Annotated in this window: 49 protein-coding genes (1 of these 49 running past the window's edge); 36 read left to right on the plus strand and 13 right to left on the minus strand. The window is 37.7% G+C overall.

Annotation, left to right across the window (positions count from 1 at the left end; genetic code table 11):
• Window positions 1-211: 211 nt before the first annotated feature.
• Window positions 212-2,662 carry an endopeptidase La gene (lon, locus tag ACH2AZ_RS11200; RefSeq protein ID WP_394907910.1) on the plus strand — a complete coding sequence of 817 codons (2,451 nt, stop codon included), beginning with the start codon at window positions 212-214 and terminating at the stop codon, window positions 2,660-2,662.
• Between the two features lie 75 nt (window positions 2,663-2,737).
• Here the strand turns inward: lon and ACH2AZ_RS11205 are convergent, their stop codons facing one another.
• Window positions 2,738-3,040, minus strand: coding sequence for a hypothetical protein (locus tag ACH2AZ_RS11205; RefSeq protein WP_379042339.1), 303 nt, complete (start codon window positions 3,038-3,040; stop codon window positions 2,738-2,740).
• Between the two features lie 78 nt (window positions 3,041-3,118).
• On the minus strand, window positions 3,119-5,755 hold the full coding sequence (locus ACH2AZ_RS11210) for a valine--tRNA ligase (protein ID WP_394907911.1): 2,637 nt from the start codon (window positions 5,753-5,755) through the stop codon (window positions 3,119-3,121).
• Between the two features lie 133 nt (window positions 5,756-5,888).
• Here ACH2AZ_RS11210 and ACH2AZ_RS11215 point away from each other — a divergent pair, with 133 nt between their 5' ends.
• The 3 genes from ACH2AZ_RS11215 (at window position 5,889) to murB (ending at window position 8,611) form a co-directional block, all read left to right on the plus strand.
• On the plus strand, window positions 5,889-6,281 hold the full coding sequence (locus tag ACH2AZ_RS11215; RefSeq protein ID WP_379042345.1) for a DUF1573 domain-containing protein: 393 nt from the start codon (window positions 5,889-5,891) through the stop codon (window positions 6,279-6,281).
• A gap of 118 nt (window positions 6,282-6,399) precedes the next feature.
• Window positions 6,400-7,593 carry a pyridoxal phosphate-dependent aminotransferase gene (locus ACH2AZ_RS11220; RefSeq protein WP_394907912.1) on the plus strand — a complete coding sequence of 398 codons (1,194 nt, stop codon included), beginning with the start codon at window positions 6,400-6,402 and terminating at the stop codon, window positions 7,591-7,593.
• Window positions 7,594-7,597: 4 nt separating this feature from the next.
• Window positions 7,598-8,611, plus strand: coding sequence for a UDP-N-acetylmuramate dehydrogenase (gene murB, locus ACH2AZ_RS11225; protein ID WP_394907913.1), 1,014 nt, complete (start codon window positions 7,598-7,600; stop codon window positions 8,609-8,611).
• 55 nt (window positions 8,612-8,666) lie between these two features.
• Here murB and ACH2AZ_RS11230 read toward each other — a convergent pair whose 3' ends face one another.
• Entirely contained in the window at window positions 8,667-9,263 is a 597-nt protein-coding gene (locus tag ACH2AZ_RS11230) for a fasciclin domain-containing protein (RefSeq protein WP_394907914.1), read from the minus strand.
• Window positions 9,264-9,413: 150 nt separating this feature from the next.
• Between ACH2AZ_RS11230 and ACH2AZ_RS11235 the strand changes: the two genes are divergently transcribed.
• The 6 genes from ACH2AZ_RS11235 to ACH2AZ_RS11260 all read left to right on the plus strand — a co-directional run bounded on the left by ACH2AZ_RS11235 (window position 9,414) and on the right by ACH2AZ_RS11260 (window position 15,140).
• Window positions 9,414-9,611, plus strand: a complete 198-nt coding sequence (locus tag ACH2AZ_RS11235; RefSeq protein WP_147861279.1) for a membrane or secreted protein — start codon at window positions 9,414-9,416, stop codon at window positions 9,609-9,611.
• Between the two features lie 3 nt (window positions 9,612-9,614).
• Window positions 9,615-10,745: a glycosyltransferase gene (locus tag ACH2AZ_RS11240; RefSeq protein WP_394907915.1), complete on the plus strand. Its 1,131-nt coding sequence runs from the start codon at window positions 9,615-9,617 to the stop codon at window positions 10,743-10,745.
• A 6-nt stretch (window positions 10,746-10,751) separates the two neighbouring features.
• The gene (locus tag ACH2AZ_RS11245) at window positions 10,752-11,306 is read left to right on the plus strand and encodes an RNA polymerase sigma factor (RefSeq protein ID WP_394907916.1); all 555 of its coding nucleotides are present in this window, start codon (window positions 10,752-10,754) and stop codon (window positions 11,304-11,306) included.
• Window positions 11,307-11,427: 121 nt separating this feature from the next.
• On the plus strand, window positions 11,428-12,300 hold the full coding sequence (gene lipA / locus ACH2AZ_RS11250) for a lipoyl synthase (RefSeq protein WP_147861276.1): 873 nt from the start codon (window positions 11,428-11,430) through the stop codon (window positions 12,298-12,300).
• A gap of 4 nt (window positions 12,301-12,304) precedes the next feature.
• Window positions 12,305-13,309 carry a type I glyceraldehyde-3-phosphate dehydrogenase gene (gene gap / locus ACH2AZ_RS11255; protein ID WP_394907917.1) on the plus strand — a complete coding sequence of 335 codons (1,005 nt, stop codon included), beginning with the start codon at window positions 12,305-12,307 and terminating at the stop codon, window positions 13,307-13,309.
• Between the two features lie 31 nt (window positions 13,310-13,340).
• Window positions 13,341-15,140: a hybrid sensor histidine kinase/response regulator gene (locus ACH2AZ_RS11260; RefSeq protein WP_394907918.1), complete on the plus strand. Its 1,800-nt coding sequence runs from the start codon at window positions 13,341-13,343 to the stop codon at window positions 15,138-15,140.
• On the opposite strand, the gene lpxK is transcribed toward ACH2AZ_RS11260, so the two are convergent.
• On the minus strand, window positions 15,110-16,141 hold the full coding sequence (gene lpxK / locus ACH2AZ_RS11265; RefSeq protein WP_394907919.1) for a tetraacyldisaccharide 4'-kinase: 1,032 nt from the start codon (window positions 16,139-16,141) through the stop codon (window positions 15,110-15,112). The genes ACH2AZ_RS11260 and lpxK overlap by 31 nt on opposite strands.
• 46 nt (window positions 16,142-16,187) lie before the next feature.
• Between lpxK and ACH2AZ_RS11270 the strand changes: the two genes are divergently transcribed.
• From ACH2AZ_RS11270 to msrA, 3 genes are all read left to right on the plus strand, one after another.
• Window positions 16,188-17,282 (plus strand): Nif3-like dinuclear metal center hexameric protein, encoded by a 1,095-nt coding sequence (locus ACH2AZ_RS11270; protein WP_394907920.1) that lies wholly within the window; start codon window positions 16,188-16,190, stop codon window positions 17,280-17,282.
• 2 nt (window positions 17,283-17,284) lie between these two features.
• Window positions 17,285-18,064, plus strand: a complete 780-nt coding sequence (locus ACH2AZ_RS11275; RefSeq protein WP_394907921.1) for a zinc ribbon domain-containing protein — start codon at window positions 17,285-17,287, stop codon at window positions 18,062-18,064.
• Between the two features lie 112 nt (window positions 18,065-18,176).
• Entirely contained in the window at window positions 18,177-18,860 is a 684-nt protein-coding gene (msrA, locus tag ACH2AZ_RS11280; protein ID WP_394907922.1) for a peptide-methionine (S)-S-oxide reductase MsrA, read from the plus strand.
• On the opposite strand, the gene ACH2AZ_RS11285 is transcribed toward msrA, so the two are convergent.
• Complete coding sequence (locus ACH2AZ_RS11285) at window positions 18,850-19,203, minus strand: DUF4870 domain-containing protein (protein ID WP_379042381.1); 354 nt, start codon at window positions 19,201-19,203, stop codon at window positions 18,850-18,852. The two genes, msrA and ACH2AZ_RS11285, sit on opposite strands and share 11 nt — an antisense overlap.
• A gap of 89 nt (window positions 19,204-19,292) precedes the next feature.
• Here ACH2AZ_RS11285 and mnmE point away from each other — a divergent pair, with 89 nt between their 5' ends.
• Window positions 19,293-20,690 carry a tRNA uridine-5-carboxymethylaminomethyl(34) synthesis GTPase MnmE gene (mnmE, locus tag ACH2AZ_RS11290; RefSeq protein WP_394907923.1) on the plus strand — a complete coding sequence of 466 codons (1,398 nt, stop codon included), beginning with the start codon at window positions 19,293-19,295 and terminating at the stop codon, window positions 20,688-20,690.
• A 17-nt stretch (window positions 20,691-20,707) separates the two neighbouring features.
• On the opposite strand, the gene ACH2AZ_RS11295 is transcribed toward mnmE, so the two are convergent.
• From ACH2AZ_RS11295 to ACH2AZ_RS11315, 5 genes are all read right to left on the minus strand, one after another.
• Entirely contained in the window at window positions 20,708-21,229 is a 522-nt protein-coding gene (locus tag ACH2AZ_RS11295) for a hypothetical protein (protein WP_394907924.1), read from the minus strand.
• A 157-nt stretch (window positions 21,230-21,386) separates the two neighbouring features.
• Window positions 21,387-22,193 carry a DUF1206 domain-containing protein gene (locus ACH2AZ_RS11300; RefSeq protein ID WP_394907925.1) on the minus strand — a complete coding sequence of 269 codons (807 nt, stop codon included), beginning with the start codon at window positions 22,191-22,193 and terminating at the stop codon, window positions 21,387-21,389.
• 135 nt (window positions 22,194-22,328) lie between these two features.
• Complete coding sequence (locus ACH2AZ_RS11305; RefSeq protein WP_394907926.1) at window positions 22,329-24,230, minus strand: cystathionine beta-synthase; 1,902 nt, start codon at window positions 24,228-24,230, stop codon at window positions 22,329-22,331.
• Between the two features lie 152 nt (window positions 24,231-24,382).
• Window positions 24,383-26,527 carry a TonB-dependent receptor gene (locus ACH2AZ_RS11310; RefSeq protein WP_394907927.1) on the minus strand — a complete coding sequence of 715 codons (2,145 nt, stop codon included), beginning with the start codon at window positions 26,525-26,527 and terminating at the stop codon, window positions 24,383-24,385.
• Window positions 26,528-26,530: 3 nt separating this feature from the next.
• Window positions 26,531-27,769 (minus strand): PQQ-dependent sugar dehydrogenase, encoded by a 1,239-nt coding sequence (locus ACH2AZ_RS11315; RefSeq protein WP_394907928.1) that lies wholly within the window; start codon window positions 27,767-27,769, stop codon window positions 26,531-26,533.
• A gap of 387 nt (window positions 27,770-28,156) precedes the next feature.
• On the opposite strand from ACH2AZ_RS11315, the gene ACH2AZ_RS11320 reads away from it, so the two are divergent.
• Complete coding sequence (locus tag ACH2AZ_RS11320) at window positions 28,157-28,351, plus strand: cold-shock protein (RefSeq protein ID WP_147861263.1); 195 nt, start codon at window positions 28,157-28,159, stop codon at window positions 28,349-28,351.
• A 240-nt stretch (window positions 28,352-28,591) separates the two neighbouring features.
• On the opposite strand, the gene ACH2AZ_RS11325 is transcribed toward ACH2AZ_RS11320, so the two are convergent.
• The gene (locus ACH2AZ_RS11325; protein ID WP_394907929.1) at window positions 28,592-29,410 is read right to left on the minus strand and encodes a metallophosphoesterase; all 819 of its coding nucleotides are present in this window, start codon (window positions 29,408-29,410) and stop codon (window positions 28,592-28,594) included.
• Between the two features lie 145 nt (window positions 29,411-29,555).
• On the opposite strand from ACH2AZ_RS11325, the gene ACH2AZ_RS11330 reads away from it, so the two are divergent.
• Window positions 29,556-30,770, plus strand: a complete 1,215-nt coding sequence (locus tag ACH2AZ_RS11330; protein ID WP_394907930.1) for a serine hydrolase domain-containing protein — start codon at window positions 29,556-29,558, stop codon at window positions 30,768-30,770.
• On the opposite strand, the gene ACH2AZ_RS11335 is transcribed toward ACH2AZ_RS11330, so the two are convergent.
• Window positions 30,767-31,378 (minus strand): sigma factor-like helix-turn-helix DNA-binding protein, encoded by a 612-nt coding sequence (locus tag ACH2AZ_RS11335; protein ID WP_394907931.1) that lies wholly within the window; start codon window positions 31,376-31,378, stop codon window positions 30,767-30,769. The two genes, ACH2AZ_RS11330 and ACH2AZ_RS11335, sit on opposite strands and share 4 nt — an antisense overlap.
• Before the next feature lie 417 nt (window positions 31,379-31,795).
• Between ACH2AZ_RS11335 and ACH2AZ_RS11340 the strand changes: the two genes are divergently transcribed.
• The 3 genes from ACH2AZ_RS11340 to ACH2AZ_RS11350 all read left to right on the plus strand — a co-directional run bounded on the left by ACH2AZ_RS11340 (window position 31,796) and on the right by ACH2AZ_RS11350 (window position 33,870).
• The gene (locus tag ACH2AZ_RS11340; protein WP_394907932.1) at window positions 31,796-32,341 is read left to right on the plus strand and encodes a hypothetical protein; all 546 of its coding nucleotides are present in this window, start codon (window positions 31,796-31,798) and stop codon (window positions 32,339-32,341) included.
• Window positions 32,342-32,351: 10 nt separating this feature from the next.
• Window positions 32,352-32,939 carry a hypothetical protein gene (locus ACH2AZ_RS11345; protein WP_379042468.1) on the plus strand — a complete coding sequence of 196 codons (588 nt, stop codon included), beginning with the start codon at window positions 32,352-32,354 and terminating at the stop codon, window positions 32,937-32,939.
• A 520-nt stretch (window positions 32,940-33,459) separates the two neighbouring features.
• Window positions 33,460-33,870, plus strand: a complete 411-nt coding sequence (locus tag ACH2AZ_RS11350) for an HU family DNA-binding protein (protein ID WP_379042470.1) — start codon at window positions 33,460-33,462, stop codon at window positions 33,868-33,870.
• 47 nt (window positions 33,871-33,917) lie between these two features.
• On the opposite strand, the gene ACH2AZ_RS11355 is transcribed toward ACH2AZ_RS11350, so the two are convergent.
• Window positions 33,918-34,913, minus strand: coding sequence for an endonuclease/exonuclease/phosphatase family protein (locus ACH2AZ_RS11355; protein ID WP_394907933.1), 996 nt, complete (start codon window positions 34,911-34,913; stop codon window positions 33,918-33,920).
• 347 nt (window positions 34,914-35,260) lie between these two features.
• Here ACH2AZ_RS11355 and ACH2AZ_RS11360 point away from each other — a divergent pair, with 347 nt between their 5' ends.
• From ACH2AZ_RS11360 to ACH2AZ_RS11440, 17 genes are all read left to right on the plus strand, one after another.
• Window positions 35,261-35,674 carry a hypothetical protein gene (locus ACH2AZ_RS11360; RefSeq protein WP_255504417.1) on the plus strand — a complete coding sequence of 138 codons (414 nt, stop codon included), beginning with the start codon at window positions 35,261-35,263 and terminating at the stop codon, window positions 35,672-35,674.
• A gap of 108 nt (window positions 35,675-35,782) precedes the next feature.
• Window positions 35,783-39,535: an efflux RND transporter permease subunit gene (locus ACH2AZ_RS11365; RefSeq protein ID WP_394907934.1), complete on the plus strand. Its 3,753-nt coding sequence runs from the start codon at window positions 35,783-35,785 to the stop codon at window positions 39,533-39,535.
• Window positions 39,532-40,767 (plus strand): TolC family protein, encoded by a 1,236-nt coding sequence (locus ACH2AZ_RS11370; RefSeq protein ID WP_394907935.1) that lies wholly within the window; start codon window positions 39,532-39,534, stop codon window positions 40,765-40,767. Before ACH2AZ_RS11365 ends, ACH2AZ_RS11370 begins: the two co-directional genes overlap by 4 nt.
• A 3-nt stretch (window positions 40,768-40,770) precedes the next feature.
• Window positions 40,771-43,275: a heavy metal translocating P-type ATPase gene (locus ACH2AZ_RS11375; protein ID WP_394907936.1), complete on the plus strand. Its 2,505-nt coding sequence runs from the start codon at window positions 40,771-40,773 to the stop codon at window positions 43,273-43,275.
• Window positions 43,276-43,279: 4 nt separating this feature from the next.
• A complete protein-coding gene (locus ACH2AZ_RS11380) occupies window positions 43,280-44,071 on the plus strand; it encodes a cation transporter (protein WP_027879802.1) in 792 nt (263 codons plus the stop codon).
• A 26-nt stretch (window positions 44,072-44,097) separates the two neighbouring features.
• On the plus strand, window positions 44,098-44,580 hold the full coding sequence (locus ACH2AZ_RS11385) for a DUF305 domain-containing protein (protein WP_147861252.1): 483 nt from the start codon (window positions 44,098-44,100) through the stop codon (window positions 44,578-44,580).
• Window positions 44,570-46,345: an efflux RND transporter periplasmic adaptor subunit gene (locus ACH2AZ_RS11390; protein WP_394907937.1), complete on the plus strand. Its 1,776-nt coding sequence runs from the start codon at window positions 44,570-44,572 to the stop codon at window positions 46,343-46,345. Before ACH2AZ_RS11385 ends, ACH2AZ_RS11390 begins: the two co-directional genes overlap by 11 nt.
• A 32-nt stretch (window positions 46,346-46,377) precedes the next feature.
• A complete protein-coding gene (locus ACH2AZ_RS11395) occupies window positions 46,378-46,869 on the plus strand; it encodes a heavy-metal-associated domain-containing protein (RefSeq protein ID WP_394907938.1) in 492 nt (163 codons plus the stop codon).
• Between the two features lie 379 nt (window positions 46,870-47,248).
• The gene (locus ACH2AZ_RS11400; protein ID WP_394907939.1) at window positions 47,249-47,611 is read left to right on the plus strand and encodes a hypothetical protein; all 363 of its coding nucleotides are present in this window, start codon (window positions 47,249-47,251) and stop codon (window positions 47,609-47,611) included.
• A gap of 229 nt (window positions 47,612-47,840) precedes the next feature.
• A complete protein-coding gene (locus ACH2AZ_RS11405; protein ID WP_394907940.1) occupies window positions 47,841-50,909 on the plus strand; it encodes a type I restriction endonuclease subunit R in 3,069 nt (1,022 codons plus the stop codon).
• 140 nt (window positions 50,910-51,049) lie between these two features.
• Window positions 51,050-52,678, plus strand: coding sequence for a class I SAM-dependent DNA methyltransferase (locus ACH2AZ_RS11410; RefSeq protein ID WP_394907941.1), 1,629 nt, complete (start codon window positions 51,050-51,052; stop codon window positions 52,676-52,678).
• On the plus strand, window positions 52,671-53,984 hold the full coding sequence (locus ACH2AZ_RS11415) for a restriction endonuclease subunit S (protein WP_394907942.1): 1,314 nt from the start codon (window positions 52,671-52,673) through the stop codon (window positions 53,982-53,984). The genes ACH2AZ_RS11410 and ACH2AZ_RS11415 overlap by 8 nt, the downstream gene beginning before the upstream one ends.
• 76 nt (window positions 53,985-54,060) lie before the next feature.
• On the plus strand, window positions 54,061-54,723 hold the full coding sequence (locus ACH2AZ_RS11420; protein WP_394907943.1) for an SAM-dependent methyltransferase: 663 nt from the start codon (window positions 54,061-54,063) through the stop codon (window positions 54,721-54,723).
• Window positions 54,724-54,753: 30 nt separating this feature from the next.
• On the plus strand, window positions 54,754-55,659 hold the full coding sequence (locus tag ACH2AZ_RS11425; RefSeq protein ID WP_394907944.1) for an endonuclease/exonuclease/phosphatase family protein: 906 nt from the start codon (window positions 54,754-54,756) through the stop codon (window positions 55,657-55,659).
• Window positions 55,660-55,707: 48 nt separating this feature from the next.
• The gene (locus tag ACH2AZ_RS11430; RefSeq protein WP_394907945.1) at window positions 55,708-56,127 is read left to right on the plus strand and encodes a PH domain-containing protein; all 420 of its coding nucleotides are present in this window, start codon (window positions 55,708-55,710) and stop codon (window positions 56,125-56,127) included.
• 29 nt (window positions 56,128-56,156) lie between these two features.
• Window positions 56,157-56,822, plus strand: coding sequence for a hypothetical protein (locus ACH2AZ_RS11435; protein ID WP_394907946.1), 666 nt, complete (start codon window positions 56,157-56,159; stop codon window positions 56,820-56,822).
• Between the two features lie 124 nt (window positions 56,823-56,946).
• Window positions 56,947-57,671 carry the 5' portion of a flavodoxin family protein gene (locus tag ACH2AZ_RS11440; protein ID WP_394907947.1) on the plus strand. Its footprint extends 22 nt past the window's final position, so the window shows 725 of its 747 coding nt (coding positions 1-725); its start codon is at window positions 56,947-56,949; its stop codon lies off the right edge, out of view.

The raw sequence follows: 57,671 nt of genomic DNA on the forward strand, positions 1-57,671 counted from the left end.
TTAAGCTCTTGCGGGCCATATGCCCGCAAAGCGAGTAGCGAAAGCCCGACCTTTTTTCTATAAAAAGGTAACGCCATTATAAGAATTACCCCAATTTTATAAGCTGGCATAACAATTGAATATTATAGGTATAAAAGCTATAAAGCTTTGCTTAAGAGAAATTTTTGTACAATTCGAACTGCAATACTGACAGTTTGACCAAATATATACTATGGGAAAATCAAATATTTTTAGTTTAGACAATTTGTCACTACAAGATATTAATGAAGATGCAGAATTAATACCGCTTATGACCTCTGAGGACGAGGATGAAATTGAGCGTGAAAGTTTGCCTGAATTTTTACCAATTTTACCTTTAAAAAATACTGTATTGTTTCCAGGTGTGGTGATTCCTATTACTGCTGGACGCGACAAAAGTATACAACTTATTAATGATGCCAATAATGGAGATAAGGTTATAGGAGTTGTTGCTCAAAAGGATGTGAATACTGAGAATCCGAGTAGTAAGGATATTTATAATCTTGGGGTGGTTGCTAAGATCCTTAGGGTCTTAAAAATGCCCGATGGTAATACCACTGTTATTATTCAAGGTAAAAAGCGTTTTGAAATTGATAAAGTGGTTAAGGAAGATCCTTATCTAACCGCTCAAGTTAGTCCGGTTGTAGAGGCTAAACCAGCCGATGGTAACGCGGAATTTAAAGCTATTGTAGATGCTATCAAGGAGCTAAGCTTAAAAATTATAAAAAACAGTCCGGCCATTCCATCAGAAGCATCCTTTGCTATCAAGAACATTGAAACTCCCTCTTTTTTGATCAACTTTGTATCGTCGAATATGAATTTGAGGGTAAAGGAAAAACAGAAGCTCTTGGCTACAAATGATTTGAAGGAGAGAGCTTTATCTACTTTGAAATTCATGAATATTGAATATCAAAAACTAGAGTTGCAAAACGATATTCAATCAAAGGTGCAAAGCGACATGAGTCAGCAACAGCGAGAATATTTTTTGCATCAACAAATGAAAACCATCCAAGAGGAACTTGGGGGTGTGTCGGCGGAAACTGAAATAGAGGAGATGCGCCAGCAGGCGAAAACTAAAAAATGGGAAGATAAAATTGCCAAACATTTTGAAAAAGAATTAGGTAAACTGCAGCGAATGAATCCGCAAGTTGCAGAATATTCTATTCAACGTAATTATTTAGAGCTTTTTCTTGAGTTGCCTTGGAATGAGTTTAGTAAAGATAAGTTCGATTTAAAACGAGCTCAGAAAATTTTGAATAGGGATCATTATGGCTTAGAAGAAGTGAAGAAACGTATCATTGAATATTTAGCCGTTCTAAAACTACGCAATGATATGAAATCGCCCATTTTGTGTTTATATGGTCCTCCTGGAGTTGGTAAAACTTCTTTAGGTAAGTCGGTAGCCGAAGCTTTAGGGAGAGAATATGTACGCATTTCGCTTGGAGGCTTGCGCGATGAAGCTGAGATCCGCGGTCATAGAAAAACCTATATTGGTGCTATGCCGGGAAGAATTATTCAAAGTTTAAAAAAAGCGGGAACCAGCAATCCGGTATTTGTATTGGATGAAATTGATAAACTGGGGCAAAGCCATCAAGGTGATCCTTCCTCGGCACTATTAGAAGTGCTAGACCCCGAACAGAATAATGAGTTTTATGATAATTTCTTAGAAATGGGCTTTGATCTGTCGAAGATTATGTTCATTGCTACTGCAAATAGTTTGAATACCATCCAGCCAGCCTTAAGAGACCGTATGGAGATTATCAATATGACTGGTTACACAATTGAGGAAAAAGTTGAAATTGCCAAAAGACATTTAGTCCCAAAACAAATTAAGGAGCACGGGTTAAAGCCAGATCAAATAAAACTGGGCAAAGCCCAAATAACTAAAATAGTTGAAGGCTATACTCGTGAGTCTGGAGTACGTGGTCTTGAAAAGCAGATAGCTAAGGTGGTTCGTTATGTTGCTAAAAGTATTGCTCTTGAAGAGGAATATAATGTGAAGTTGAGTCAAGCTGATATAGCGTCTATCTTAGGGGTAGCTAAACTTGAGCGTGATAAGTATGAAAATAATGATGTTGCTGGTGTAGTTACTGGCTTGGCTTGGACTAGTGTAGGAGGTGATATCCTTTTTATTGAGTCTATTTTGTCTAAAGGCAAAGGTAATTTATCGATTACTGGTAACCTGGGTAAGGTAATGAAAGAATCTGCCACTATTGCGATGGAATATATCAAGGCTAATGCCGAAGAATTTGGTATAGATGCAGGTATATTTGAAAAGTATAATGTACATATTCACGTTCCTGAAGGGGCTACTCCAAAAGACGGACCAAGTGCTGGTATTACTATGTTAACTTCCTTGGTTTCTCTTTTTACTCAGCGTAAGGTGAAAAAGAATTTGGCTATGACGGGCGAAATAACACTACGAGGTAAAGTATTACCGGTAGGCGGAATTAAGGAAAAGATTTTAGCGGCCAAGAGGGCGCATATTAAAGAAATTATTTTATGTGAAGATAATCGCAAGCATATTGAAGAGATAGATGATACTTATTTAAAAGGATTAACCTTTCACTATGTAAGCGATATGAAAGAAGTGCTACAAAAAGCTATTACCAAGCAGAAGGTAAAGAATGCCAAGACTTTATAAATGCTTATGAAATTTATAAGTATAAAAAAAGCCTCGCAATCGCGAGGCTTTTTTTTGATAAATGGGAGATTCATACTATTCTTGATCTACTTTTCTCTTGACTACTTCACCATCTTCCATTTTTACTTTTACTTCTTTTTCTTCAGTCTCAATTTTCTTTTTTTCGATGTTGCCATCTTCATCTTTTTTAATTTTCACTTCGGTATCACCGTCCTCAATTTCAATTTTTTCACCATCATCACTAACTTCAATTTCGGCATCATCGCTAACTTCAACGCCTTCAATTGTTTTGGTGTCTTTCTCTTCTTGATCGCGGCAGCTATATAAGCTACAGATTAAAACTAAACCTAATCCTAAATGTTTAAAAGATACTTTCATAATACTTGTTGTTTTAATCAAATATCACAAATGTTTCAGATATTGAAAATAATTTAAGATTTTAATAAGATATAATTATTATTTTTTTAGACTTTCAAGACTTTGCTTAAGGGTTTCTATTTTAGCCATAGCATCGACTTGTTTTTGCTTTTCTATTGCAACAACTTTTTCTGGTGCATTATTAACGAATCGTTCGTTGCTTAACTTTTTTTGTACAGCTTTTAAAAAGCCTTCGTTATATTTTAATTCATCCTGTAGCTTAGCAATTTCGGCTTCTACATCGATAGCACCCTGCATAGGAATAAAATATTCATTGGATTTTACACGGAACGATAAGGCATTATCCAATTGCTGTTCTACATAAGAAAGCTCTTTTATATTTCCTAACTTTTTTATGATACTGTCGTAAGTATCGCTAAGTTGCTCAGAGTTTATTAGACTTAAATCTATGGTTTCTTTAAATGATATATTTTTATCTTTACGGATATTTCTTACCCCTGATACAACCTCTTTAACCATATCAAAATCCGCAATAAGCGATTCGTCAAAAGTGGATTGTTCTGGCCATTTTGCAACAATTAATGCTTCATCTTTTGATCTTGTTGCCAGGTTTTGCCAAATTTCTTCGGTTAAGAAAGGCATAAATGGATGAAGAATTTTTAAGTTTTCTTCTAATAAGTGCAATATATCTTGCTTGGTTTGCTGGTCAATAGGCATTTTATATCCTGGCTTAACCATTTCTAACAACCAAGAACAAAATTCATCCCAAATTAATTTATAGGTGGTCATTAATGCATCAGAAATACGATATTTGCTAAAATGATCTTCAATTTGGGCTAAACTTACCTGTAATTGGTTTTTATACCAATGTATTGCTTTTTGAGCATACTCTGGTTGTTCTAATTGTGCATCGACCTCCCAGCCATCAATAAGTCGGAAAGCGTTCCATATTTTGTTTCCAAATCCTTTTCCTTGTTGGCAAAGACTTTCATCAAACATCAAATCATTACCTGCAGCGCTGCTGAGCAATAAACCTACTCGCACTCCGTCTGCGCTATAATCTTCTATCAATTGCAAAGCGTCAGGTGAATTGCCTAAAGATTTAGACATTTTTCTTCGTTGCTTATCACGCACTAGCCCAGTGAGATAAACATTGTTAAATGGTTTTTTACCGGTATACTCATATCCTGCAATTATCATACGTGCAACCCAGAAGAATAGAATATCTGGACCAGTAACCAAATCGTTGGTAGGATAGTAGTAGTTAAATTCCTTGTTATCGGGTTGACAGATACCATCAAAAACACTCATCGGCCATAGCCAAGAAGAAAACCAAGTGTCTAATACATCTTCATCTTGTCTTAGGTCTTCTAATTTCAAATCTATTTGTCCAGATTTCTCTTGCGCTAGTTTTAAAGCTTCTTCTTTAGTTTCGGCAACAACAAAGTCTTCTTTGCTGTCTCCAAAATAATAAGCCGGTATGCGATGTCCCCACCAAAGTTGTCTAGAAATATTCCAGTCCCTAATGTTATTCATCCAATGGGCATAGGTGTTTTTAAATTTTTCTGGAAATAGCTTTATTTCTTCGGTTTCTAAAACGGCTTTGATAGCGGGTTGAGCAATTTCTTTCATTTTAAGAAACCATTGGTCAGATAATCGAGGTTCGATTACTGCTTTCGTACGCTCAGAAGTACCTACTTTATGAATGTGGTCTTCTATTTTCACCAAAAAGCCTTTTTCTTCAAGTTCATTACGGAATTGTTTTCTTACTTCAAACCTGTCTTGGCCTTGGTAGTGTAAACCTTGTTTTTTTAAACTTCCATCTAGGTTAAAGATATCTATCATTTCTAGATTATGCTTTAGTCCCAAAGCATAATCATTTTCATCGTGGGCTGGTGTTATCTTTAGGCAGCCTGTACCAAATTCTAAATCTACATATTCATCCGCTATAATAGGAATCTCTCTATTTACTACAGGCACTATAACTTTTTTGCCATGTAAATGCTGGTAACGCTCATCATCGGGATGTACACAAATTGCGGTATCCCCAAATATAGTTTCAGGTCTGGTTGTCGCTATAGTCAAATGATCATCGCTTCCTACAATAGGGTAAGCAACATGATAAAGATGGCCTTGTTTTTCTTCATAAATCACTTCTTCATCAGAAAGGGTGGTTTTTGCTTCGGGATCCCAATTGACCATTCGGTAACCTCTGTAAATATGACCTTTTTTATATAAATCTATAAAAGACTTAATTACCGAAGCCGAAAGTTGCTCGTCTAGAGTAAATTTGGTTCGATCCCAATCGCAAGAGGCACCTAATTTTTGAAGTTGATTGAGAATAACCCCACCGTAATTACGGGTCCAGTCCCAAGCGTGTTCCATAAATTCTTCACGAGACAAACTCTTTTTGTCTATACCTTCTTCTTTTAATTTAGCTACCACTTTGGCTTCGGTTGCAATAGAGGCGTGATCGGTTCCTGGTACCCAGCAGGCGTTATATCCCTGTAGTCGAGCCCTACGAATAAGCACGTCTTGTATAGTATTGTTGAGCATGTGCCCCATATGTAAAACTCCGGTTACATTAGGCGGAGGAATAACAATAGTGTAAGGCTCTTTTTCGTTGACTTCAGAGTGGAAATAACGGTTCTCTAACCAGTACTTATACCATTTTTCTTCTATTTCTTTTGGGTTATAATTGGCAGCGATGGGCATTTTGGTCTGTTTTTTGATTTACAAGAGACAAAAGTAGTTATTAAGGCTTGATTTTAAAAGATTATAAATTGTTATTCTTATTTTTTTGCAATCAAGCGATTAAAGTTTAATTTAGTAACCAAATTATTATACAATGAAAAAGATATTTTTAGTAGCCGTTGTCTTAATGACCAGTTTTGCAATGCAAGCACAAGCAGAAATTGCTTTTGAACAAGAAACTATAGATTATGGTAATGTTGCCTACAATAGTGATGGTTTAAGAACCTTTGTTTTTACCAATACCGGTGATGAGCCCTTAGTTATAAGTAGAGTTTCCTCTACTTGTGGGTGCACGGTTCCAGAAAAACCTAAAGAGCCTATTTTACCAGGAAATAAAGGGGAGATTAAGGTTAAATACGATACGAAAAGACCAGGGCCTATTCGTAAAACGGTAACGGTATATTCGAATGCACAAAATTCTCCCACGCCATTAAAAATTAAAGGCTACGTGGCTAAAAAAGACACAAAAAGTGTATTAGAAAAATAGAATTTAACCACTCTTAATTAGTATAAAACCTCTTTCTGAATAAGAAAGAGGTTTTTTGTTGGATCAAAATTGAATTGACCCATTTATTTTTCGCATTTTTGCACAAAAATTTTGTAGTATGCCAAATATTTCAGCCAAGGGGCAAGCTATGCCCGAATCGCCTATACGTAAGTTGGTTCCTTATGCAGAGAAAGCAACTGAGCAAGGAAAAGATATCTTTTACTTGAATATAGGTCAGCCCGATATTAAAACGCCTCAAGTAGCTTTAGATGCTGTGAAAAATAATAATTTAGAGATTATCTCTTACAGTCATTCAGCTGGTTTTGCTAGCTATAGAGAAAAACTTGCCGGTTATTATCAAAGGGTAAAACTGCCTGTTGAACCAGAAGACATCATTATAACTACCGGAGGTTCCGAAGCCTTGCTTTTTGCCATGGGTAGTATTACAGATCCGGGAGATGAAGTGATTATTCCAGAACCATTTTATGCTAATTATAATGGTTTCGCAACCTCTGCAGGGGTAGAAGTGGTGCCGGTGCAGGCAAAATTTGAAAACGGTTTCGCTTTACCTCCAATTGCCGAGTTTGAAAAGCTGATTACCGATAGAACCAAAGCCATTTTAATTTGTAATCCAGGCAACCCAACAGGTTACTTGTATACTCAAGAAGAAATTGAGCAATTGAGTGCCTTAGTAAAAAAATACGATTTATTTCTCGTAGCCGATGAAGTATACCGTGAGTTTGCCTATGAGGGTTTAAAACACTTTTCTGTAATGGCTCAGGAAGGCTTAGATGAACATGCAATTATGATTGATAGTGTATCTAAGCGTTACAGCATGTGTGGTGCCAGAATAGGATGTTTGGTTTCTAAAAATAAAGCGGTGATGCAAACAGCTATGAAATTTGCACAAGCTAGATTAAGTCCGCCAACCTTTGCACAAATTGCTAGTGAAGCGGCTTTAGAAACCCCTCAGTCTTATTTTGACGAAGTAATTGAAGAATACGTTCAAAGAAGAGATACCTTAATCCAAGGCTTAGAGAGTATACCTGGAGTAAAAGTAGCAAAACCAAACGGTGCCTTTTATTGTATTGCAGAATTACCTGTAAGCGATGCAGAAGATTTTGCAAAATGGATGCTAGAAGATTTTGATTATAATGGTCAAACCATTATGGTTGCTCCTGCTCAGGGCTTTTACTCAACCCCCAATACAGGTAATAATCAAGTGAGAATTGCCTATGTTCTAGAACAAGATAATTTAAAAAAGGCAGTAGAAATATTACGAAAAGGATTAGAGAAATATCAAGCCAAATAAAATAATGGAGATACATGCCAACTTCTCTTTAAAGACTTTGAATACTTTTGGGATAGATGTGCCGGCTAAGCAATTTGTTAAGGTGCAAACCAATTCAGAGTTGCAAGCCGTATTACAACAGTTTTATGCCGACGAAATTTTGATTTTGGGAGGAGGTAGTAATATTTTACTTACACAACCCATCAATAAAACGGTTGTTCAACTCGCCACTAAAGGAATTGAGTTGATTAAAGAAGACCAAGATTTTGTGTGGGTAGAAGCCCAAGCCGGCGAGAATTGGCACGAATTTGTGTCTTGGTGTATTAGTCAAGGTTTTGGCGGACTAGAAAATCTTTCGCTCATTCCGGGTAATGTAGGTACAAGTCCTATTCAAAATATCGGCGCTTACGGGGTAGAGCTAAAAGATGTATTTGTTTCTTGTGATGCGATTCATAGGCAGAGTCTTTCAAAAAAAACCTTTTTAAAAGCAGATTGTAATTTTGGTTATCGTGACTCAGTTTTTAAAAACAAATATAAAGGCACTTATATCATTACAAGTGTGCTTTTTAAATTAACAAAGCGCAAGCATAGGCTAAAAACCGATTATGGCGCCATTCAAAATCAATTGGATAAAGCGGGAATAATAAATCCTGGTATAGCCGATGTTGCAGCGGCGGTAATCGCTATACGCTCTTCAAAACTTCCCAATCCTAAGGAGATCGGGAATAGCGGTAGCTTTTTCAAAAACCCTGTGATCAAAAAACAATTGTTTGATGCATTACGTGGCGAATTTAAAGAAATGCCTTTTTATCCTGTTTCAATTGATAGCTTTAAAATACCAGCAGGATGGCTTATCGAGCAATTAGGTTTTAAAGGAGTGCGCCGTGGCGATGCGGGCGTGCATCACAATCAAGCATTGGTATTAGTGAATTATGGAGAAGCAAGCGGGGCAGAAATTTTGGCTCTAGCCAAAGAAATTCAGCAAACCGTACATCAGAAATTCAATATAATGTTAGAGATGGAAGTGAATATTCTATAAATAAAAAAGGGCTTTAATTTATTTGAAGCCCTTTTTTATTGTTGGTGTCTAAAACTTATTCGCGCATTAAAACACCATCTATAACGTGTATATAACCATTGGATCCCTCACGATCTACATCGGTAACTTTTATTTCGGTTCCGGTATTATCGGTTAATACCACAGCATTATCTTTAATAGATGCTTTTAATTTACCATCATTTGCCGTTACCAATTCATAACTGCCCGATCCGCTTTCTTGAATTAAACTCGTTAACTTATCGGCAGAAATCTCACCCGGTACCACATGGTAACTCAAAATACCCTCTAAGGTATCTTTTTGCTCGGGTTGCATAAGTTCATCTAGCTTCTCTTTAGGTATTTTATTAAACGCTTCATTAGTTGGAGCAAAAATAGTATAGGGTCCTTCAGATTTTAAAACAGCTACCAATCCTGCACTTTCTAATGCCGAAGCCAGCGTAGTGTGTTGATTCGATTGACCAATTACTGCTACGAGATCTTCTTCTTTTTTGTCAGATTGTTCATCTGTAGTTATTACTTCTTCTTTATCAATACTAATTTCTTTCTCCTTTTCCTTTTCATTTTCGTTTTTGCATGCGGTTAAACCGATTAGGGCAAAGGCCGCTAGAGCAATTGTTTTTGTGATTTTCATAAAATTTAATTTTGGTTTTATAAAGCTAATATACTATGCAAAAGCTGATAAAAATCAGTAAATAAAATAAAATATCGTTAAATTATGTAAACGAAATATTAATTCTAAAAAAAGCTTTTTTCTACCCATGCTTAATTGTATTTTTGCAGTATGAAATTACTATTTATATCTCTTATATTACTAGGATTAGCGGTTGCCGGTATTGCGATAAAAATATGGGCAAAAAAAGATGGTAAATTTGCAGGAACTTGCGCCAGTCAAAGTCCGTTTTTAAATAAAGAAGGCGAGGCTTGCAGTATGTGTGGTAAGTTGCCAGAAGAAGCAGAATGTAAGTCAGAAACGGCTTAAATTATGCTAAACCTATCTCTGTGGTTGTTTGTTGGTTTCGCACTGATAAACCTATTCTTTTATGCTTTTTTTGCAGGGTTTTTATGGCGGCGTAAGTTGATTAAGCCTAGCGGAAAAACTTTAACGCAACCACTTTCTGTTATTGTTTGTGCTAAAAACGAAGCGCAAAACCTAGAGAAGAATATCCCTCATATTCTAAGTCAAGATTATCCGAATTTTGAACTCATTCTGGTCAACGACTCCTCTAAAGATAATACATTGGAGGTAATGGAGGAGTTTGAAAAAGCCGATTCTAGAGTGAAAATTGTAAACGTACTCCCCAACGAGCATTTCTGGGGAAACAAAAAATACGCTTTGACGCTGGGTATTAAGAAAGCTAAAAATGATTTTTTAGTTTTTACCGATGCAGACTGTCACCCAGAGAGCAACTTGTGGTTACAATATTTAGCTACTGCTTTTAATTCGCAAAAGCAATTGGTGTTGGGCTATGGAAAATACAAGACCCAAAAAGGACTTCTCAATAAATTTATACGCTTTGAAACATTGTTAACGGCAATTCAGTATTTTGCTTACGCCCATTATAAATCTGCCTATATGGGGGTTGGCAGAAATTTAGCCTATACCGCAAAGTTGTTTTACGAACATAATGGATTTGTCAACCATATGAACGTACTATCGGGTGATGACGATTTATTTGTTAATGAAAGTGCTAATAGAGAAAATACCATTTATTGTACAAATAAGGAATCTTTTACCTTAAGTGATCCAAAAAATACTTGGCAAGATTGGATGTTTCAAAAGAAAAGACATATAAGCACGGCCAAACATTACAAAGTCCGACATAAATTTCTCTTAGGTCTTTTTTATACTAGTCAATTGGGTATGGGGCTTTTTTTTCTGCTCACCAATATTTTATTGATTTTTAAATTTGAAGTGGATATACTCCAAGTGCTTTGGTTGGTGATGTTGGTGCGTTACCTCGTGGTTATGCTTGTTTTTGCCAAAGCCACAAGTGTTTTTAATGAAAAAAGGCTTTTGCCCATACTTCCGTTACTAGAATGGGGGCTGGTTACGATACAAATGCTTATATTCGTTAGTAACCAAAACAAAAAGCCTACTACCTGGGCGCGATAAGTAAGTTTGCCAGATTATACCAAGTACATACAAGAAGCGAAAGCTGGCCAAGAGCAAGCTTTTAAATACTTACTCGATCTTTTTTGGCGAGATGTTTATCGGTTCCAATTAAAGAGAACAGGTAACGAGTATGAGGCCGAAGAGATAACTATACAAACTTTTAGTAAAGCTTTTGAGAAAATAAACACTTTTAAAGAATCGTACAATTTTAAAACTTGGCTTATCGCCATATCAAAAAACATCCAAATTGATCTGAGTCGGGTTAAATCGGCTACGACCGCAAATTTGATCGATTTTAAAGAATACGAAGCTTTGATAGATGAAAACGATACCGCCGAGGATCAAATCATAAAAGAGCAAAACCTAAATATTTTATTGCATTATCTCAAGCAACTTAAACCTCATTATGAGCAGGTTATCCGGTTGCGTTACTTTCGTGAAATGAGTTATAAAGAGATTGCACAGTATTTAGATGAGCCGCTTGGCAACATAAAGGTAAAGATCTTAAGAGCCAAAAAAATGCTGGCCGATAAAATTAAAAATACACCAAAATCGGTATAACTTCTTTTAAACAAGCTTATCTAAAAAGTTAAAAATAAAAGTAGTGGTTAATATACTATTCTAAAAATAGGGTAGCGCATCGCAATTTTTTATATTTGTTTTTGAAAAAAATACTTTATTGATGACTCCTCAAGTTCTTGAAAATAAAACAACCATAAAAAAACCAAAGTGGTTGCGCGTAAAGCTACCTACTGGTAAAAAATACACCAATTTAAGAAAATTAGTAGATCGCTACGATTTGCATACCATTTGTACTTCGGGCAGCTGTCCTAATATGGGTGAGTGTTGGAGTGAAGGCACAGCAACTTTTATGATTTTAGGAAATATATGTACCCGTAGTTGTGGATTTTGTGGTGTGAAAACCGGGCGTCCAGAAACTTTAGATTGGGATGAGCCCGAAAAGGTGGCGCGTTCTATAAAGTTGATGGATATCAAACACGCTGTGCTTACTAGTGTAGATCGTGATGATTTAAAAGATATGGGATCTATAATGTGGGCCGAAACTGTTAAAGCAGTAAGGCGCATGAATAAAAACACCACCTTAGAGACTTTAATACCAGACTTTCAGGGTATAGAGAAACACCTTGACCGTATAATCGCGGTTAAACCGGAAGTAGTTTCGCATAATATGGAAACTGTTCGGCGACTAACGCGCGAAGTGCGCATACAAGCCAAATATGATCGCAGTTTAGCTGTGCTTAAATATTTAAAAGACCAAGGCATTAGCAGAACCAAATCGGGTATAATGTTAGGCTTGGGAGAAAAAGAAGAAGAGGTAATACAAACCCTTAAAGATTTACGAGCGGTTAATCTTGATATTGTAACTATAGGGCAATACTTACAACCCAGTAAACAACATTTACCGGTAAAGCAATTCATTACTCCAGATCAATTTAAAAAGTATGAGGAAATAGGATTAGATTTAGGTTTTAGACATGTTGAAAGTGGCGCATTAGTGCGTTCTTCTTATAAAGCCCAAAAACACCTAACCTAGCATAATGGCAAACAAGATTAAAATAGGTATAAACGGTTTTGGAAGAATAGGTCGCAGCTTATTCAGGCTGTTAGATGCGCATCCACACATAGAGGTGGTAGCCGTAAATGATTTAGCAGATTTAAAAACCTTAGCCCACCTGTTGAAATATGACAGTATTCATGGTAATTTCTTGACCAATTTTGAGATTCGGAACAATACTTTAGTTGCCGAGAATCAGCAAGTGGTCTTTTCACAACAGGCCAAAATTGAAAATATAAAGTGGCCCCAAGAAGTGCAACTGGTGGTAGAAGCAACGGGTAAATTCAAGACCCGTGAAGAAGTAGAGCAACATCTCAGCAAACACGTAAAAAAAGTAGTGTTAAGTGTGCCGCCGATTTCAGATGATATCCCTATGGTAGTTTTAGGAGTAAACGATCATATCATTCAAGATAGCGATACCATTATTTCTAATGCCAGTTGTACCACCAATAATGCGGCACCAATGCTACAAGTAATGCATCAGCATTTTGGGGTTAAACAAGCCTATATTTCTACGGTACATTCGTTTACTAGCGATCAAAACTTACACGATTCGCCACACCGAGATTTGCGCAGAGCGCGAGCCGCCACCCAATCTATTATTCCTACTACCACTGGAGCCGCTAAGGCTCTTACCAAAATCTTTCCAGATCTAGCTCAAGTTATAGGAGGCTGTGGTATTCGAGTACCGGTACCCAATGGTTCTTTAACCGATATGACTTTACATCTAAAAAAAGAAGCTAGTATAGCCCAAATCAACGATCTTTTTAAAAGCGCTGCAGCGGATCGCTTAAAAGGAATTTTAGCATATACAGAAGATCCGATTGTATCTATAGATATCGTTGGTAATTCGCATTCCTGCGTTTTGGATGGTTTAATGACTTCGGTTATCGACGGGCATTTGGTCAAACTTATAGGTTGGTACGACAATGAGCGCGGTTATTGTAGCAGAATTATCGATTTGATTATAAAACTATGTAATATTTAATAGTATATTTATACCATCAGGACGGGCTTCTATGAAAATAAACAATTTTTTTCTGGCTTTTATTTGCTGCTTTTTTCTTTTTGTAGAGAGTAGTCAAGCTGAGGTAAGTCTTCAAAAAAATTGGAATTCTAAACATTATATACAAGCTGAGCCGGCAAGTCATTCTAGTATAAAACAAGAAAAAAAGGAAGACTCCATCAATAAGGCTTTATTGGTAAAATTTAATAAAGCCTTGTTTAATTTTAATCAAGGTAATATAGCCAATGCCGTGGAATACACCCTCAGATTAAAAGATTATGCGCGGAATAATGCCAATTTAGATTATGAGATAAAGGCCTTAAAACTGCTCAGTGAAATTCACGCCAGTCAAAATAACTATAAAAAAGCTCTTAGGTACCGTCAAAAGGCAGATTCGATATTAAACAATACGGTTAACCTTGATATATCGCAACATTGGGCATCAAATGCAGCTTTTAATACGGCCTACAATAAACTACAAGAAGAAAAAACTGCTCAGGAGAAAAAGCTAAAATTCAATCAATTAGCGGTTGTGTTAAGTGTATTGTTAATATCGATTTTATCATTGTTTACTTTGGCCTTATATAAAAACAACCGTCTACGCGCAGGCGTAAATAATTTATTGAAAACTAAAAACAATGAGTTATTAGCGGCTAAAATGAAGGCCGAAAAAGCCAATGAAGTAAAAGATCAATTTCTTTCTACCATAACCCACGAATTAAGAACCCCTATTTATGCTATTAATGGTTTTGCATATTTGCTAAAACAAGAAAACCCTAGGCCCGAGCAACTAGAGCATATCAAAGCGCTTAACTACAGCGGTGAACATTTACTTTCTTTGGTCAACAATATTCTTGACTTAAATAAATTGGCGGCTGGAAAGGTGACCAAAACAGAGAGCTTTTTTGAGGTAAAATCGGTGATGGAAGAACTAACCTATTCCTTTAAAAATGCGGCAGAGGCAAATGCGGTAACTTTACATCTGGAAATAGATGAAAAAGTACCTTCAAAATTATTTGGCGATATCCTTAAACTCAAACAAATTTTAATTAATTTACTTTCAAATGCCATAAAATTTACAGAAAACGGGGAGGTTTGGCTGAGCATTACTTGCTTGAATTTAGAAACAAACCGCAGTAAGATTCGTTTTAGTATTCGAGATACCGGTAGAGGTATTAAAAAAGAGTTTCAACAAAAAATATTTGATAACTTTCATCAAGGAGAGAGTTCTACTTCTTCCAATTATGGAGGAACCGGTCTAGGGCTTCCTATCGTGAAAAGTTTATTGGAGTTTTTTGATTCAGAAATAAATTTAGAGAGTACTTTCGGTGAAGGAAGTACCTTCTATTTTGATATTGTTTTTCATCAGCCAAAAGAGGAGAAAGGTAAAAACCAAATTCAAGTGGCTTTAGATGATCCGCGGAGCATGGATGAATTTTTTAAAGGTAAAAAAGTACTTATTGCCGAAGATAACATCATCAACCTAAAATTAACCAATAAAATTTTATTGCGTCGTGGCTTTGAAACCGATTTGGTTAAAAACGGTTTGGAAGCCATCAATAAGGCAGTTGAAAAAGATTACGACTTAATCTTGATGGATATTAATATGCCAATCCTAGATGGCATACAGGCTACAATAGAAATTAAAAGCCATAAACCTAAATTACCCATTATCGCTTTAACAGCTGTTAGCTTAGAGGAAACCTCAGAAAAGTACATAAAGCAAGGATTTGTGGCGGTGATCCCTAAACCTTATAAAACTGAAATGTTTTACCAAAAGATTTATGAGGTCCTACTTCGGTCGCAGGCATAAGCTTGCACATGCTTTTTGATGCGCTGGTCAAAAGAAGCTGCATCGGCTATAAACTCCATTTTTATTGGTAAATAAAATAATTTTTCGGGAGAAATGTAATCGCTTAAGCGCACAAAATCTTTTTCTGTAGTGATAATAAAAGGCTCTGCTTCTAATGTCTCAATTTCTTGCCGACTAAAATTATGATGGTCTTGATATTGTTTATGATTTACGCTAAAACCTTTAGCTTTTAAAAATTCAACCAAAGGTTTGGGCTTAGCAATACCGGTAACTAGGGTAAAGCTATCCTGAAGTACCTGTAGGGGTATGTGTTGTTTACCGTTAGTAACCTGATCTGCATAGGTTATAGAACTAAAAAAAACCAGCTGATCGGGGTTTGGTTGTATTGCCCGAATAATTTTTTGACGCTCCGCTTTACCCAAGTCTACAGGGCATTTGGTTACCACAATAAGTTGAGCTCTTCTTGCTCCGACTTTAGGTTCGCGAAGGTTACCGGCAGGTAAAACGCAATCCTGGGTGTATAAGTCGTTATAGGCACTTAGCAATATAGATAAATTTGGTTGCACGCGGCGATGTTGAAAAGCGTCATCTAATAAAATGACCTCAGGCGGTTTTTGACGCTTACGCATTTGTTCAATTCCCTTTCGTCTATCTTCACAAACCGCCACCAATAAAGGTTTAAATTTGCGCTTGAATTGTAAGGGTTCGTCACCCACTTCGAGTGCGGTATGGGCTGTGGCTACTTCTAAATAACCCTTGGTTTTTCTTTTATAACCGCGCGATAGGGTACCCAAGCGGTAATGTGTAGCTAATAAACGTACCAGATATTCTATCATTGGCGATTTACCCGTTCCACCCATACTCAAGTTTCCTACGCAGATTACAGGGAAATCGTAAACCGTTGATTCTAGTATTTGTTGATTATATAAATAATTTCTTAACCGCAAAATACCTCCGTAAAGCAAAGAAAACGGGTATAGAATTTTTCGTAATTGACGCATTCCGCAAAAGTATAATTTTTATATTTACCTTTTAAGGATTCAAGTTATGAAAATAAAAGAAGTAATCAAGCAAATAGAAGAAAGTGTACCCCTAAATTATGCCGAAGATTTTGATAATGTAGGCTTATTGGTAGGAGATGATAGGCGAGAACTCACCGGTATTTTAGTGGCACTAGACACGCTAGAAGATACCGTTGATGAGGCTATAGCACAAAATTGTAACCTTATAGTAGCCTTTCACCCTATTATTTTTGGCGGACTAAAAGCACTGACGGGTAAGACCTATGTAGAACGTGTGGTGCAGAAAGCAATTAAGCATGACGTACAAATATATGCTATTCATACAGCCTTAGACAATCACCTTCATGGCGTGAATTTTAAAATGGCCCAGGTGTTAGGCTTAACCCAAACCCAAATCTTAATGCCGCAAAAAAACACCTTGATGCAGTTGAACACCTACGTACCTTTAGACCATTATACGGCTGTACAGCAAGCCTTATTTAATGCCGGAGCAGGAAGTGTAGGAAACTATGATTCGTGTAGTTTTGGCCTATTGGGAGAAGGGAGTTTTAAGCCCAACGATCAGGCGCAACCCCATACCGGAAAACCTAACCAGTGGCATGTGGGTCAAGAAAAAATGTTACATGTGGTGTTCGAAAAACATAAACAGCACCAAGTATTGCGCGCCCTGTTTGAATCGCATCCCTACGAAGAAGTGGCTTATGAGCTTATACCCATAGCCAATGAGAACCAGCAAATAGGTATTGGTATGCTGGGAGAGTTACCCCAAGCCAAAAGTGAGAAAGAGTTTATAACTCAGTTAAAAAATGTGTTTGGTACTCCGGTAATTCGGCATTCTGCTTTAAGGCAAAAACCTGTAAAAAAGGTAGCAGTATTGGGGGGGAGTGGAGCATTTGCCATTTCGGCTGCAATGGCTAAGGGAGCAGATGTATTGGTTACCGCCGATTTGAAATACCACGATTTTTTTAAAGCGGAAAACAAAATTCTATTAACCGATATAGGGCATTATGAAAGTGAGCAGTTCACAAAAAACTTATTACATGCTTTACTTACAAAAAAATTCCCTAATTTTGCCATCGTTTTATCAGAGAAAAGTACCAACCCCATTCAATATAGTTGATTATGGCCAAGAAAAAAGAAATTAGCGTAGAAGAAAAGCTAAGAACATTATTTGATTTACAATTAATAGACGCCCGCATCGATGAGATTCGCAATGTACGCGGAGAATTGCCTTTAGAGGTAGAAGACTTGAAGGATGAGGTAGCTGGTTTAAACAAGCGTTTAGAAAAATTAAATATTGATTTAGAAGGGCTTAACCAAAATATAGCCGATAAGAAAAATGCTATAGAAGAATCAAAAGCGCTGATTAAGAAATACAACGAACAGCAAAAAAATGTGCGTAACAATCGCGAATTTAATGCTATTTCAAAAGAGATTGAATTTCAAGAATTGGAAATTGAATTGGCCGAAAAGCATATTCGAGAGTTTAAAGCACAGATAGAGCATAAAAATGAGGTGATTACGGCCACTCAAGAAAAAATTGAGGCTAGACAGGACCACTTACAACATAAGCAGGACGAGTTGGATGAAATCTTAAGCGAAACCGAACGCGAAGAAAAAGCCTTAATCGAAAAGTCTGAAGACTTTAAGAAAGGCATTGAGACCCGTTTGGTTACCGCATACGAACGTATCCGCGGAAGCGTAAAGAATGGTTTGGCGGTTGTTCCGGTTGAACGTGGTGCTTCTGGAGGTTCCTTTTTTACCATTCCTCCACAAGTGCAGATGGAAATCGCATCGCGTAAGAAAATAATTACCGATGAGCACAGTGGACGTATTTTAGTTGACTCGCAGCTGGCAGAAGAAGAGCGCGAAAAGATGAATGAATTGTTCAAAAAATTCTAAGACAAAAAGACTTAATATTCAAACCCTTTAGAACATTTGTTTTAAAGGGTTTTTTTATGATTTGTTTAAAAATTTTTGCGCCTTAAAAGTTTACCTTTATCATAAAAAAACGATGAAGAACTGGGGACTTTTACTAGGGCTTATCTTTTTTTGCTATAGCTGTGAAAATAAAGCCCAAGATAAATCAAATCAGCTGCCAAAGGCGAATAAAGCAAATAATCAAAAAGTCAATACTTTTAGTTTAAATGAAGCTCAAGATCGATATGCTACCGCATATTTTGCAGGTGGTTGCTTTTGGTGTGTAGAGGCCATTTACGAAGATGTTATAGGGGTAGAGGCGGCAATTTCGGGTTACGCAGGTGGGCATACCGCAAATCCTACTTATCAACAAACCAATACAGGTAAAACTGGTCACGCCGAGGCGGTAAAAATTATTTACGATCCTAACTTTATTGATTTTTCCACGCTGCTAGATATTTACTTTAAAACCCTTAATTGGTCTCAAGAAAACGGTCAAGGACCAGATTTTGGAAGCCAGTACAGGTCGATTGCGTTTTACAATAATCCCCAAGAAAAAAAGCTTATAGAAAATTATATTTCGCGTTTAAAGCAAACCACCAATCAACCAGTAGCAGTTGAGGTTAAAGCGTTTGATAAATTCTGGGTGGCAGAAGATTATCATCAAGATTACGAAGCCAATAATCCCAACAATCCATATATTCAAAACGTATCTAAAAAGCGCTATGAAATGTTTAAGCGGCAGTTCCCTGATTTAGTAAAACCAACTAACGAATAAATCTTATGGTTAATGGGTAACGAACTTCCTCGCCGGCTTTTGACTTGTTGGCCTGCAATATAGGCGTTACAATCGCAACAATTGCTACAAAGCCAATGAACACGAATCCTACTAAAAAAACAATCATTATCGCGCTAAGTATGAAATAAAGAAATATGCTTATTTGAAAATTTAATATTTCTTTGCCTTCATAATCTAAATTTTCAATTTCGTCTCGTTTTAAAAGCCAAATAATAAGCGGAACAATAAAGCCACCCATTCCTGTAACCAAGTTGAGTAATTGAGAGAGGTGCATTAAATAGAGCAGCTGACTGTCTTGCTTTTTTTCGCTGATAACTTCCATAGTATTCGTATTAGAAATGCAAAAATACATCAAGTTTTTATAAGCCGCTAGATTTAGGCAAAATTTGATTACTTTCTTACCTTTGTGTTATGATTTTAGATGATACCATAGTAGCCTTGGCCAGTGCCCCAGGAGCGGGAGCAATAGCGGTCATAAGAGTGTCGGGACCCGATGCCATTGAAAAAACAAATCCGGTTTTCAAAGCTAAAAATAAAGTTCCGCTCACTCAACAACCTACGCATACCCTGCAATTGGGCCATATAGTAGATCAAGAACGGGTAATTGACGAAAGTTTGGTAAGTGTTTTTCACGGTAAACGCTCCTATACGGGCGAACCTACCGTTGAAATATCCTGTCACGGAAGTCCATACATTCAGCAAGAAATCATTAATCTGATGCTTAAACAGGGGTGCCGTATGGCGAAACCTGGAGAGTTTACGATGCGTGCCTTTCTCAATGGAAAAATGGATTTGAGTCAAGCTGAAGCTGTAGCCGATTTAATTGCCAGTGATAATGCGGCTAGTCACCAAATTGCTATGCAGCAAATGCGTGGGGGCTTCGCTACGGAACTGCAACAATTAAGAGATGAGTTACTCAATTTTGCCTCCTTGATTGAGTTGGAACTCGATTTCTCGGAAGAAGATGTAGAGTTTGCCGATCGTGCCGAATTCCAGCGCTTGGTCAACCGAATTCAAAAAGTATTGAATAAATTAATCGATTCTTTCGCAGTGGGTAATGTATTAAAAAACGGTATCCCGGTAGCCATTGTTGGAGAACCCAACGTAGGAAAATCAACTTTGTTAAATGCACTGTTGAATGAAGATCGAGCCATTGTGAGCGATATTGCGGGTACAACTCGAGACACCATCGAAGATGAAATCGCTATTGGCGGAGTAGGATTCAGGTTTATAGATACTGCAGGTATCCGAGAAACCACCGATACTATTGAAGGCTTGGGTATTCAAAAAACCTTTCAAAAAATCGAACAAGCTCAAGTAGTATTGTATTTATTTGATGTCAGTAAAATCAAAAACGATCAACTGAGTATTGAACAAGTAAAAACCGAAATTGAAAAGATTAAAAATAGATTTCCAGGTAAACCCTTACTAATAATCGCCAATAAAAAAGATAGTCTTACCCAAGAAGAGCAAACTGCTTATAAAAAGGCGATAACCGATTTGCATTTGATTTCGGCCAAAGAAAAACTGGGCGTAGAAACCATACAAAACCGATTGTTAGATTTTGTAAATACAGGCGCTTTAAAGAGTAATGACACCATTGTAACCAATTCAAGACACTATGAGGCTTTGCTAAAAGCCCAGGAAGAAATCAATAAAGTTCAAGAAGGGATGCATATGGGATTAACAGGCGATTTATTGGCAATAGATATTCGTCAAGCCTTATATCATTTTGGGGAGATCACAGGGCAGGTGTCTAATGACGATATACTCGGTAATATTTTTGCAAACTTCTGTATCGGCAAATAAAACCCCTTAAAGAATTATTAAGTTAACTTTTGTTTTTTTGCATTTAAAATACGCCTTAGTTTAACGGCTAATGAAGCATTAGCCTGTGGTAGCATTAATGCGCAGCGCTGTTGTAACTCAGCTAGTAAGCTTGGGAAATGCCGGGCCGCTGCGGCATAAGCCTCAAAAGCGCTTGCTTGAATAAATTTATGCTTATGGTTTAAATAGGGTTCCACCGCCGCGATTAATTCCGCACTTAGGGCTTTTGATAAATGCAACCGACTCAAAATTTGTAGCATATGCAGTTTCCCGTGGGTTGTTTTTAAATGCGCTAAACTGTCGACTAGAAGACTTACGTGAATAGAGTATAAGGAATTACCGTCTTTTTGGTAGCGTTTGATCATCCAAGTACAAGTGGGTTCTAAACTACTATGCGTCAATAAAAACGAAACCAAATCCGACACATCATCGGGTAATATGGGGTATTGGCTATATAATTGCTCCATTTCCTTTACCGATTTAGGAGGATCCGATTGCAAACGAAGTAGTAATTCCTTCATAAAAATCTAAATTTCTTTGCCTTTGGCCAATGCCTAAATATACGCTATTGCTAGCATTTTTCAAGAAAATAAATACAAGGCTTTTCTCGAACTACTTCATAATATGAATTCGAACATACAATTGCTAAAAGCCTGTTGGCGGTTGCCCCATGCTGGGCTATTTGCTAGCTTGTTCTGATGGCTTAGCTTGTTCTGATTGAAAACGCCTGTATTTCGATAAAAATATAAAAAATGCTCCGTAGGCTATAAACCCCACTGCGGTAAGAATCATTAACAAACGGCTCCAAGAAGTTTGTTCTAAAAAAGCAAAGGCATCTTGAATTCCTTTAATTTCTCGGTTGCCCGAATAAAAGCCGGCACGCAAAAAGAAATAGGCAATGATTAAAACCACAAAGGCACGGGCATAAAAACCAAATTTTCCCATCGCTCTGATGAGCCTATAGTGTTTTTGGCCTTCTAAATTAAATTGATCGAGTAGTCCGCCACGAAAAGCGCCGCGAATGAGCACTATGCCTTGCACCGCTAAGATTATACCAATCAAGATAAAGCCGTAAGTCAGAGCGGTAGAACCGATAAATTGCGCATAAGAAGTGCTTTGATCTCCTGTATAATCTTGGGTGAATAAATGATAAAAGGCCAATGCGGCCACTCCGGTGTACACTAGACCAGTGGTAAATAATCCGAATCGCTGTAGTATTGCTTGGCGTTCTTTCCCCTTTTGTTCGGGATCATAAATACTTTGAATAAACATCCAAACCGAGTAGCACACCAAACCGCTGCCCAATAAAAAGAGAAGCGTACGTCCAAAGGCTTGTTGTTTTAAAAAAGATAAAGCTTGATTGGTACCCGAGCTTTGTCCGCCTAATTCTAGCGCTGCCAACAGGGATAAGACACCGATAATAACGTAGATTAATCCTTTGGATACAAAACCAATAGCGGCTAAAACTTTAAAAGATTTTTTCAAGATAATTATTGCTAAGGCCTAATAAAAGTTTCCTGTTTACTACAAATGTAATCAAATTTTGACTGGCGTTTAGCATTCTAACCCACACAAATGCTAAAGCTTGAGATAAAAAAAAGAGGCGAAATCCTCTTTTTTTTAAATATATTTTTGCACAAAATCGCGAAAAACCGATTGGTGGCGTTCCAAATCCAATTCGGGAGCTAAGGAAACACGTACAATATAATCTTTATCGGTTTCTTTGGTAGTTCCTTGGGTTGAGGTGGCTGGGATAGTCCAATAACAACCTTTCAACTGCCCATAACTCACACAGTATTTGCTTTCCTCAGGAATTTGCGTGATCATCATTTGTATCAGCTTATGGTTTAATGCTCTTTTATGGGTTTCACGTTCTTGATGCGTATCGCCTTTGGTAGGCAGATCTAATGAAAATACCGATGGGGTAAATCCGCGTTGCGCTAAATCCTCAGAAACAAAATTAATTTTAGCTTCGGGTAACTCTTTTTCAATAAACGCAACAAATGCACGGGTATTTTTATAAGCTTTCTCAATACGCTCAAGCATACTGGGTAGCTGTTCGGCTAACTTGGCATATTGTCTGGCGGTAGCCTCATTGTCGCACAGTGTCAAATGCGTGGCTATTTTACTCATCATCGCTTGAGACTGCTGGTTGCCCACACAATAACCGGCTGTACATTTTCCTCCACTAGGGAATTTAGATCCGCTAGCATAAGCCAAAGCATAGCCTTCCGCTAGAATATTATTGTTGTTTTCATCGCTTTCCTGACTTAAAAAGGGAACATTCGGACAAAACGTTTGGTCCAATATAAAAACGGGAGCGATGGCAGCCGTGCCGCTTGGGGTTTGTCTAGATTTTCGTAAAGCTGCGGCTAAACCTTCTAAATTAGGTACTTCTACTCTTGGGTTGGTAGGAATTTCGGCAATGATATAAGGTACTGCGTCTTCTTTCGCTAGTTGACTCAAAACCTGCTCTACACTGCTTACCATGTCATTATCACGATCAACGGGTAAATCTACAATACTAACCCGATCTAAACTTTGGGCTAACCTGCGCGCTTGATCATTGGTGCCGCCATAGCAATTTGGGGGTACGATAAATTTTATCGGTTTTCCCGGATGTTGTTCTTGGGCATAATCAACCAATCCCATCATAATGGCGTATTGCATCGATAATCCCGATGAGGCAACCAGAACTTCTCCACTGGTACCCGTTATCGACCGAATGTTATCGGCTACTTCTTTTTGATTAGAAGCTTGGTGATTTTCGGGTTGTTCTAAAGGTTCATTTGCCAATCGTTGTAGTCCGCGGTAAGCGTTTAACGGCGTAATGGCTACAGTTTCGCGCCTTCTAACATGCTGTATTGCCGCTATGCTCGACTCTTCTTGATTAGGTCCAATGTATAGAACGCTACCTAGTGCAGCATCTAATCCTACCAGGTAATCTATCGGACTATCAGCAGCGGTTAAAACCGACTGTTGTGCCTTCCAGTCAAAATTGCTTTCAACATAAACCAGACTTGCTGATGCTTGATAACCAGGGGTGTCTTGAATTTGGCTAGGGTCTTTTACTGGCAACCACTCTATTTGGTAATCGTAAACTTTTTTTATTAAGTCTTGATCCAGTGCGGGGGGTAAGGCTCTGCTATAAGCGATTTGGGTAACTTTACCGGCCAGACTGTTGGTGCGGGCTATGGCTAAAATCGGCATGCTTAAAGATTGAAAACAAATCACTCGATCTGCCGATAGTCCTTGTAACTGTGCCAAACTCCACTCCAATACACTAGACAACGGATGCCCCAAGCGAATGTAATCATAAGCCGTTGGCAATTGCGCCAGTCTTTCGGTAAATGCTGCTCCACTAATTTCTGAGTTCATTAATTCTTCAAAGGCTTGCAAAAACTGTGTTTTAGCCTGATCTTCTTGATAAATATCTAGCCGATGCGTAGTTAATTTTAACCAATCTTCGGGTGTATGGGCCAGTATGTGTTTTAATTGTTGTTGTATATTTTTTTGCTCCATTTTGTGCTGCTTTTCTTTGTGCTGCAATTTACAATAATTGCCTTGTTCTATAAAACCATTGCACTGTAGATAGGCTTAACAACTTGTTAAAGTGCCTTAATATGTTAAAGGGAATTTTGCTAAATCTAGTAGTTTTTGCTTACTGGGTTGCCTTAAAACCTCCAATGTAGCCCTGCATAGAAGTTGCGCTCGGGGGCTGGATTGAAATAGCGTTTTCCAAAAGCATTGATGTCGTTCCCTAGACTGTAGCGCTCATTTAAAAGATTATCTACCCCTGCAAATAAGCGGATATTGTTTAAGGCTCCTAAGCTTTGTTGCCAATTCAGTTGTAATTGAACCAAATGAAAAGCCTCGCTAAAAACGGTATTGGCATCGTTTAACGGGTAGCTCGAAGTGTATCTATGGTTAAGCGCCATACTCCAAGGTTTTCCCATCGCTAAGTTTAAGCTGTTGGCGAGCATCCAGTCGGGTACAGAAGTTACGGGATTACCGCTATAATTGTTTTCTTTAACGATGTAACGCTCAAATTCATGTTGATTATAGGTAAGCGCCGTATGCCATTGCAAATTATGCAATAACCGAGAGATGTCTTCAGGCAAGAGCCTAAACTCACCCGTTAATTCAATTCCGTTTTGCTTTAATTCGCCTGCATTGACAAAATACTCATTTCCAGCGGCATTGAGCTGCCTTACAATTCCCGATTGAATAGGGTAGGTGTAGGCGCTTAAGTCTAGCACCAACCATTGTTTAGGGTGTTGAAACCTAAAACCTAACTCATAATTTACACCTTCTTCGGCCTTTAGATCGGTGTTGATTTTATTGGTAGAAGAACGAACTTCGGCCAGTGTGGGCGCAGAAAATCCTTTGGCTACAGACGCACGCATACTCCATTGCGGATTAAAGGTATAACGACCCGCAATTCTGGGCATCCAAATAGCATCATACTTTACTTCGCCTTGGGCACGAGCGCTAATAGGAAAATACGTGGTATAGCCCAAAGTAAAGTTATGGTAACCCAGAGAAGTTTCTAGGCTGAGTTTTTCTTTCCAGCCGATTTGTGTACGTAAAAAATAGTTTTGCCTGCTATTGGTTAGATCATCTTGTGCCTGTAAGCCTTGTGGCTCTCCTTGGTTGTTGTCAAAATTTTCAAGCGCATACCAACCTTTTTGCCCTTCGTAACCTAGTTGTGCCTCAAAATGCCAAGTAGTAGCGATTTGATTTTGGTAAGAAAGATAAGTGCGCAAGCCAATATTTTCTTCTTTACGGAATTCATAATTGGTGATAAACGGATTTTCGAAGTCGGTAGAAGAACCAAATAAACTGACCTGATGTTGCCAATGTTTGCTGATGGTGATCTGATGGGTGATGCCGCCAAGCAGACTTCGGTTTTGAATGCCGGCTTCCTGAGCTTCGGATGACGGAAATCGGCTCGATGCGGGTCGGGCCATACGCCGTTGTTCCTCTATTTGCTCCCGCGTCAGGCCTCCTGGTGTCTCATAATGCAAATCGGTATACAAAAGTAAAAAACGCAACTCACTATTGGTCGCATATTGGTAGCGATGGGCGGTTTGTATACTTTTTTTACTTAGCGCAGTATGGTCTCGGTAACCGTCTGATTGTTGATACATTTGATCGATAGAAAAAGAATACCGCTCATAACTTCTTTGCAGACTAAAGTGCTCTCGAAACAAGCCATATGCTCCACCACCCAAACTTAATTGTTGTTTGTTTTTGCGAACATTAAAGCCTTTGGGCTCAAGGCGAATCACCCCACCCGAATTGGCACCATATAAAGAGGCATTAGGACCTTTTAATACTTGCACTTGAGCGAGTGCCGCGGGGTCAATTAAATTGATATAGGTGTTTCCACTGGCATCGGTAAGCGGAAAATCACCAAGATAAACCTGTAAATTACGCACCCCAAAAGGCGAACGGATTAAATTTCCGCGTAAAGCGATGCGATAACTACCCGGTGAACGCTCTTCCATACGCAAACCGGCCACCTGGTTCAATGCGGGTACCAAACTACCGGTATAAGTAGCCGAAAGCTGAGGCTGACCAACGACCTGTGCCGTCGCATTTAACCGCTTCAGCGGCTGTTGTGGGTTATGTGCAATAATATGCACGCTATTAAGAGCATCAACGGCGGTGCTGTCTTGATTTTGGGCGCTCGCGCTCCCCAATCCTAAAACGCTTAATCCGCCGAGAAGCACGAAAAATTGTATCGATGGTAAAGAACGAGAAGTAAAATAGCTTGCTAGACGCTTTACTAACAGATTAGAAAAGACAGTATACAAGATTTATTTTTTTTGAATAACAAATAACTTTCCGCTTTGACTTATTGCGTATAATTTACCATCCCTAGCTTCGGTAATCGCTCTAAATCGTTCGCCTTTGTCGGCTAACAGACGTTCTTCGCCCACCACACGATTGTCTTCAAGTACCAAACGCGCAATGTGTTGGCTGCTTAATCCGGCCAGAAAAAGATTGTTTTGCCATTCAGGAATTGCATCGCCAGAATAAAAGCTCATGCCACTAGGAGAGAGCACAGGATCCCAGTAATATACCGGTTGCTCCATGCCTTCTTTTTGTTGTATCGGCGGATCGCCAATTTCGGCGCCACTGTATTCTACCCCATAGGTAATAACGGGCCAACCGTAGTTCTTTCCGGGCTCAATAAGATTGAGTTCATCACCACCACGGGGTCCAAATTCATTGCTCCACAGCGCTCGAGTCTCAGGATGTATGGCTAAGCCTTGCGGATTGCGGTGCCCGTAGCTGTAAATTTCGGGTAAAGCCCCAGGTTGATCCATAAACGGATTGGTAGCTACTGCTTGTCCATCTCTTGTAATGCGAATTATTTTTCCGAATGAAGTGCCTAAATCCTGAGCTTTTACTCGGGTTTGTTTATCGGAACGTTCTCCGATGCTCACCAATAAATTTCCCGCATCGTCAAATAGTATTCGTCCGCCATAATGCAAACGCCCATCGTAGGTAGGGCTGGCACGGTAAATAACTTGTACTTGTTCTATTTTATCGGCGCCTTGAGGCAGTTTTCCTTTGGCTACGGCCGTATGATTACCATCGGCTACCCGCTCGGTAAAGGTCCAAAAAACCATACGGTCTTGTTCAAATTCCGGAGAAAGACACAGGCCTAGCATTCCGCCTTGAGCGCGATCATCTACGTCGGGAAATCCTTTAATATCTTGAAGTATTTCACCCGTTTCCGGATTTAGCAAGCGCATAAAACCTTTATTTTCGGTAAGCAGTAAGTTACCATTGGGCATGGGCGTGATACCCCAAGGCTCTTGCAACTTATCGCTGCGTAAAATCACCTCATAATCGGTTTGGGTTTGCACTTGCGGTGCGCGGGTTTGGCCTTCAAAAGCCGGCGCATAATGCGCATTGTCGGGTTTAGGAGGGGTGTTTTTTTGCGTTAAACTGTCTTGTGCAGCAGCAGGGGGTGTAGCTTGTTGGTTTTTAGGTTTACAGGCCAATAAACTTAAAGCGGAAAGGGCCAAGGCAAAAAACATTTTCATAGGTTGGACTTTAGTGGGTTGAAATACAAACTTAAATAATAATCGGCAGTAAATCCGCCAAAGCCTTGTATATTAACAGCTTGTTAGGATTGCTTTGGCTGCTATGTTTTTTATTTTTAAAACTTTAACATATTAAAAGCTTGTGGGAGATATAAAGGTGGTATGTTTGCTTAACATTAGAAACCACTTCAAATTCTAAGTAGTAGTTTATATTATTATTTGTTTTTCGAGTTCAACTCGCATTCTTATCGATTTTATTTCCTTTTTACTTTTTAATATTTGTTTTTATCTAATTGAAGGATGTTTAACATTCTGAGAGCTGATGAGCTGGTAGTTTGAAAAATAGGTTGCTGATGTATTTATAATAACAAATTAATATTTAGTAAAATGCAAGAAGGTACAGTAAAATTCTTTAACAACACAAAAGGATTTGGATTCATTAAATCAAACGAAACAGGTGAGGATATTTTTGTTCACAGTACAGGTTTAATCGATGAAATTAGAGAAGATGACAAAGTTCAATTCAACACCGAAAACGGTAGAAAAGGATTGAACGCGGTAAACGTTGAGGTAATCGACTAATCCCGCTTATAAGTTAAGTGCTTTTTCCAGCAATTGTAAGAAGTACTTCACAAAGCTTCAAGTACAAGAAACCCCCATCTTATTTGGGGGTTTTTTTATGGCTATACTTACCGATAGCAAAGCCTAAAAATCAAATAAATCTTCCCAGAAAGCTCTTACCAGTACTTTTTCTTTCATTTGCTGCTGGCATAGTTTATTCGCTATTGTTACTAATAAGTCATTAAATGTATTTCATTAGTATTAAACCTGCAATTCTACTACTTCGGCTCGAGCACCAAAACGCAGGGGTAAGATGCTGGTACCAATTCCTTTCGAAACATACATGGGGTAACCGCCTTGGCTGTACCAACCGCTTAAATACTTACCGCTTCCTCTAGGTTTAAAGGGGGTCCACCCAAAAAAATTCAATTGACCCCCATGGGTATGACCGGCTAGCAATGCGTGCAAAGTAAAATTGGGTTGCTGTGCCATTACTTGATCGCGAAAAGCTGGGCAGTGACATAAAAGCAAGTTAACCTCTTGCCGAACGTAGTCCTGTGTGGTTTTGGTCCAATCTGGCAAACCGGCCACTAAATCGTCTACACCCAAAATACCAATGCGGCGTCCTTTAAGGGTAAATTGAGTGTGCGAATTGATTAACAATTGCACACCGTAGCTAGTATATAAATTTTTAAGCTGACTTAAATTCACTTTTCCCCAATATTCCCAATTACCTAGAATCGCTACTTTAGGTAAGCTTTTGGGTAGTAAAGCTAGAAATTCTTCTAAGGCGGTTAAGCCTTTTTGCTCATCGATAACGTCGCCCGTGAGCACCAATAAGTCGAAGGATTGCGTATTAATTTTTTCAGCTATTTTACGTTGACGGCGACCGAGTTGCCGCATATGTAAATCGCTGATTTGCAACACGCGAATAGGGTGTTTTGGTGCGCTAGGCAGCACGTGAACACTCCAATCTAGAATGTAGCGTTCAAACCAATACATATCCCCTAACAAGACGCCCGCAAGTGCTAAAAGAGAACCCCTAATGAATTTTCTTCGGCTAAGTTTTGACTTTTTCATAAACCAGCTCCAAGTTATTCTTTTTTTATCAATTAGCCTGCCGGTTAAACTAATTTTTCATCTACAAACCGGTCTAAAGAGTATAAATTATAAGTGCTCTAGAGGTGGCTCTGCCCTAAGTAGATTATCTTTGTCAAAAAAAAAGATGCGTAATTTACCGCTTTCGGCTTTAAGCCTGATTTTATTATTATGGGTTTCTCCCATTTATGCACAGCATTGTGAGGGTGTGGCAACCCAAGACTTGTCTGCAGATCGCGATCAGATTCCTGGCGAGACCATGGGTCAAAAACTAGAGAGTTTATTGTTTTGGAACAATGAAGAAAAGTTAAACCGCTTTGGTAACATGCATCGGTTGTTTCCTAGTATAGCTATACCCGCTTCCCCGGAAGCGAAACCTCTTACCAAAGCCGATGTATGGTTTCAAGATGAGACGCAACAGCAAGCGATAAGCAGTTATATGCAAGACAACCAGCTTACGGGATTGTTGGTTTGGCAAGACGGCCACATTCGGTTAGAGCGTTATGCAGCGCCCTTAAAAGCTGATGGAGTATGGACCAGCTTTTCGGTGGCAAAATCAATTACTTCTATGCTGCTGGGCGTGGCGCTAAAACAAGGCGATATTCAACATCTAGATGATAAGCTTAAAACCTATGTGCCAGAGTTGGCGGGTTATGACTATGGTGAGGTGAGTTTGCGCCAATTGGCAAGCATGACTTCGGGCATTGGTTGGAACGAAGATTACCAAGATTCCGAATCTGATGTTGCCCGTATGTATCAAGGCGAATGCCAAGGTCGGGAAGCGCATATATTAAGCTATATGAAACAATTGAAGAAAGCGCATGAACCTGGAGAGGTATGGAATTATAATACGGGTGAAACCGATTTGCTGGGTATTGTTTTACAAAAAGCCACGGGACAAAGTTTGGCGAGCTATCTCGCTGAACACATTTGGCAAAAATATGGCATGCAAGATTGTGCCTTTTGGCTTACCGACGAGTGTAGCGGTTTAAATTTAGGGGGCAGTGGGCTATCGGCGAGCTTGCGTGATTTTGCGCGTTTGGGTCTTGTTATGATGCAAGAAGAAAGAGAAAGCACCGGCTTACTTGCCGATGCCTACCGCCAAAATGCAAGTAAGGCGCTGTACCAAACCCAAAGCGATGGGAGTGGTTATGGTTATTTGTGGTGGCGTACCAAGCATAGTGCCTATGCAGCCGCCGGAATTTTTGGTCAGTTTCTTTATTTGAATCCGAGTAAAAACTTGGTAGTGGTGCAATTGGGAGCCTGGCCAAAAGCCAGTACTAAAGAATTGGTGCAACGACGTATGAATTTCATTAAGCAAATCGAAGCACAAATCGATTAAATTCCAGGAGCGCAACGCGCACAATGCGATTCGCCGCTAAGTGTTCCATTTTCATCTAGGGTATATCCGCAACAGCTTACCAAAGCCTCTTGCAACCAAGCCTTGGCTCGGCGAATACGTGCTTTTACATTGGCTAAACTAAGCCCTAGTAGAGCAGCGGCTTCTTGTTGTTTTTTACCGGCAATAAAACATAATTTTACCACCTCTTGGTAAGATGGGGGTAGCTCGCTTAAAAAGCGCTCCCAACAGCATGGGGTAAAGGCAGCGTTGTTTTCGACTACTGCCTCGTTTTCCAATAAAGGTAGATGCGTTTTTTGCTGAGCGAAATAGGTATAAACTTCATTACGGGCAATTTGAAACAACCAAGCTTTAGCTTTTTTATCGTCTCGCAGTTGGTGTTTTTTTAGGTGGGCCCGTAAAAAGGTATTTTGTAAGATATCTTTACTGGTCTCGGGCTGCTTTACCCATTTTAAGATAAAGTAGTAAATTGGTTTTTTGTATTCTTCCCAAAGTTCTTTTGTAAGCATAAAACAATATAAAAAAGCTTGGTTAAAAAACCAAGCTTTTGGTTTAACAACAAGTGCATTGGCTGCATTCACAACGATCACAAAGACAGTTCTTTTGCGCGCAGTTCACGCAGTTACATTTTTTACATTCGCATTGTGTACATGTGCAAGTATTCATAATTTTTTGTTTTTAGGGTTCATGAAGTAGATAGAAAAGTGACCAAAAAGATACACTGAAATCCAACTTTTTTTTTAAAATCATACCGTTTTGTTCTTTTCTGGTTCTAGATTAAAGGCTAGCGCACTAATAGTTTAAATGTATTTCTGGGGGTGGCAGTTGGCAACAAGCTTTTCAGTCTATGCGAGAGCTGTCAATTAATAATTTGCAGATACATAGTATTCAATTCATAATTTTTTGTTAATTTAGTAGGATAGGTAGAAGCCAAATGTGTGTGAATTAGGGGGTAAGGTGCCTATTGCAGTTTTTGTTTACCTTATATCTTATAACTAACAGTAAAAATGAAAAACCTTATAGTCTTATTTATTTTATGCTTTGCCTTGGGCTGTAATACCGTTGAGAAAAACAAGCTAGCCGCATTAACCGGCAACAACTTACAGGCGGTGGGGTTTTTAAACCAATCGGTATATTTACCTGCTGGTTTCCAGCCCGTGCACAAAGAGGATAATGAGGCTGCAGCCGAATATTTGGCTAATTTTGATGCTAATAGTGTACTCTTTGTAGATCGGCAAAATGGGGTGAATAGCATTACTTTTATGCCGGCCGATTATACCAAATTGTCTAAACCCTTAATCAATTACTATGTAAACGATCTCGAAAGGCATTTCGCCAAAGAAGGATTGGCGATGCAACGCTTAGAAGCCAAAATGTTGCGTTATGGTAGCGCCGAAATCATTAAAATAAAATACCTTCAAGCGCTTGAAGAGGCGCAGGCTTATATCACCCAGTATGTGGTGAGCCACGATTTGGAGACCTATATTATTTTGGTTCGTCACCAAGAAAATCAGGATTTCCTAGCAATTTTAAAAAGCAATTTTAACGTGTAAAATCAGGACTATGGCTACGCGACCAAAATACCTAAGCGGAAAATATGTTTTTATCATTTCACTTTTAGTCTTAGGGCTCAGTGTGGTTTTGGTTTACAGTATAGGACTTTCGTTTGATAAAAGACTTGAGGTGAAGATCTACACAGCCCTAAGTCTAATAGCTTCTTGCTTGTTTTTATTTATGACCTATGGACTTTATACGGGTATAGGACTTATAGACGACTTCCCCAAATTTAAGCATTTTAAACGCGGCCATTTTTTTGAGCATATCACACCCGAAAAGTATGAAATGCCACAGATTGATACTGGCGATGGCATTGCAGGCCTGTTTTTATCGGTTATTTTATGGATTGCCATGACCATTCTTTGTCTGGTCATGTTGCTTTTTTTAGAAGTCTTTTTTTGGTTCTCTCTATTTGTTTTACTCACCATGTTATATTGGGTGTTTTTTAGAGCAATGCGCATGGTTTTTAGAAAATCTAAAGACACCCAAAAAGATTTAGGTTTGTCGCTGCTGTACGCGAGCATCTATACCTTCTTATATGTGGGCTGGTTGTATGGCGTAGTTTATCTTTACGAGTTCTGGGCGGTAAACTAAGTATCGTAATCCACATAGTTTGGTTGTTTTTAATGTCGCTTACGCGGATGGAAATAATCGCCCGCAAATAAAGAAAACCATAGTTGGTTTTAGCGATAGCTCATTTTGCCTTGCTCGGTTATTATCCATTTAAATTTACCTTCTTTTTTTCTCTATTCTTTGGGTCGATGAACAATTTTTATCTAGCCCACTACCAGCATTTTTTAAAAACGATTTAAAGGCGATTTCTATTTAATAAGCCTTGTGAAAAATAGAAGGATAAGCATATTTTTTAAAAAACTACCGCTACTTTTTATCCTATCTTCAAAGCCTTTTAAACAAAAGCCTTTGAAGAGGTAATAAAATATTGTACAATATTCACTCAAAAATTGTACAATATTTATATAAAAGTTGTACAATATTTTTTTGAAAATTGTATAACTTTTGTAAATTAGTTACTGATCAAAAGATTAATTGTACAGCAACTTTTAATTAATTGTACCGTAACTTTATTTTGTTTTACCCTTTAATACTAAAAAATATGCCCGTACAGTACCGCATTGGAAAACGAAAAAACAATTTAAATCCGTCTGAGTCTTTGCGCTATATGATGCAGGCCGTACATACGGGAGAAATAGATTCGGAGCGTTTGGCTTATGAAATCAGTAATGAATCTACGCTAAGTCAAGCTGATGTGGTAGCGGTTTTAAAAGCTTTGGGTCAGAAAGTGCAGTTTCATCTGTCTGAAGGCCGAGTGGTTGAACTTGATAATTTGGGTCGGTTTAAGGTAGGATTTAAATCGGAGTCCGCGACTACAATTCGAGAATTATCGCCCAAAAAGGTTAAAAAGTTTCATATCAATTACCAACCCAGTCGGGCTTTAAAAAAATGGCTTAGAGGTAAGCCTACGCTGGTTAAGGAGCCGAAATCAAAAGCTAAGCCCAAAGTTTAGTGGCTAGGCAGTTTAAATTTGGTGAGTGAGGTTTTTTAGCTAAGCGGCTAAAGTACCAATTCCGCGTAAAGCGGGAAATGATCGGAGCCTATGCTGGGTAAGCGTTCTAAGGTTTTTACTCGAAAGCCTTCGGTCGTAAAAATATGATCTAAAGGCCAACGCATATACCATTTTTGGGTATGAAAACTAGGAAAAACCCCACGACCTACCCGTACATCTTTTAAAAGATCTTTGGTTTTGGTTAGGGGGTCAACATGCGACCAGACCACATCGTTCATATCGCCCATCACCAAACAAGCCAGTTGGTTTTGCTTAATCATTCGGCCCATTTTAATCAATTCTTTTTCTTGTTGGCCTTTGTTATCGGGGAGGTGTTCAAAATGCTTAGGCGGAACGGGATGCATATTGTACAAGGTAAAGCGCTTGCCAGATGCTAATTCCATTTCGGTAATGATTGAGGGTACATGCTCATTATTCAGGTAATGCACCTGGGCATTTTTCCAGGGTATTTTACTGTAAAGCGCCATACCGTAGGCTTTTTCATTGATCGCTTTTTTAACATAAGGGTAATCCTTGGCTAATGATTTTACCGCTTGATCCCAGCGGGCATTGACTTCCATAAGTAAAACCAAATCGGGTTCTTTTTCTTTAATCAAATCCAGTAGAGCTTGGTGTTGATTGTTTTTCATTTTTACATTGCTCAAAAAAACAGAAAACACCTGGTCTTTAGCCGTTATATTTTCGGCTTGGGGTACGTCTTTCGGACTTAAGATGGTATAGGGTAAGAGGTACCTCAGGTTAAGACCTAAGCCCACTATAAGGCAAGCCATAATCACATATTGCGTTAATTTATGCTTATGCGGAATCAAAGCGATGAGTACAAAACCAACTAGGGCAGTAAAAAAAAGTTGTATGCGCGGAAAGTCTAAAAATTTAAGGTACCGCCATTCGGTATTTCTAAAAACCGAAAGTATACTGGCCAAGGCGATGAGTATGGCCAAAATATCAAAGACAATTCGTACTACTTTTTTCCAATTCCCCATTTGCTTGTTTTAAAGGTTGATAAAAGGGTTGTTAAGCTGCTGCGCTGTAAAGCACTTTGCGTTTTGCTCTTTAAAGCTAAAGATTAATTTTGCTTTTAAAATTGGTATTAAGAAAAATTTATCAGCTTAAAGCTAAACAACTTAGGGTTTTAAATAGGCATGCTTTACACCCAAAGCGCTCATAATATTCTCTTGTAACAAGGCTGTGAGTTAAACATCTGCTAGGTAGATAGTATTATAACCTATTGATTGGCTGTGTATTATTAAGCTTGGTAGGATTAGCCAAAATTAAAAAAATAGTTAAGCTTTGCGTTTATACCAAAAGCATTGTATATCTTTGTGGCGCAATGAACAGCTTTTTTTATAAAATAACGGCTTGGGTGATGAGTGTGGTGCTTTTAGCATCTACCTTTTCTTTAACGGTAAATATGCATTACTGTGGAGACACCTTGGTCGAGAAAGTGGTTTGGGCCAAAGCAGCGGGTTGTGGTATGGAAATGAATCAGCCTACTACCGATGGCTGCTCTATCGATAAACCGAATTGCTGCGATAACACCCAAGAAACCATTGCCGGCCAAGATGAATTACCGCAGCAAAGCGACCAGCTAAGCTGGAACAAGCAGGTGTTTGTTGCTACACTGGTTTACACTTATAGTCAGTTATTCGCTGAGCCTACTACAAAAGTAGTCCCTTTTAGAACCTACAAACCACCACTGGTCGTCAAGCCTATCTATAAGCTAGACGAGACTTACCTCATTTGATTTATTAAACAGTTTTTTAACGCGCCCTGTGCTTTTGCACCCTGGGCTGCCTGCTTTTTTATGCCTTTAGGGCAACACCAATGTCTAACTGTTTAATAATCAAAGCCAATGCTCAATAAAAGCATCAAATTTTTAATAGAAAACAAACTCGTAGCAGTTCTGCTACTCGTCCTTTTTGTAGGATGGGGAACGGTTAATGCACCTTTCAATAGGGATACTGGTTTCTTACCAAGTAATCCAGTTGCTGTAGATGCCATACCAGATATAGGCGAAAACCAACAAATCGTTTTTACCAAATGGGATGGACGTTCGCCACAAGATATAGAAGACCAAATTACCTATCCATTAACCACATCATTGTTGGGTATTCCTGGAGTAAAAACCATTCGTAGTTCCTCTATGTTTGGCTTTTCAAGTATCTATATCATTTTTGAAGAGGATATAGAATTTTACTGGAGTAGAAGTCGTATTCTCGAAAAGCTAAACTCATTACCAAGTGGTTTATTACCTGAAGGTGTTAATCCTGCTTTGGGTCCAGATGCAACAGGATTAGGACAAATATTTTGGTACACACTTGAAGGACGTGATGAAAACGGAAATGTAACGGGTGGTTGGGATTTACACGAATTGCGTAGCATTCAAGATTACTATGTAAAATATGCATTATCCTCTGCAAGTGGTGTGTCAGAAGTAGCATCTATTGGTGGGTATGTACAAGAATACCAAGTGGATGTTAATCCTGAATTGATGCGTCAATATAATATTGGTTTAAACCAAATTGTAAAAGCCGTAAAGGAAAGTAATAAAGATATTGGAGCGCAGACTTTAGAAATTAATCAAGCCGAATATCTGGTACGTGGGTTAGGTTATGTCAAGTCTATTTCAGACATCGAAAATGCAGTAGTCACTTCAGAAGATTACACAGCTATAAAAATTAAAGATGTTGCAAAAGTGTCTTTAGGTCCTGCAACAAGACGTGGTTTATTAGATAAAGAAGGTGCAGAGGTTGTTGGTGCTGTTGTGGTGGCTCGTTATGGCGCAAACCCAATGGAAGTTATCAATAATGTGAAAGAGAAGATTAATGAATTAAGTGCAGGATTACCTTCAAAAGTATTGGCGGATGGTAGAACTTCCCAAGTAACAATAGTCCCATTTTATGACAGAACAGAATTGATTCAAGAAACATTAGGCACATTAAACGAAGCCTTAACTTTAGAAATACTCATTACCATATTGGTCATTATCATTATGGTATTTAATCTTCGAGCTTCCATACTAATTTCTGGACTTTTACCAGTAGCGGTTTTAATGGTGTTTATTGCGATGAAACTCTTTGGTGTTGATGCTAATATTGTGGCATTATCAGGTATTGCTATTGCTATTGGTACAATGGTCGACGTAGGTGTCATACTATCAGAAAACATTATAAGGCATTTGGATGAAAACGAAAATGCCATTCCGACAGAGCAAGGAACGAGCGACGAGGAATCTCATAAAAAGTTACCCATAAACACAGTAGTCTATAACGCAACAGCTGAAGTGTCTGGTGCAATCGTAACCGCAGTTATGACAACTATTATCAGTTTCATTCCTGTATTTACAATGATTGGAGCGGAAGGAAAACTATTCAGACCATTAGCCTTCACAAAGACTTTTGCATTAACAACTTCTATAATAGTAGCGTTGTTTTTAATTCCACCGTTTGCTGCATTTTTATTCAGAAAGAAAAACATCAAAAACACTTTTAAATATGTTTTAAATGGTGTTTTAATAGCATTGGGAATCGTAGCCATAGTCTATGGATATTGGTTAGGATTAATTTTAATTGCGTTTGGGATTACAGCATTTCTCAATCTTCAAAGTAAGATAACAGACAAGCAAGCTAATCTTATCAATATCATTATTTCGGTATCAGCTATTGTATTCTTGTTAGCCGAATATTGGAGACCATTAGGCGTTGATAAAAGCATTTTTTGGAATCTCATTTTTGTGAGTGTTATTTGCTTTGGTTTATTAGGTGTTTTCTCATTATTCATCAAATATTACACACGCATTTTAAGGTGGTGTTTAGATAATAAGTTACTCTTTTTGTCTGTCCCAACAGCAATTGTAATTGCAGGTTTTTTCATTATGAAAAATACAGGTAAAGAGTTTATGCCATCATTAAACGAGGGTTCTTTTCTGTTAATGCCAACCTCAATGCCACATTCTGGTGTAGAAGAAAATAAGCGCGTTTTACAACAATTGGATATGGCAGTAGCAAGTATTCCAGAGATAAAAACTGTTGTAGGTAAGGCAGGAAGAACAGAATCAGCTTTAGATCCTGCACCTTTATCAATGTATGAAAATATCATTCAATACAAACCTGAATATATGCTGAATGACAAAGGAGAACGTCAGCGTTTCAAAGTCAATGAAGATGGATTATATGAATTAAAAGATGGCCGTTTTATTGCAAATCCAAATAACTCTGAAAATGTCACCTTGAGTGTAGTCGAAAGGTCTCAATTAATCCCAGACGATGATGGCGAGTTTTACCGAAACTGGCGACCAGAAATACAATCACCAGACGATATTTGGAACGAAATTGTAAAAGTTACCAAATTACCAGGTGTCACATCAGCACCAAAATTACAACCTATTGAAACCCGATTGGTAATGCTACAAACAGGTATGCGTGCACCAATGGGAATCAAAATAAAAGGACAAGATTTAAAAGAAATTGAAGCGTTTGGAATGCAGTTAGAAACCATTTTAAAAGAAGCTGAAGGTGTAAAGGATGAAGCCGTTTTTGCAGACCGTATTGTAGGTAAACCGTATTTACTTATCGATATTGACCGAGAAAAAATTGCACGTTACGGTGTAAGTATAGAAGAGGTGCAAAACGTATTAAAAGTAGCTGTTGGTGGTATGTCATTAACCCAAACCGTTGAGGGTCGTGAGCGTTATGGTGTTCGTGTACGTTATCCAAGAGAATTACGAGCAAACCCAACCGACTTACAACAAATTTACGTGCCTGTTGAAAAAGGTAGTCCTGTACCTTTAAGCGAATTGGCAACCATTCGTTATGAGCAAGGTCCACAAGTGATTAAAAGTGAAGATACCTTTTTAGTGGGTTACGTGTTGTTTGATAAACTAGATGGTTATGCAGAAGTTAATGTGGTAGAAAATGCCCAAGCCTTAATTCAAGAAAAAATAAATAATGGTGAATTGGTAGTGCCAAAAGGTATTAACTATCAATTTACAGGAAGCTATGAAAATCAGTTAAGAGCTGAAAAAACCTTATCCGTTGTAGTGCCTTTAGCATTAGCCATCATTTTTTTAATTCTGTATTTCCAATTCCGTTCAGTCGGTACATCCTTAATGGTTTTTACAGGGATTGCAGTAGCTTTTGCAGGTGGTTTTTTAATGATTTGGCTCTACGGTCAAGATTGGTTTTTAAACTTCAATTTCTTTGGGGAAAACCTGCGTGATTTATTCCAGATGCACCCAATTAATTTAAGTGTGGCTGTTTGGGTAGGCTTTATTGCACTTTTCGGTATTGCAACCGATGATGGTGTTGTAATGGCAACCTATTTAACGCAAACATTCGATAGAAATTCACCAGAGAATAAAAAGGAAATTAGAGCGTCAGTTGTGGAAGCAGGAGAAAAACGTATCAGACCCTGTTTAATGACAACAGCAACGACCATTTTAGCATTATTACCAGTATTAACCTCTACAGGTCGAGGAAGCGATATAATGATACCTATGGCAATACCAAGTTTTGGTGGAATGCTTATAGCCTTAATCACTTTGTTTGTTGTACCAGTATTGTATAGCTGGAAAGCAGAAGTTCAACTTAAAAGAACATCAAAATGAAATATAAATCAATACAAATAAAAATCGTCTTGGCTCTTGGCTCTTGTTTCTTGAGTCTTTTTGCGAACGCTCAACAATTAGAAATACTTATCGATGAAGCCTTAACAAACAATCCAGAAATTCAAAAGTTTGAGTTACAATACAAAAGAGCTTCCGAAAAGGTAAACGAGGTCAACACCATTCCTAATACCGAATTTGGTGTTGGTTATTTTGTGAGTGAGCCAGAAACACGAACAGGTGCACAACGCTTTAAAGTATCTGCTAAACAAATGTTACCGTGGTTTGGGACTATTACTTCGAGAGAAAATTACGTGAGTTCAGTGGCAGATGCTAAATACGAAGACATTGTCATCGCAAAGCGAAAACTAATGGCTTCGGTATCACAATCCTATTATAATTTATACGCTAACAAAGCAAAGCAAGAGGTTTTAACTGAAAACATCAAACTATTAGAAACTTATGAAACGTTGGCATTAACTTCTGTAGAGGTTGGTAAAGCATCCGCAGTAGATGTGTTGCGATTGCAAATGCGTCAGAACGAAATGCAACAATTAAAAGATGTATTGCAACAACAGTTTTTAGCAGAACAAACTAACTTCAATAATCTATTGAATAGAGATAATGATGTTACCGTGAATGTGGTAGATAGTTTAATGATACCTTCAGAAGACTTTGATATTACTTTTGAAAAATTAGTATTACATCCTGAATTACTAAAATTTGATAAACTCTATCAATCCATAGAGCAATCAGAATTATTGAATCAAAAAGAAAGCAGTCCAATGATTGGTTTTGGATTAGATTATATCAATGTTTCCGAAAGGCCAGATATGAATTTCTCGGATAACGGTAAAGATATTGTGATGCCTATGGTTTCCGTGTCAATCCCAATTTTTAATAAAAAATATAAATCTCAAACCAAGCAAAATAAGTTGCAACAACAAGAGATTCTTTCACAAAAACAAGAGCGTTTGAATACTTTGGAAACCCTTTTAAGCAAAGCCATTAATGAGCGTATTTCGGCAAGAATAAGTTATGCTACGCAAACCAAGAATTTAAAACAAGCTAAAGATGCAGAGGACATCTTAATCAAAAGCTACGAAACAGGAACGATTGATTTTAATGATGTTTTGGATATTCAAGAGTTGCAGCTAAAGTTTCAAATGGACCAAATAGAGTCTATTAAGGGCTACTATGTGCAAAGCACAATTATTAATTATTTAATTCACTAAACAATGAAACACACATATCACATACACGGAATGACTTGTAACGGTTGTCGCAGTCACGTAGAAAAAACGCTCTCTAAAGTAGAAGGTGTTTCAAAAGCAACAGTCGATTTAGAAAAGGCAGAAGCTACCATAGAAATGGAATCACACATACCTATAGAAACATTTCAAGAAGCCTTAAAAAAAGATAGTGATAGATACACTATCCATAATCAAGGTGAACATCATCATCATCATACCAAAGGTAAAAAGGAAAAGCAACAAAAAGGGAAAGGCACAGGCACATTTTATTGTCCTATGCATTGCGAAGGCGATAAAACTTATGATAAACCAGGCGATTGTCCTGTTTGCGGAATGGATTTGGTGGAAGAACAAAATCTATCAGCAACTTCAAAGGAACAATGGACGTGTCCGATGCATCCAGAAATTGTAAAAGACGAAGCAGGTTCTTGTCCTATTTGCGGGATGGATTTAGTGCCAATGCAACCAGATCTTTCTGCGGAGGAAAAAACCTATAAAAAACTATTGAAAAAGTTTTGGATAGCAACAGCATTTACACTGCCTATTTTCTTAATCGCTATGAGCGAAATGCTACATAACAATCCGTTATACGATATAATGGAACAGAAATATTGGAATTGGATTCAGTTTGCTTTATCCATTCCAGTTGTATTTTATGCGACTTGGATGTTTTTTGAGCGTGCATATAGAAGCATAAAAACGTGGAATCTCAATATGTTCACACTCATTGGAATCGGTGCAGGTGTGGCTTGGTTATTTAGTGTGTTTGGGATGTTATTTCCAGATGTGTTTCCAGCACAGTTTAAAACTGAATCAGGTGCAGTACACGTCTATTTTGAAGCAGCAACGGTTATTCTAACCTTGGTGCTTTTAGGACAGTTGTTAGAAGCGCGAGCACATAGCAAAACCAATTCGGCAGTAAAAGAATTATTAAAGTTAGCACCTAATAAAGCCATTAAAATGGTAGATGGTGAAGAAGTTGAAGTCAGTATAGATAAGATAGAATTAAATGATATTCTAAAAGTAAAACCAGGCGATAAAATCCCTGTTGATGGTGTGATAACAGAAGGCGAAACAACTATTGATGAATCTATGATTACTGGAGAACCTATTCCTGTAAACAAATCTCAACACGATAAAGTAAGTAGCGGAACAATTAACGGGAATCAATCATTCTTAATGAAAGCAGAAAAAGTAGGAAGTGATACGTTACTTTCACAAATCATTCATATGGTTAATGATGCCAGTAGAAGTCGCGCACCTATCCAAAATTTAGCTGATAAAGTATCAGGGTATTTTGTACCAGTTGTAGTTATTATATCGATAATCACATTTATTATTTGGGCAATTTGGGGTCCAGAACCTGCTTATGTTTATGCATTAGTCAATGCAATTGCAGTACTAATCATTGCGTGTCCTTGTGCTTTAGGTTTAGCAACACCAATGTCTGTAATGGTTGGCGTGGGCAAAGGTGCTCAAAATGGTGTATTGATTAAAAATGCTGAAGCTCTTGAAAAAATGGATAAGGTAAATACGCTTATCGTTGACAAGACAGGAACAATTACCGAAGGAAAACCAACAGTTGAAACCGTTGGTGCTTTTAATGCTGCTTTAAGCGAAAAAGAAGTGTTACAATACATCGTTTCATTAAATACCAATAGCGAACATCCTTTGGCAGAAGCGACAGTTAAATATGGCAAAGAACACAACGCAGAAATTTTAAAGTCCGAAGATTTTAGTGCAGTCACAGGAAAAGGTGTTGAAGCAATAATAAACGATAAAAAAGTAGCATTAGGAAATCCTAAAATGATGGAATATGCCAACGCAGATATTACTTCTAAAATGAAAGACGAAGCTAAATCTTACCAAAAACAAGGTAAGACAGTTTCTTATTTATCATTAGATGAAACCGTTGTAGGATATGTTGTTATAGGAGATAAAATAAAAGAAACAAGTGCCAAAGCGATTAAAGCACTTCAAGATAAAGGGATTGATGTTATAATGCTTACAGGCGATAATCACGATACAGCACAAGCTGTATCATCAGAATTAAATCTTGCAGATTTTAAAGCCAGTATGCTACCAGAAGATAAACTCAAAGAAGTTGAGAAATTGCAAGAAAAAGGAAAAGTAGTTGCTATGGCAGGTGATGGTATTAATGATGCACCGGCATTGGCAAAAAGCGATGTAGGTATAGCCATGGGTACAGGAACAGATGTCGCTATTGAAAGTGCTATGATTACATTGGTAAAAGGCGATTTACACGGCATAGTAAAGGCTAAAAATTTAAGTCATTCCGTAATGAAGAATATTAAGCAGAATTTATTTTTTGCACTTATTTATAACACATTAGGAGTACCTATTGCAGCAGGTGTGTTATTCCCATTCTTTGGTATTTTATTATCGCCAATGATAGCAGCTTTAGCAATGAGTTTTAGTTCGGTTTCGGTAATAGGTAACGCATTACGATTAAGAACAAAAAACATTTAATTATATGCAGAAAACAGTTTTCAAAATATCAAAAATGGATTGTCCTTCTGAAGAAAATCTAATTAAGATGAAGCTATCTGATATAGATGGTATCAAACAACTTGATTTTAATTTAGAAGAAAGAATCTTAACACTATATCATAATTCAAATGTAAATGAAATTGGTAATGCCTTAAATGAATTAAAATTAAATGAAAGTTTAATCAGTTCAGAAGATACAGACACAATTATTACTGAATCTACAAGGAGTCAATCCAAACTGTTGTGGACGGTTCTAATCATCAATTTTGCATTTTTTATTATCGAAATGAGTACAGGACTTATTTCAAAATCAATGGGATTAGTTGCTGATAGTTTAGATATGTTGGCAGATTCATTTGTTTACGGATTGAGTTTAATAGCGGTTGGTGGTACAGTTTTAAAAAAGAAACGGATTGCAAAATATGCAGGCTATTTTCAGATAACACTTGCAATTATCGGAATCGTTGAGGTAATACGTAGATTTTTAGGCTATGAAGCTTTACCTGTATTTTCAACAATGATTATAGTTTCAGTATTTGCTTTGATTGCAAATGGCATTTGCTTGTACCTCTTACAAAAATCTAAAAGTCAAGAAGCACATATGCGTGCCAGTATGATTTTTACCTCTAACGATATTATAATAAATCTTGGCGTAATTACAGCAGGCGTTTTAGTCAATTGGCTGCATTCTGGTATTCCAGATTTAATTATAGGAATCATTGTATTTGGATTGGTGATACAAGGTGCATTCAGGATATTAAAATTAAGTAAGTAAAAAGTTTAACTATAAAATCAAAAAATATGGAAAATTCAAAAGAACACTCAAACAAAGGAAATTACAAAACCTTCTTTATAATGTTGGCTTGCTCATTTGTAGCAATGTACATAACGATGTATTTAAACACCTATTCCATAGACCACGTATGGTTTAGTCTAACACGATTCTATATGACGTGTTTAGGGATTTCAACAATGGCAGTAATAATGTGGTTTTTTATGCGAAAAATGTATAATGATAGAAAGAAAAACATAGCAATTCTTGCAGGTAGTTTTATTCTGTTTATAGGGGCTTTGGGGTTAGTAAGAGCACAATCACCAATAATTGGTGATGTCCTTTGGATGAAAGCAATGATACCGCATCATTCTATCGCTATTTTAACAAGTGAAAGAGCAGATATAAAAGACCCAGAAGTAAAAAAACTGGCAGAAGATATTATTGAAGCACAACGCAAGGAAATAGAAGAAATGAAAGCAATGATAAAACGATTAGAAAATGAAAAATAATAAAATAGTCATATACATAGGTTTGTTGGCAGTAGGTTTGCTCTTGGGTTGGTTCCTATTTGGTGGTTCATCAAAAGAAGCAGACCATAATCACAATGAAGTTACACAAACCAATCAAATGTGGACCTGTTCTATGCACCCACAAATTATGCAACCAGAACCAGGTGATTGTCCTATTTGTGGAATGGACTTAATTCCTGCCGAAGCTGGTGCAGATGGATTAACAGCAGATCAGTTTAAATTAACAGCTAATGCAATGGCTTTAGCCAATATTCAAACAACTGTTGTAGGCAAGGGAAATGTTGAAGGCAACACCATAAAGTTATCTGGTAAAATTGCTGAAAACGAAGAAGCCAATGCAGTACAGGTAAGTTATTTCGCTGGAAGAATTGAACGTTTGAATGTGAGTTTTACAGGCGAAGAAGTTCGTAAAGGTCAGCTATTAGCTACCATTTATTCGCCAGAATTGTATGCGGCACAACAAGAACTCATTACGGCAGCATCTTTAAAGGAATCACAACCTGCTTTATACAAAGCAGCCCGTAATAAATTGAAATTATGGAAACTCTCTGAAACACAAATCAATCAAATTGAATCTACAGGAAAAGTAAAAGAGAACTTTCCAGTTTATGCAACTGTTTCAGGAACAGTAACCGAAAAATTAGTAGAACAAGGCGATTACGTTAAACAAGGGCAACCGTTGCTTAAAATTGCAAATCTAAATACGGTTTGGGCAAACTTTGATGTCTATGAAAATCAAATCGATTTATTTAAAAAGGGACAAGAAGTTTTAGTGACTACAAACGCTTATCCTAATAAAGAGTTTAAAGGTAAAGTTGATTTCATTGACCCAGTTTTAAACACGAAAACAAGAACTGTAACCTTACGTGTTGTTTTAAACAATAAGGACGATGTATTTAAACCAGGAATGTTTGTAACCGCAAATATTGAAGGCAGTACAGCTAAAAATGATGAGGTATTAACAATTCCAGCAACTGCTGTACTTTGGACAGGAGAGCGTTCTGTGGTGTATTTAAAAACAAGTCAAGACCAGCCTGTTTTTGAAATGCGTGAAGTGAAATTAGGAAATCAAATAGGAAATGAATACGAGGTTTTGGAAGGATTGTTTGCAGGAAATGAAATAGTAACTAACGGAACATTTACGGTTGATGCAGCAGCACAATTACAAGGCAAAAAGTCTATGATGAATAAAGATGGTGGTAAAGTAATGACTGGACACGAAGGTCATTTAGGTATGGATAACAATGCATCTAACAAAGAAAGTGACCACACTAATATGAATGAGCGTTTGGAAGTATCAGAGAAATTTCAACAACAGTTAAATAGTGTTTACAATGCGTATATCAATTTAAAAGATGCTTTAGTAAAAGAAGATTCAATAAGTACTTCAGCAAACGCAACAACTTTATTAAATAAATTGAACAAAGTAGATATGAAATTGTTGTCAGATAATAAGGCGCATAACCATTGGATGTCATTAGAAGGCGAAATAAAATCTTCTGCAACTTCAATTTCTGAAACGTCCGATATAAAATCACAAAGAGACCATTTTAAACATTTATCATCACATCTAATCAATGCTGTACAACTATTTGGTATCAATGAAAAGGTCTATGTAGAATTTTGTCCAATGGCAGATAACAATAATGGTGCTTATTGGTTAAGCAAAGAAGAAAAAGTAATCAATCCATATTTTGGCGAAGCAATGCTAACCTGTGGTGAAGTAAAACAAGTAATAGAATAATAAATCAAGTAATAACAATTAAATTTTAAACAATGAATTTTTCAAAGAAAAATCACGAACACAAAAACAAAAATGTAATCGACGTGAGTAAAAAAGTAATTTTAAGTGTAGCTGTAATAGCAGCATTAGGTTTAACAAGTTGTAAAAACGAAACCAAAAAAGAAACAGAAACCACAACTACTGAAATGTCAAAAGATATGGCAATGACAGACCTGTCTTTTGGCGTACGTGGAAACTGCGGAATGTGTAAAAAGACCATCGAAAAAGCTGCGCGTAGTGTAGACGGTGTGGCTTCTGCCGAATGGAACCGCACACAAAAACGCATTGCCATTCAATACGATGCCCAAAAAGCCGATGTTATGGGCGTGCAAGAAGCCATCGCTGCGGCCGGTTATGATACCGAGCAAATAGCAGCCGATGAAAATGCTTATAAGAATTTACCTGATTGCTGCCAGTACGACCGCAGCATGGCGATGAACCAAACCGATGCGAGCGAAGCCGCTCACGAGGAACACGCCCACTAAGGGAAGCCACCAAGAGCCTGTTCGCAGGCTCTTTTTTTTTGTTTAAACTTCGGGCTGGTTTTAGCCTAACTTACTTTTCTTTTTTTCTGTTTATTATTCTTATTGCTTAGCATATCTTGTTTTTCCGTCAAGCGGAATGGATTTATTCTAACCCAAACTATTGCTTATTGCTATTTTAGGACGGCTTCGACAGCAAATGACGAAGTGCTGACCTAAGTTTGTGGTAGCTTTTTGCTGCTTGCAAGCGCAATAGCTTCGCCTGGTTTTATGCCTTTACGTGAAGACTAGGATAGCGGTTCGAAGTTTTGAGAGGAAAATGCAAGCAGATAAAGGGGGATAAGGAAATAACAAAATGAAAATAAACTAAAACTAAAGCAAGATGAAAAAAATATGGATGAGTGTACTAGGCTGTTTAATGGGTTTTATGCTGCAAGCACAAGACTGCGATGAACTTATGGATTATGTGAAAAAGCAAGATTACGGAACCACTTACAGCAGTCCGTTGAGCGATGCTGTGACCAAAGTCACTTTTTATGAAGTGACGATTGATTACCGTACGCATTACTTTGCTATTGTCTGCTTTAAATCGGGTTATATAGGCTGCGATGAGTACATTTACAAGGTAGGCTCAACCACTCAAACGCATTATGCGGTACACTATTTAAACAGTGCCGGCAAGGCCTTTTGGAAGTACATCAGGCCGTATCATAAAAACCTAAAATGCAGTCCGAGTTTTGAATAAGGGGGGGACTAAGCAGGGCTGGGGGGAGTTTTCATTAGCACAAGATCTAGTCTAATTTTTAAGGTTCACGATTAATTCCCTGAGCAAGGCGGAGTAAAATCGAGCAATTATGAATCGTTCTTTTCTTACGAATAAATAAAAAAGTTTATATCTTTATGGCTTTTCCTAGTTTCCTATTATCATCTTTTGGTATTTATAGGCTTATTAGTTTTATCGAGAATATATTTTTATGAATTTCAACGAAGACTCCAGAGTAAAAATACCCGCAATTCTGCATTTAACCCGTCTAGGGTATACTTATCTTTCTTTGAAAGATGCTATTTGGGATAAAGAAACCAATATTTTTATCGATGTTTTTAAAACATCAATAGCTAAAATAAATCCAGATTTAACCTCAATTCAAATCGATAGACTGTACCAAGATATAGCTCTGGATTTAGAAAATGAGGACTTAGGGAAAGCTTTTTTTCAAAAACTCCTAAATCGCTCTGGAACGCGAATAATTGATTTTGAAAATTTTGAGAACAATGATTTTCATGTGGTAACGGAATTAACCTATAAAAACGGTGAAGATGAATTTAGACCTGATGTTATTTGTTTGATTAATGGAATGCCACTGGTGTTTATTGAAGTTAAAAAACCGAATAACAGAAACGGGGTATTAGAAGAACGCAACCGGATCAATAAGCGTTTTCAAAATAAAAAGTTTAGAAAATTTGTCAACCTTACGCAGTTTATGGTTTTCTCTAACAATATGGAATATGACGATAATGAAATTGAACCTTGGCAAGGTGCTTTTTATGCGTCGCCATCTTATGTAAAACCTATTTTTAATTATTTCAGGGAAGAAATTGGTTTTAACTTATCGCAGGTTCTACAACCTTTAGACGAATCGGTTGAGGCCTTTGTATTAAAAGATACCAATTACCCTTCTATAAAGAATAGCGAAGAATACAAAACCAATAAAAATCCCGATAGGCCAACTAATCGTATTTTAACCTCCTTATTATCTAAAGAGCGTTTACAATTTGTACTACAATACGCATTAGCCTATGTAAAAGAGACTAGCGGTTTACAAAAGCATATAATGCGATACCCGCAATTATTCGCTACCAAAGCAATTGAGGCCCACTTAGATGAGGGCAAAAAGAAAGGTATTATTTGGCATACACAAGGATCAGGTAAAACCGCTTTAGCGTACTACAACACCCATTTTTTAACCGACTATTTTCAAAGGAAAAAAGTTATTCCAAAATTCTACTTTATCGTAGATCGTTTGGATTTATTAACGCAGGCCAGAGATGAATTTACCGCACGTGGACTTAAAGTACATACCGTAAGTTCTCGTGATGAATTTGTAGCCGACTTACAAAAAACTACCGCCGTTTATAACGATAAGGGGCAGCGTGAAATCACTGTGGTAAACATTCATAAGTTTAAGGATGAAACTGATGTAAGCCGAGAAACCGATTACAACATCAACATACAACGGGTGTACTTTTTAGATGAGGTACACCGTAGCTATAATCCTAAAGGTAGCTTTTTGGCAAACTTAGAACAGTCTGATAAAAACGCCATAAAAATAGGATTAACGGGTACACCTTTAATTGGTGAAAGCTTAAAATCGAGAGACTTATTCGGTAACTATATTCATAAGTATTATTACAATAAATCTATTGCAGATGGCTACACTTTAAAACTTATCCGTGAGGAGATTGAAACAGAATACAAAGTGTTACTTAAAAAAGCCTTGGATAGTATTGACGTATTAAAAGGCGATTTAGATAAAAAGATAGCCTATGCGCATCCAGCATTTGTTGCGCCAATGCTCGATTATATCGTAAAAGATTTAGAGATGTTTCGTCAACGTAATGCCGATGCTTCAACTGGCGGAATGGTAATTTGCGACAGCAGCGAGCAAGCCAAAGAGATGTTCAAGATTTTTAATAGCTACAATGAGAGCGAGACAGAAGATGCTAACTTACCACAAGCAGCCGAAGAAACCAGCGAATACTTAAGCAAACAAAAAGAAAGTTACAAGGTTAAAAAAGCAGCACTTATTTTATACGATAGTGGTACTAAAGATGAGTTGGAGCAATGGCGCGATGATTTTAAAGCAGGTAAAATAGATCTCTTATTTGTTTACAATATGTTGCTAACTGGTTTTGATGCTAAACGTTTAAAGAAAATTTATTTAGGGCGTATCATTAAAGCACATAACTTATTGCAGGCCTTGACGCGTGTTAACCGCACGTATAAAAACTATCGTTTCGGTTATGTGGTAGATTTTGCAGATATATCTAAAGAGTTCGATAAAACCAACAAAGCTTACTTTGATGAGCTTCAAGAGGTGTTGGGTGACGAAATGGAAAGCTACTCCAACCTCTTTATGTCGCGTGAGGAAATGGAGAAGAACATCTTAGAGATTAAAGAAAAATTAGCTGATTTCGACCTAAAGAATGCTGAAAACTTTTCATCCCAAATTTCACAAATCCATGAGCATTCCGAGATGCTTCAAATTAAAAAAGCACTGGACGATGCGCGCTCTTTATATAACATCATTCGTTTGGTGGGAGATTATGAATTGTTAGAGAAAATCGACTTCAGAAAACTAAACACCTTGCGGATTGAAGCCGAAAACCATTTGGCATTAATGAATGCTAAAAATGCTTTGGAGACCAACGAAGAGATAGGCAACTTACTGAATGTGGCTTTGGAGGACGTGCTTTTTATGTTCAAAAAAGTAGGTGAAGCAGAAATGGTGTTGGCAGATCAGCTAAAGGATATGCTTAAAAAAACACGCGAAGCTTTAGGTGGAAATTTCGATACCAAAGACCCAGAATGGGTATCTTTGTACGATGAGTTGCGCAGACTTTTCGACAATAAAAATTTAAGTGAAGTTTCTCGTGAAGAAATGGAAGCGAATATGACCTCGCTAAAACAGATTCACGAAAAAATAAAAGAACTGAATCGTAAGAACGATTTATTAAAAGATAAATACCAAGGCGATACCAAATATGCACGTGTGCAAAAACGATTGGTAGAAGCCGGTAAGCCCTCTAAACTTAAGACCGTAATTATTGAAGCCTTGCAGCACATAAAAGAAGAAACAGACGTAGCTGTACTCAATCGTGCCGATAGTTTAAACAATGAACATTATTTTGGGCAATTGGTAGCACGTTTGGTATTTCAAGAATTTAGCAAGCAAAAAGTTGCTATGGATGTTGAAACTGTAGAATTTATAAAAAATATTATCGTAGAAGAATATTTAAATGAATATTATGGGCGTAGTGCTTAATTTCAAATTAGAAGCGTTTTCTAATCAACTAACCCTTAAATATCGCATAAATGTAAAAATAGATAAATTTTAAACTATCTATTTTGAACACTTTGTCACAAATAACAAATTATTCATGAAAAAATAGACTTAGTAAAACAATGACCAAAGAGATTAATAAAAAACCCTTTGTAATAAAAACCAAGACACTTATAGACGAGCTTAAAGCCGTTTGTGCAAATTATGGTTTGGGTAACGACGGCAATGAGTTTAAAATCATTAGCCAGATATTTTTATACAAATTTTTAAACGACAAATTCGCTTATGAGGTTAAACAGGTCAAGCCGGAATTGGCGCATACCGATAACTGGGAAAAAGAATTAGCAAAAATACCAGACAATGAATACCAAATGCTACGCTACCAAATGAGCGATAGCACCGCATTTTTATTGCCACACCAGTTAATCCCAAATCTATTTGAACGCCAAAACGAACCCGATTTTGCCAAAACAGTAGACGATACCTTAATGGATATTGCCCAAACCAACAACGATTTGTTTGCTGTAAAAACCGAAGACGGACAAAAAATACGCCTTTTTGACCGTATTACTGAGTTTGTAAGCAGCAAACGAGACGCTTTCGCAAAAGCCTTATTTAACAAACTCACTATTTTTAATTTTGAAAATATAATGGGCGAAGGCTTCGACTTTTTCTCAACTATTTTTGAATACCTCATTAAAGACTACAACAGCGATGCTGGTGGTAAGTATGCCGAATACTACACCCCACACGCCGTTTCTAAAATTATTGCCAACATCTTGGTGCCAGAACCCGTGAGCAATAAAACCATTTACGACCCTAGTGCAGGTTCGGGTACCTTGTTAATGAATTTGGCACACGCTATAGGTCACGATAAATGTACGGTGTACTCGCAAGACATTTCTCAAAAATCGTCTAACCTGTTGCGTTTAAATTTGGTGCTGAACAATTTGGTGCACAGTATAGAAAATGTGATACAAGGGAACACAATGACCGACCCATATCACAAAAAAGACGGCAAACTGCGCCAGTTTGATTATATAGTAAGTAATCCACCATTTAAGCTCGATTTTAGTGATGATGTAGATAACTTAAAGAAAAAGGAAAACAAAGACCGCTTTTTTGCAGGTGTACCCAATGTGCCCAAAAAGGCGAAAGACAAAATGGCAATTTATACCTTGTTTTTACAACACATTATGCACAGCCTTAATGCTACGGGAAAAGCCGCGATTGTAGTGCCAACAGGTTTTATTACCGCACAAAGTGGTATAGATAAAAAAATACGCCAGAAACTGGTAGACAACAAAATGCTGGCAGGTGTGGTAAGTATGCCATCTAACATTTTTGCCACCACAGGTACCAATGTCTCTATTGTGTTTTTAGATAAAGAAAACAAAGAAGATGTGGTATTGATAGATGCCTCTAATTTAGGCACTACGGTAAAAGAGGGTAAAAACCAGAAAACCCTATTAAGCGAAGCCGAAGAAAACCGAATAATAAACACCTTTACCAAAAAGGAAGTTGAAGAAGATTTCTCGGTAGTGGTGAAGTACGATGATATAAAAGCAAAAAACTACTCTTTAAGTGCAGGACAGTATTTTGAAGTAAAGATTGAATACGTAGATATTACTGCGGAAGAATTTGATGCGAAACTGAAAGGTTTTGAAAGGAATTTAGATAAGCTATTTGCTGAAAGTGATACGTTGGAAAAAGAGATTCAAAATAATTTGAAGAGTTTGAAATATGAGTAAAACAATTCAAATAAATGATATTGCGGTTCTAAATAAGAAAACTTATAAGAAAGATGAATTTCCAGAAGTAGTTTATTATTTAGATACAGGAAGTCTGACTAAAAACAGCATAGAAGCTCTACAAAAGCTTAATGTCAAATTAGATAAAGTGCCAAGTCGAGCACAGAGAAAAGTACAGAAAAATACAATTTTGTACTCTACAGTTAGACCAAATCAAGAGCATTTTGGAATAATTGAAAATATTATAGATGATTTAGTTGTGTCTACAGGTTTTACAACAATTGATGTAATTGATAGTGGTGTAGACTCAAAGTTTCTGTATTATCTAATTACTCAAAACCACTTAACCGAATATTTACATTCAGTTGCTCAAAATAGTGTTTCATCTTATCCATCGATTTCACCAAACGATATTGGTTCATTAACTTTTAATATTCCTGAATCAATTGAACACCAAAAACAAATCGCCAAAGTCTTATCCGATTTAGATGCCAAAATAGAAGTCAACAACAAAATCAATCAAGAGTTAGAGTCACTCGCCAAAAGCATTTACGACTATTGGTTTGTCCAGTTTGATTTTCCAGATCAAAACGGTAAGCCTTACAGATCTTCTGGAGGTAAAATGCTGTATAACGAAGAGTTAAAACGCGAGATTCCTGAGGGGTGGGAGGTGAAACGATTAGGTGACTTCGCTGAAATAAAAAGAGGAAAATTGATAACAGAGAAAACAGCAAATCTATCTGGAAATGTAAAGGTTGTTTCAGCAGGGATTGATTATTCGTATGTACACGATGAAGCTAATAGAGAAAAATATACAATTACGGTAAGCGGTTCAGGTGCAAATGCAGGGTTTGTAAATTTTTGGCGAGAACCAATTTTTGCAAATGATTGTACTACTGTAATAGGCAGAAATGATTTTGAAACATTCGTTATTCTTCAGTTTTTAAAATTAAGACAAGAATACATTCTCAAACAAGCAAGAGGATCTGCACAACCACACGTTTATCCTAAAGATTTAGCAGCTTTAAAAATTTTAATTCCAAATTCTGATTTGTTTGAATCCTATGGACAGAAAGTATTGGCTTTAAATGAGAAGATTTCAAATAATGATAAAGAAAACCAAAAACTCGCTGCCTTACGCGATTGGTTGTTACCAATGTTGATGAATGGGCAAGTGACTGTAAAGAGTTCCGATGAGGTTAGAGATCAAGATAAAAAGATCCTGAATCAAGTTCAGGATGACAATAAGCAAGTTCAGGATGACAGCTTGGATAGGGTTGCAGAGGAAGTAGAAAAATATAGCTAAAACAACTTCAATTAATTATTTGTTCAGTTTAAATTAATAACCAAGCATTTTATTTATTCAAATCATTTAAATCAATATGCCCAAAAACCCCAACAAAAAACCTTGGCCTACCAAAGATGCGATGGCGCAGGTATATGAACAAAACCTCTGGGGTGGGGAGCAGGAGCAGTTTTACTCGGGATTGGGCTCGCATCATCCGGCGGTGGTACAACCTTATATCTCGGCGGTACAGGACTTTTTAAAGCAATTGCCCGAAGCGCCAGTGGTTGGCGATTGGGGTTGTGGCGATTTTAATATTGGGAAAAAACTCTTGCCCCACGCCAAATACTACCAGGCCATAGATATTGTACCCAATTTAATTGCCTACAACCAAAAGCAGTTTAAGCAGGCTAACTTAAGTTTTCATTGTTTAGACCTTGCCAAAGATGAGCTACCGGTTGCCGATTGCATTTTGTTGCGGCAGGTTTTGCAACACCTCTCGAATGCCGAAATACTCGCCATAAGCAAAAAACTATCGGCTTATAAGTATGTGATACTTACCGAACATCTTCCTGAAGGTAGATTTGAACCAAACCGAGATATTATTTCGGGACAGGGTATTCGTTTAAAAAAGGGCAGCGGAGTAGATTTGCTCGCGCCGCCGTTTAATTTAGCGGTACAAGAGGTTAGGGAATTACTGCGCATAGCCTCGCCAGTCTATTCGGGAATCATTGTAACTTGGGTATATACCATGTTTTAAAATACTTTTGTCATTATAACCATAAACATTATGCGTTCTTTTTTGTCTCTATTCTTATTTATATTACTTAGCCTCAGTCTAGGCTGCAAGGCTTTTGCTCAGCAGCCGACTCCTGTATTGGCATCTGCGCAAAGCATAAGCCTAGCCGATTTGAAAGCTTATCCAAACAAGAAAGAGGGACTCCATATCATCACTTGGAACATTCAAAATCTAGGTCGTTCAAAGTCAGATGCAGAGATTGCCCAAATGGCGGCGGTCTTACGCCATGCCGATGTGGTTGCCGTGCAGGAGGTGGTGGGCAAAGATCCGGCAGGTGCGCAAGCGGTAGCTCGCTTAGCCGATGAACTCAACAGAACCGGAACAAAATGGGATTATCAGGTGAGTTTGCCAACTAAGAGTCCGTCGCCCTACATCAGCGAACGCTATGCTTTTTTATGGAAAACCCAACGTGTCCGCTTAAAGCGAAAAGCCTACCTAGACAAAGCTTTACAAGATGAGGTTTATCGCGAACCCTTTATCGGGCAATTTGAAGATAAAATTTCGGCGAAAGCATTTTATGTAATCAATTTTCACGCCCGTAAATACAACGACCAGCCCGAACGAGAAATCAAAACTATGGGTGATTATAGCGAGCGATTAAACACACAAGCCTTAATACTGGCGGGCGATTTTAATCTGACCGAGCGGCATACGGTATGGAATCCGTTTTATAAAAAGGGTTTTAATGCGGCGCTGAATAAAAATCCGACTACGCTAAAACGCAAATGCCAAGAGGGGGTTTATCGAAATCATGCGATTGATAATATGTTTTACCCCTCGGGCATCCAAAAAATAAAAGCGGCGAGCATCGATTGGGTGGGCGATTGCAATCGTTTGGAACAAGCCAGAACAGTATCTGACCATCTGCCGGTGTGGATGCATTTTAAATTAAACTGATGAGAAGTTTAAAAAAACTTGTATTTTTAAGCTTTAATTGTGCTTAATATGCAGCAGGTTTTTCATGCCAAAGTTTCTTATGGGTTGTTGCTATTGGTAGTATTATCGGTACTTACTTGTATTGCGCCATTACTCACCGAAGCTTGGGAAGATTGGTTTTGGGTCTTATTGGTATTTACGCTTTTACTAGAAGCTTTTATTTTGCATTTATTTTTATTTACGCGGTATACAATAGTAGGCGATAGCTTGCAGGTGCGCAGCGGTTGGATTCGTTACCCCGCTATACCCATTGCGCAAATCACTTTAGTAAAACCCACCAAAAGCATATTATCGGCACCAGCGCCATCTTTTAAACGCTTGGCGGTTTGTTATAACCGCTACGATGAGTTGATTGTATCGCCTAAGCAAGCCCAAGCCTTCGTAGCCGCCTTACAAGCGATTAATCCGAACATAAAAAGTGAAATTTAATCAACAATAATTTAAGTATTATAGCTAAAATGAGTGCTAAAGAATATCAATCTATGAATTTTGACAAAGAACGTTATAAGGTTTACACATGGAAACATTGGTCGATGCTGCATTGGTGCATCAACCCCGGATTAGTGATCAATGAATTGATTTTGGGGCAGCGCATACCCAAAGTCAGTTTGGTAGACAAAACCCAAGATAAGCCACTGGTAGAGCGTTCTTATGTTCCTTGTCCGCATTGCCACAGCCTACATGATTCCCGCACTTGGGCGGCCCCGAATGCTACGCTATTCAAAAACTGGTTTGGCTTATACTGTCCTAATTGTCAGCAAATCATTCCTTGCCTAATGAATGTATTTACCTTTTTGATTTTAGCTATTAGTTTCCCGCTCTGGGGCGGATTTAAAAAACGCTTGAAAACCAAATGGTTGGCACAACAACCTGCGCGTTATGAAAATTTAAATTTAGAGCAGGTCTCTCAAAAATTTAAAACCCAGAATTGGGTAAAAACCGGTTTGACTTGGGGTGCGTTTATGTTTGTTTTTATGAGTGTGTTGTATCCTTATTTTACCGGCGGAAAAATAACAGCAGTTAGCTTAGGGTTGGGTGTTGTAATCTGGACGTTAGGCGGATTGCTGTTCGGTTACTTTATGAAGGCCTATTTAAATAAAAAACCAACTATTAAAACCAAATGAATAAATCGTTTATAGACTGAATTTTGGTGAATATGCTCATTTAAAATGCTTATATTTAAGACTTTAATGCCTTACATAGACTATGTAGGCGTTATTAATTGTTGAACTTTTTAAATATAAATTTATGCAGTCTGCTCAAAAATTCCCCGATTTTACTAAGCTAAAAGCCATCTTTATCAATTGCACCTTAAAGAAATCGCCTCAAGACAGCCATACCGAAACCTTGATGCGTCAATCTATGGATATTATGACAAAAGAAGGTGTACAGCTTCGCTATATACGCTTGGTAGACCATCAAGTACCGCCAGGAGTTTATCCCGATATGACCGAACACGGTTGGGAACAAGATGAGTGGCCACAGCTAAAAGAGCAAATACTTGCCGCCGATATTTTGGTAATTGGTACACCCATTTGGTTAGGTGAAAAATCATCGGTAGCCCAAAAATTAATCGAACGCTTGTATGCCTTAAGTGGTATGACTAACGATCGCGGACAATATATTTATTACAACAAAGTAGGTGGCTGCCTGGTTACCGGCAATGAAGACGGTTTAAAACATTGTGCGCGTGATATATTGTATGCTTTACAACATATAGGGTACAGCATTCCGCCCCAAGCCGATGCGGGTTGGATTGGCGAAGTGGGACCCGGCCCAAGCTATGGCGATACCGAGTGGCAGGACCAAAGCCTCAATCAGCCTGCTGGTTTTGATAGCGATTTTACCCAGCGCAATACTACTTTTATGACTTATAATTTATTACACCTGGCGCAGATGATTCAAGCTCAAGGCGGATACAGCAACTACGGCAATAATAAAAATGCTTGGGATGAAGGCAAACGCTGGAATTT

Origin of the sequence: uncultured Mesonia sp., from assembly GCA_947499595.1 — a bacterium.
Taxonomy (GTDB): domain Bacteria; phylum Bacteroidota; class Bacteroidia; order Flavobacteriales; family Flavobacteriaceae; genus Mesonia; species Mesonia sediminis.

Coding starts and splice junctions, on each gene's coding strand:
- lon (WP_394907910.1), top strand. CDS start 212: ATGGGAAAATCAAATATTTTTAGTTTAGACAATTTGTCACTACAAGAT.
- ACH2AZ_RS11205 (WP_379042339.1), bottom strand. CDS start 3,040: ATGAAAGTATCTTTTAAACATTTAGGATTAGGTTTAGTTTTAATCTGT.
- ACH2AZ_RS11210 (WP_394907911.1), bottom strand. CDS start 5,755: ATGCCCATCGCTGCCAATTATAACCCAAAAGAAATAGAAGAAAAATGG.
- ACH2AZ_RS11215 (WP_379042345.1), top strand. CDS start 5,889: ATGAAAAAGATATTTTTAGTAGCCGTTGTCTTAATGACCAGTTTTGCA.
- ACH2AZ_RS11220 (WP_394907912.1), top strand. CDS start 6,400: ATGCCAAATATTTCAGCCAAGGGGCAAGCTATGCCCGAATCGCCTATA.
- murB (WP_394907913.1), top strand. CDS start 7,598: ATGGAGATACATGCCAACTTCTCTTTAAAGACTTTGAATACTTTTGGG.
- ACH2AZ_RS11230 (WP_394907914.1), bottom strand. CDS start 9,263: ATGAAAATCACAAAAACAATTGCTCTAGCGGCCTTTGCCCTAATCGGT.
- ACH2AZ_RS11235 (WP_147861279.1), top strand. CDS start 9,414: ATGAAATTACTATTTATATCTCTTATATTACTAGGATTAGCGGTTGCC.
- ACH2AZ_RS11240 (WP_394907915.1), top strand. CDS start 9,615: ATGCTAAACCTATCTCTGTGGTTGTTTGTTGGTTTCGCACTGATAAAC.
- lipA (WP_147861276.1), top strand. CDS start 11,428: ATGACTCCTCAAGTTCTTGAAAATAAAACAACCATAAAAAAACCAAAG.
- gap (WP_394907917.1), top strand. CDS start 12,305: ATGGCAAACAAGATTAAAATAGGTATAAACGGTTTTGGAAGAATAGGT.
- ACH2AZ_RS11260 (WP_394907918.1), top strand. CDS start 13,341: ATGAAAATAAACAATTTTTTTCTGGCTTTTATTTGCTGCTTTTTTCTT.
- lpxK (WP_394907919.1), bottom strand. CDS start 16,141: ATGCGTCAATTACGAAAAATTCTATACCCGTTTTCTTTGCTTTACGGA.
- ACH2AZ_RS11270 (WP_394907920.1), top strand. CDS start 16,188: ATGAAAATAAAAGAAGTAATCAAGCAAATAGAAGAAAGTGTACCCCTA.
- ACH2AZ_RS11275 (WP_394907921.1), top strand. CDS start 17,285: ATGGCCAAGAAAAAAGAAATTAGCGTAGAAGAAAAGCTAAGAACATTA.
- msrA (WP_394907922.1), top strand. CDS start 18,177: ATGAAGAACTGGGGACTTTTACTAGGGCTTATCTTTTTTTGCTATAGC.
- ACH2AZ_RS11285 (WP_379042381.1), bottom strand. CDS start 19,203: ATGGAAGTTATCAGCGAAAAAAAGCAAGACAGTCAGCTGCTCTATTTA.
- mnmE (WP_394907923.1), top strand. CDS start 19,293: ATGATTTTAGATGATACCATAGTAGCCTTGGCCAGTGCCCCAGGAGCG.
- ACH2AZ_RS11295 (WP_394907924.1), bottom strand. CDS start 21,229: ATGAAGGAATTACTACTTCGTTTGCAATCGGATCCTCCTAAATCGGTA.
- ACH2AZ_RS11305 (WP_394907926.1), bottom strand. CDS start 24,230: ATGGAGCAAAAAAATATACAACAACAATTAAAACACATACTGGCCCAT.
- ACH2AZ_RS11315 (WP_394907928.1), bottom strand. CDS start 27,769: ATGAAAATGTTTTTTGCCTTGGCCCTTTCCGCTTTAAGTTTATTGGCC.
- ACH2AZ_RS11320 (WP_147861263.1), top strand. CDS start 28,157: ATGCAAGAAGGTACAGTAAAATTCTTTAACAACACAAAAGGATTTGGA.
- ACH2AZ_RS11325 (WP_394907929.1), bottom strand. CDS start 29,410: ATGAAAAAGTCAAAACTTAGCCGAAGAAAATTCATTAGGGGTTCTCTT.
- ACH2AZ_RS11330 (WP_394907930.1), top strand. CDS start 29,556: ATGCGTAATTTACCGCTTTCGGCTTTAAGCCTGATTTTATTATTATGG.
- ACH2AZ_RS11340 (WP_394907932.1), top strand. CDS start 31,796: ATGAAAAACCTTATAGTCTTATTTATTTTATGCTTTGCCTTGGGCTGT.
- ACH2AZ_RS11345 (WP_379042468.1), top strand. CDS start 32,352: ATGGCTACGCGACCAAAATACCTAAGCGGAAAATATGTTTTTATCATT.
- ACH2AZ_RS11350 (WP_379042470.1), top strand. CDS start 33,460: ATGCCCGTACAGTACCGCATTGGAAAACGAAAAAACAATTTAAATCCG.
- ACH2AZ_RS11355 (WP_394907933.1), bottom strand. CDS start 34,913: ATGGGGAATTGGAAAAAAGTAGTACGAATTGTCTTTGATATTTTGGCC.
- ACH2AZ_RS11360 (WP_255504417.1), top strand. CDS start 35,261: ATGAACAGCTTTTTTTATAAAATAACGGCTTGGGTGATGAGTGTGGTG.
- ACH2AZ_RS11365 (WP_394907934.1), top strand. CDS start 35,783: ATGCTCAATAAAAGCATCAAATTTTTAATAGAAAACAAACTCGTAGCA.
- ACH2AZ_RS11370 (WP_394907935.1), top strand. CDS start 39,532: ATGAAATATAAATCAATACAAATAAAAATCGTCTTGGCTCTTGGCTCT.
- ACH2AZ_RS11375 (WP_394907936.1), top strand. CDS start 40,771: ATGAAACACACATATCACATACACGGAATGACTTGTAACGGTTGTCGC.
- ACH2AZ_RS11380 (WP_027879802.1), top strand. CDS start 43,280: ATGCAGAAAACAGTTTTCAAAATATCAAAAATGGATTGTCCTTCTGAA.
- ACH2AZ_RS11385 (WP_147861252.1), top strand. CDS start 44,098: ATGGAAAATTCAAAAGAACACTCAAACAAAGGAAATTACAAAACCTTC.
- ACH2AZ_RS11390 (WP_394907937.1), top strand. CDS start 44,570: ATGAAAAATAATAAAATAGTCATATACATAGGTTTGTTGGCAGTAGGT.
- ACH2AZ_RS11395 (WP_394907938.1), top strand. CDS start 46,378: ATGAATTTTTCAAAGAAAAATCACGAACACAAAAACAAAAATGTAATC.
- ACH2AZ_RS11400 (WP_394907939.1), top strand. CDS start 47,249: ATGAAAAAAATATGGATGAGTGTACTAGGCTGTTTAATGGGTTTTATG.
- ACH2AZ_RS11405 (WP_394907940.1), top strand. CDS start 47,841: ATGAATTTCAACGAAGACTCCAGAGTAAAAATACCCGCAATTCTGCAT.
- ACH2AZ_RS11410 (WP_394907941.1), top strand. CDS start 51,050: ATGACCAAAGAGATTAATAAAAAACCCTTTGTAATAAAAACCAAGACA.
- ACH2AZ_RS11415 (WP_394907942.1), top strand. CDS start 52,671: ATGAGTAAAACAATTCAAATAAATGATATTGCGGTTCTAAATAAGAAA.
- ACH2AZ_RS11420 (WP_394907943.1), top strand. CDS start 54,061: ATGCCCAAAAACCCCAACAAAAAACCTTGGCCTACCAAAGATGCGATG.
- ACH2AZ_RS11425 (WP_394907944.1), top strand. CDS start 54,754: ATGCGTTCTTTTTTGTCTCTATTCTTATTTATATTACTTAGCCTCAGT.
- ACH2AZ_RS11430 (WP_394907945.1), top strand. CDS start 55,708: ATGCAGCAGGTTTTTCATGCCAAAGTTTCTTATGGGTTGTTGCTATTG.
- ACH2AZ_RS11435 (WP_394907946.1), top strand. CDS start 56,157: ATGAGTGCTAAAGAATATCAATCTATGAATTTTGACAAAGAACGTTAT.